We start from the raw sequence: 57,308 nt of genomic DNA on the forward strand, positions 1-57,308 counted from the left end.
GTGGATGCCGCATTCGGTCTTGGCGTGCCCGGCCCAGCGGCCGCTGCGCGCGTCGTCGCCCGGTTGCACCGGCTGCGTGCATGGGAAGCAGCCGATCGACAGATAGCCATAGGCGACCAGCGGGTTTTCACGCAGCGCATGCGCGCGCATGTGGCCGGCCTGGTCCGATGTCGTCCAGTGCGCCAGCGGATTTATGCGGATGCGCGAGCCGACCGCCTCGAACACCGGGAGCGCTGCCCGGGTCGCCGCCTGGAAGCGCTTGCGGCCGGTGAACCAGGCGCGGAACGGCTCGACGCCGCGCGCCAGCGGCTCGACCTTGCGCACGTCGCAGCAGGCGTCGGTGTCGGTCTCGTTCAGATTGCCGGTCGGGTCGATCCTTGCCAGCGCCGCATCGTCGGGCCTGATCACCCGGATATCGGTCAGCCCGAAATCGGCGGCCAGCGCGTCACGATAGCCGAGCGTCTCCTCGAAATGCTTGCCGGTGTCGAGAAAGATCACCGGCAGCGTGCGGTCGATCTCGGCGATCATGTGCAGCAGCACCGCCGAATCCGCGCCGAAGGACGAGACGGCGGCGATTTCGCCGTGAAAGAATTCCCGGGTCGACCGCTCGATGATCTCCAGCGGCTTCAGATGGCCGTAGAGCGCGTCGAGACCCGCCGCTTGGGCGGCGATGCCGGCCTCGACGTCGACGATACGGTCAAGCGGCCTTGGCTTCGCCAGCATAGAGCGCCTCCTTGAACGGCGCGGGACCGACACGGCGGTAGGCGTCGATGAATCTTTCGTTTCTGTCCAGCCGAAGCCCGAGATAGGTCTCGACGATCTGCTCGATGGCATCGGTGATCTCTTCCGAACTGAAGCCGCGGCCGATGATCTCGCCGACCGAGGTGTTCTCGTCGGCCGAGCCGCCGAGCGTCACCTGGTAGAGCTCGCCGCCTTTCTTCTCGACCCCGAGGATGCCGATATGGCCGACATGGTGATGGCCGCATGCATTGATGCAGCCGGAAATCTTCAACTTCAATTCGCCGATCTCGCGCTGGCGCTCCAGTGAGGCGAAGCGCCGCGAGATTTCCTGCGCCACGGGAATCGAGCGCGCCGTCGCCAGCGCGCAATAATCGAGGCCGGGGCAGGAGATGATGTCGCTGATCAGGTTCGAATTGGCCGTCGCCAGCCCGATATCGACAAGCGCGTCATAGACCGCTTTGAGGTCGGCCCGCGCGACATGCGGCAGGATCAGGTTCTGCTCGTGGCTGACGCGCAGCTCGTCGAATGAATATTTTTCGGCAATGTCGGCGACCGCTTCCATCTGGCTGTCGGAGGCATCGCCTGGCGTCTCGCCGATGCCCTTGAGCGAGATGGTCACCGCGGCGTAGTCGGGATGGCGATGGGTGACCACATTCTGGTCCAGCCATTCGGAAAAGCTCTTGGAGTCGAGGCGGGCAAGCCTGACCGCCTCGTCGCCTTCCGGCCGGTCGACAAGCGGAGGCGGCGCGAAATAGGCATCGATGGCGCGGATGTCTTCTTCCGGCAGCCTGAGCTCGGCGTCCTTCAGCTCCTGCCATTCGGCCTCGACCTGGCGGGTGATCTCCTCGACGCCGGTCTCATGGACCAGGATCTTGATGCGCGCCTTGAACTTGTTGTCACGACGGCCGAAGAGGTTGTAAACGCGCAGGATCGCCGTGCAGTAGGACAACAGATCCGCTTCGGGCAGGAAATCGCGGATCTTCTTGGCGACCATCGGCGTGCGGCCCTGGCCGCCGCCGACATAGACGGCGAAACCAAGCTCGCCGGCGGCGTTCTTCTTCAGGTGCAGGCCGATGTCATGCGTCTGGATGGCGGCGCGGTCGCGCTCGGCGCCGGTCACCGCGATCTTGAATTTTCGCGGCAGGAACGAAAACTCGGGATGCACCGACGACCATTGCCGCAGGATTTCGGCATAGGGGCGCGGATCGGCAACCTCGTCGGCGGCTGCGCCGGCGAAGTGGTCGGCAGTGACGTTGCGAATGCAGTTGCCGCTGGTCTGGATGGCGTGCATCTCGACGCTTGCCAGATCGGCCAGGATCGCCGGGATGTCCGACAGCGCCGGCCAGTTGAACTGGATGTTCTGGCGCGTCGTGAAATGCCCATAACCCTTGTCGTATTTGCGGGCGATGTGGCCGAGCATGCGCAGCTGCTTGCTGTTCAGCGTGCCGTAGGGCACCGCGATGCGCAGCATATAGGCATGCAGCTGCAGATAGACGCCGTTCATCAGCCGCAGCGGCCGGAACTGGTCTTCGGTGATCTCGCCGGCGAGGCGCCGCGCGACCTGGTCGCTGAACTCGGCGACGCGGGCCTTGACGAAATCGTGGTCGAACTCATCGTAACGGTACATATTCAGGTCTTTCCGGGCGCGTCCGCCCGTTATTTTCTTCGTTCGAGCGTGATCGGGATCATGCTTGTGTCATCTATGCCGCGCGTGCGGCTTGCAGACGGGCCTGCTTGCCCAGATCGTTGCGGGTGGTCGGGCCGGCGGCACGGATCTTTTCGCGCAACCGGACCGCTTCGACCGTGCCGTTGGCCACGGTCACGTCGATCAGGTTGACGTCGACCACTTCGTTGGCGGCGGAGGCCTTGGCGCCGATCGCCTCCAGCCGGTCCTCGGCCGCCTTGTCATGGGCGATGTCGGCATGGTCGATGGTCTCAGCCCAGCCGCCATTGGTGTACCAGACGGCTATGCCGTCGGCGAGGCGGTTCGCGGTCAGGACTTTCATTGGCTCACTCCTTGCGCGGCAGACCGGAGCACGCTTTCCTGCCTGTGTGCCGCCAGCGGCTCGGAGCGTTCGAAATTGGCGCCGGCGACCGCGTCGCCGATGATGGTCATCACCGGGCCGCTAAGGTCGGCGCGCGCCTCCAGCGACGGCAGGTCGGCGAGTGTGCCGTGGAAACGGCGGCGGTTGGCAAGGCTGGCATTCTCGACCACGGCGACGGCCGTATCCGGCGACAGGCCGGCTTCGATCAGCCGGCCGGCGACCTCGGCGGCGACCGAGCGGCCCATATAGACGGCGACCGTCGCGCCGGAAATGGCGAGCTTTGCCCAGTCGGGCAGCGAATTTCCCTTGAGGTCATGGCCGGTGGTGAACACCATCGACGACGACACGCCGCGCAGCGTCAGCGGCAGTTCTAAATCGGCGGCGGCGGCGAAGGCTGCGGTGACGCCCGGAACCACTTCGTAGGCGACGCCGGCATCGCGAAGTGCTGCCATCTCCTCGCCGGCCCGGCCGAACACCAGCGGGTCGCCGGACTTCAGCCGCACGACGCGCTTGCCGGCGTGGCCAAGCTCGACCAGCAGCGCATTGATCTCGGCCTGGCTCTTGGAATGGCAGCCCTTGCGCTTGCCGACCGGCAGGCGCTCGGCATCGCGGCGGCCCATGGCGACGATCGCCTCCGGCACCAGCGCGTCATGGACGATCACGTCGGCTTCCATCAGCAGGCGATGGGCGCGCAGCGTCAAAAGGTCCTCGGCGCCTGGACCAGCGCCTACAAGCGCGATATGGCCCGATGCCGGTTCTTTCGAAAGCAGCAGGCCGACGGCCGCATCATGCGCCTGCGAAAGCTCGCCGGCCTCGACAGCGCGGGCTGGCGCGCCGCCAAAGAAATCGCTCCAGAAGCGGCGGCGGGCATTGCCCTTCGGCAGCAGTCTTTCGGCGGTGTCGCGAAACGATGCGGCGAGCGCTGCGAGCGGACCGAGCGAGGGCGACAGCATGCGGTCGATGCGGCTGCGCAGCATCTGCGCCAGCACCGGGCCGGCACCTTCCGTGCCGATGGCAATGGCGACCGGCGCGCGGTTGACCAGTGCCGGCGTGAAGAAATCGCATAGCTCCGGCCGGTCGACGGCATTGACCGGAATGCCCAGCCGGCGCGCGTCCCCGGCAACGCGGCGATCGAGCGCCTCGTCGCCGCTGGCGGCAAACACCATCACCGCACCATTGAGATGTGCTGCATCATAGGCGTCGGCGATGTGGGCGGCCCCCGTCTCGGCGATAAAGGCCAGCAGCTCCGGGCTTGTTTCATCGCTGACGATGCGCAGCACAGCGCTCGACTGCGCGAGCAGCCGCGCCTTGGCCAGCGCTTCCTCTGCGCCGCCGACGATGGCTATGGCTTCGCCCTTGACCCGCATGAAGACGGGAAAGGCATTGAGCTTGGGCGTGGCTTGCGGCATGACGAGCGGAATCCTGGAACCGTTTGTCAGTTCTACGCGGGGGCGCGAAAAACCAGAAGGCACCCACTCGCGCATCGCTTCGTAGCAGGCAATCTCTTTTCTGCAAGCATGAAGGCCAAGAGAAAAATATTCCACATTCAAATGCGGAGCAGATTGAAGCTGCTGTTGCAGCCCTTGATCCGCTACCTTTTTAGCGGCCGGAGGAGTAACCACAAAACAGATTTTTCTAAATTCTATCAATTTAGTAGATTAAGCCGCCGGATGCTGACCGAGCGATCGACGGCAGCCCCGCACTCTCGCCGACCCCTGTCGGAGCATCGGGTCCGAGTGCCGGAACATTCCCGCCTCGGCACGCGTTTGCTCTATGGACCCAGGCCCGGTCACACCCCTGCGGCAAAGGCCCGGCGATGGGCTCGAAAAATCAAAAAAGGAGCGCCCCATGAGCAACGTCAGACTGAAACGCGGACTGTGGATCGTGGTGGCAGATGGCGAAAAGGCGCTGTTTCTCGAGAACCGTGGAGACGTCCAATATCCCGACCTTCAGGTCGTGCACGAGATGGAGCAGGAAAATCCGGCAACCCGAGAACAGGGCACGGACCGCCCCGGCCGCTACAGCGACGGCCCTTCCGTCCACCGCAGTGCGGTCGAGGACACCGACTGGCACCGTCTCGGCAAGGAGCGTTTTGCCGAAGAGATTGCCGACAGGCTCTACAAGCTCGCGCATCGCGGCAGCTTCAAGGAGATCGTGCTGATCGCGCCGCCGCCGGTGCTGGGCGACATGCGCAGGAAACTGCACAAGGAGGTCACCGACAAGATAACGGCCGAAATTCCAAAGACGCTGACCAACCACAGCATACCCGATATCGAGAGCCTGCTGCAGGCGACCTGATCGGGCATCGGCGGTGTCAACCGCCGCCAGACTTGAACACGCCGCCCGCGATGCTGACAAATCGCGATGCTGACAAATTCTGCCGGCTCGCTCGCCTGGAAAGCGTTCTACACGTGCTGGCCGCCGTTGATGTGGATTTCCGAGCCGGTCACGTAGGACGCCTGCTGCGAGCACAGGAAGAAGATGATATCGGCGACTTCCGCCGTGGTGCCCAGCCGCCTCAGCGGGATAGTCTCGACGATTTTTTCCGTGCCCGGCGACAGGATCGCGGTGTCGATCTCGCCCGGCGCAATGGCGTTGACGCGGATGCCGTGCGGGCCGAAATCATGCGCCATTTCGCGCGTCAGCGAGCCGAGTGCCGCCTTCGACGTCGCATAAGCGGTACCGGCGAAAGGGTGCACGCGGGTGCCGGCGATCGAGGTGACGTTGACGATCGAGCCCTTGGCCGATGCCAGTTCCTTGAACAATCCCCGCGCCAGCATGATCGGGGCGAAGAAATTCACCTGGAAGACGTCGCGCCAGACATGCATCGGCGTGTCGATCGAGTTCATGCGGCTGTTGCCGTCCTTGAGCTTGGGCGAGATGCCGGCATTGTTGACCAGCGCATGCAGCTGGCCGCCATGCGCCTCGAGCCGGTGGCGGATTTCCGAGATGGCGATGCCGACATCCTCCTGGTCGGCGAGATCGACCTTGATGTGGTCTTCCGGTCCGGCCGGCCACGGGCAGTCCTCGGCAAAGGCCTGGCGCGAGCAAGTGATGACGCGCCAGCCTTCGCGTGAAAAGCGCTTGACCGTAGCGTGGCCGATGCCACGGCTGGCGCCGGTCAGCACAATGGTCTTTCTGGTGTCGGTCTCTGCCATTCGCGGTCTCCAAACGGGAGATGTAGCGGAACGCGGCAGCGGTGGCGAGGGGGCCTGTTGTTCAGCCGCCTGTCAGGATGTCCAGGATCGACGTCTGCCGCTTCTTGACCGGGCCGCCGACATTGCCGGGCGGCACCGGGTGCTTGATCGATCCGGTGGTGCCGTCGACGCCCGGCATGGCCAGGCCGCCGGCATCGACCGTCTCGGCAGGACGCACGGGACGCGAAGCCGACTGGGTAGCTGCCGCAGGCGGCGCCGATTGGCCGACGGAAGCGACCGGCGCCGGCGGCGCCGTATCGGACGGTATCTCGTCCGGGACGATGGTGTCGGGCGGCGTCGACTTCCAGGTTCCGGGCAGCGGCCGCACCGGCACGCCCTCATGCGCGGCGACCATGAACTCGTGCCAGGCCTGCGCCGGCAGTGCGCCGCCGGTGACCTTCTTCATCGCGCTGCCGTCATCATTGCCGAACCAGACGCCGGTGGTCAGATTGGCTGTATAGCCGATGAACCAGGCGTCGCGCGAGTTCTGGCTGGTGCCGGTCTTGCCGGCCGCCGGCCAGGCGAACGCCGCCTTCCTGGCCGTGCCGATCTCGACCGTGCCAGTCATCATCGAGTTCATCATACCGACGACATCGGGCTTGACGACCCGCGGCGCACCGCCGCCATTGTTTTCGTAGAGCACCTTGCCGTCGCTCGTCGTGACCCGGCGGATGAAATGGATGTCCGGCTTATAACCGCCATTGGCGAAGGGAACATAGGCCGAGGTCAGTTCCAGCGGCGTCACTTCCGAGGTGCCGAGCGCGATCGATGTGTTGGCCGTCAGCTCGGACTGGATGCCCATGCGGTGCGCCGCCTCGACCACCGCATTCGGCCCGACTTCCATGGTCAGCTGCGCGGCCACCGAGTTCAGCGATTTTGCCAGCGCCGTCGCCAGCGTCACCTTGCCGAAATACTTGCCGCCGTAATTGTCGGGCGTCCAGTTGCCGATCTTGATCGGCGCGTCGTTGCGCACGCTGTCGGGCGTACGGCCGGATTCCAGCGCCGCCATATAGACGAACGGCTTGAACGCCGAGCCCGGCTGCCGGCGCGCTTCCGAGGCGCGGTCGAACTGGCTGGTCGAATAGTCGTAACCGCCGACCATCGCGCGCACCGCGCCGGAATTGTCGATCGACACCAGCGCGCCCTGGCTGACGTTGAGCTTCTTGCCGCTCTGGTCGATCAGCCGGCGGATCGATTGCTCGGCGAGCTTCTGCAGCGTCAGGTCGACGGTCGTGTCGACGACGATGTCGCGGCGCACGTCGCCGATCAGGTCGGGCAGTTCTTCCATGATCGTATCGGCGACGTAGTTTTCCGAGCCGGTCCAGTAGGACGGCGCGCGTGTCGCCGGCGCGCTCATCGCCGTGGTCTGTTCCTTGGCGCTGATCTTGCCCTCGTCGCGCATCGCGGCGAGCACCAGCTGCGAACGCTGTTCGGCCGCCTTCGGGTCGCGCGCCGGCGACAGCCGCGACGGCGCCTTGAGCAGGCCGGCGAGAAGGGCGGCCTCCGACAGCGTGACGTCACGCGCGCTCTTGCCGAAATAGCGGCGCGAGGCCGCTTCGACACCATAGGCGCCGGAGCCGAAATAAACCCGGTTGAGGTACATTTCGAGGATCTGGTCCTTCGTATGCTTGTGCTCCAGCCACAGCGCCAAGAGCACTTCCTGCACCTTGCGTTCCAGCGTGCGGTCCGGCGTCAGGAACAGGTTCTTGGCCAGTTGCTGGGTCAGCGTCGAGCCGCCCTGCGAAAAATGCCCGCCGAGCACATTGGTCACCATGGCCCGGGAAAGGCCGATCGGGTCGATGCCGAAATGCGAATAGAAGCGGCGGTCTTCGATGGCGATGACGGCTTCGGGAATGTAGGGCGACATTTCGTGCAGGCCGACGGCCTCGCCGCCGCTCATGCCGCGATTGCCAAGCAACTGGCCGTCGACCGAGACGATCTTGATGTTGGGGGCGCGGTCGGGAATGGCCCAGGTGGTGGCCGCCGGCATTTTCGCGCCGTAATAGACGACGATGCCGGCAGTGGCGATACCGCCCCAGATGGCCATCACGAAGCACCAGTAGAACAGCCGGGCAAGCACGCCGAACATGCCGCGCCGGCTTTTGCCGCGCCCGCCACGAGACGGCTTGGCCTTGGTCGATTTGCGCTTTGCAGCGGCTTTACGGTTGCTCGGCACGACGCGGTCCTCCTCGCTCACCGAAAAACCGGCCGAGGATCTCGCCCCCGGCGATGCCTCGAAGCTGGGCTCGATGCGGTTGTCTTTCCGGTTCGCCATGCGCTGTGCTGTCTTCCCCGATGCTTATGGCGTTGGGGTTGAAGACTAGATGCGGCGATTTAAGGGCGGGTTAAGTCGGGAAAAATCAAGCGATTGATAATCATGGTTGCCGGGCAGCTGTTACCGCCCGTTACCGCTCTGTTCACGCCGCCTAATTCTTGCGTCAGCGAAACGATCGGCCTCCAAGATGGCGCGGTCATATTTCTCGGTCGTGCTGATAGCCGACAACCTTGCGGGTATCGTCCAGGCTGGCGTCACCGAACCCAGCGTTTTTGCAAGACGCGGTCACCGTGGTTTACTGGTCAACCTTGTTTGCGTCTTCGACGTCGGCATTTTTTACGACAGAACGCCACGCGCCCTTCGCCAACGCTTCCATTAGGTCAAGGTTGTTCGGGCCGATTTGCCGCACCGCGGCATAGGCCGGATTGTTGCTTTTCTTCTCATGGACGATGCGGATCGTTTTTTTAAACGAAGCGCAAGTAGCTTTGATGTTCTCCACGACACCCAATGCGAAGCCACATTTATCGTTCGGTTTAATGTTCACGCATTTCCGAAGCGTATGAACTGTCGCGACCACACTGGCAGCTCTGTCGTTCCCATGGAACTCGAGCCAGCTGGCAGAAAGATACTCCTCGTTCGGTCGCAATTCGAACGCTTGAGGCAAAGGAACCGTTTCTCCGGTCAAAAGATCAACCGTTAGGCGACTTTTGGAGACCTTACGAACGACCGTATGAACATCCGGTATCTTGTTGGAGGTCATACAGCGAGCCAGCGCTCAGGACGGAACGGGCCGAGTGACTCCGATATCCTTGAAGCTTTGGTTTTCACGTTCGCTGACTCTAAGTCCCCGTCGACTGAGGCCGAGAGGATAAACTGCACTTTGTCGTCGGCATCGCAAATTATGGTCAGACGATCTTCGCCTAAGTACCATGCTGCTACCAGTGATCCTGCGCTGGAGATGCCTATCCCTGGCAGACGAGTAGGTTGCAATTCCAAGATCACCTTCATGAAGGTCTTGAATGCCGGCATCTCTGTGACTTTATCGTCGGTATCCCAACTGTCTGGTTCATAAAGGTCATCGAGAAGAGCGAATATTCGATGGCGCCATCCATCAGCTAGGTGCATCGACACCTGGTTGGTGTAGATCTTAAAAGATGACAGGGCGTCAAAGAGCTTCAAATCAGTATCAGTCTGTGAAAGGACGGTATTTGGCAGCGGCCTTTGAATACGTTGAGAGCGAGCTGGCTCTTTGAACGCTTGGTCAACACGCTCCGCATTTCCGCCATATTGATTTAGCTGTAGCATCTTAGTTATTCATTTCATGAACAATTCACGAGCGGCGTCCGTAATCGAAGACTCGAACATGCCGCGCTCCTCGACTTTCATCTTCTCGATCATTTCCCATAATTCATCGTCGCCCTTGGGGATAGCTGTACTTATTACGTCTAAGTCTAGCAAGAATGATGTAGTGTGCACCAGTGGCGGCTCAACCGTTGCCGATGTCACCTTAAGGGCGAAGGGGAAATGATCGGAAGTCGGGTATTCAACCCTTAGCATGTAAGCCTCGGACGCTCTAGCGCTTGACATGGGATCACTTGGAATGAATTTCAAAAACAACGCTGCTTGGGGGGTTGGATAGGTGCGGTGCGGGACGTCCAACCTGTTGATGTAGCGAATTCCGACCTGCTTTGCGCTAGGAATGCCGCGATCCCTTCGCAAGTGCGACATGTCCCGTTTGATCCGGTCAATGAACGCAGGCCACCCTGGGTAAGGTGGAACTACTGAGAAAACAATGCTGTTGCGTCGGACAATCGCGAAATGATTTCGATCTTCGCTTGAGAGTTTCCGGCCCTGCTTTGAGTGCTGCAAACTACTTTTGCGGGCCGTTACGTCAACGGTGGTCTCAAAGACCTCTTCCGTCTCGTCAAATTTGTAGAAGCGTTTAATTCGTTCGGTCGCCCGCTCAACGATCTCGAAAGGTATAGGCGATTGGAATACGAATTCGACGATCGCTTCTATGATCGGTGGTCGCCTGTATATAACCATTGTCCCCGCCGGAGTCTCATAGTGGCTATGAGAACAGAAATTCCTTTATGAAAGATTCCGCCTAAGGTCCAACGAAAAGGGATGATCCAAGTCCCGATTTTACGGAGGCCGATCCGTCCTCCTCGTCCCTTTGGCTTCTCTCCGGTCTTGGCCTCTCTGAGCTGCCGGATGCGCTCTTCATCGCTGCGGCGCGGCCGACCTAGTCCGACTTGGGGTCGACCGGACCCAAAGGCAGTAAGCGGTAAGCGCGCCTAACTTCGAACTGAGACACTACCGGAATTTTCCGGCACTAAGCGGTAGGGTATGGACAGCGCCAAAGCCGGAAATGAAAAACCCGCCTCGGCTGGCGGGTCGTTGGAGCCAAATGAGCACCATAATGAAATTAGTACCATAGCTGCCGGCACAAAGCAAGAACAAAATGCGCGTTGCCTTAGAATAATCACTTCAGTTCGACCGTTGCGACAACCTCAGTCGTCCGCGTCCGGGTCGTCGGAGGCCGGCCGCCAGCTGATTGGCTCGATCTTCCTTTGCGTATGGCCGTCCGTATAGGCCCACCAGCCGGCATCGCTTTCGTCCCAGTCGCCGCCGGCCGCCTTCAGCCGGTCGAGCGAACGGTACTGGGCGATGCTCTCGTTCATCACGCCGTCGCTGTCCTGCCAGTAGACGGTGACCTTGGAACCGTCCTTTGGTGCCGTCTCGATTGGTTTTCGCGCAGCCATGTCAATTCCTCCCGGTGAAGCGAACGGAGGGCCGGGACAAGCGCCCTCGGTTGCTGGCCGATGGCCTTTATGAGAATTCGCTCCGGCGAGACATATGGCGTGGTTTTCGAGAACCGGAGCGCAGCGGACATTTGGGTCCGTGAGCACCGGAAGCGGAGAAAACTGCGCCAGATGGCCGCCGGAGTAGAATTATCATGAAGGCCATTAGCTGTGGGCGAAGATGTCCTCCTCATCCCAGCCCATCAGGTCGAGTTTCGCACGCGTCGGCAGGAAGCGGAAGCAGGCATCGGCCTCCCTGGTCCGGTTGTCGCGCGCCAGACGCGCGCTCAGTACGTCGCGCAGCCGGTGCAAATAGAGCACGTCGGAGGCGGCATATTCGAGCTGCTCAGGCGACAGCGTCTCGGCTGCCCAGTCGGATGATTGCTGCGCCTTCGACAGGCCGACCCCGAGAAGCTCGAAGCAGATGTCCTTCAACCCGTGCCGGTCGGTGTAGGTGCGCGTCAGCCGCGACGCGATCTTGGTGCAGAACACCGGCTCCGGCATGACGCCGAAGGCGTTGTAGAGCACGGCGAGATCAAAGCGGCCGTAATGAAAAAGCTTGGTGATGCTGCGGTTCTTGAGCAGGCTGACGAGGTTCGGCGCCTTCTTCTGGCCGGGCGCAATTTGGATGACGTCGGCCGACCCGTCGCCCGGCGAGATCTGCACGACGCAGAGCCGGTCGCGATGCGGGTTCAGCCCTAGCGTCTCGGTATCGATGGCGACCGCCCCGACATCGTAATGCAGCAGGCCGGGCAGATCGTTTTTGTGGAAACGTATGTCGCTCATCGTCTTCTCCGGTCGCGGCCCCGTGCAGCGATGCGCGACGGACCGTGCCCGTCCTTGCCGCGATCCGGCGAAAAATCAACAAAAACTTGAGTCTGGCGCAATTTCAGCGTGTCAGCGCCTCGAGAATGCGCGCCCAGGAGCGCTGGCCCTTGTGGAAGGAGCTCATCTCGTACTTCTCGTTCGGCGAGTGGATGCGGTCGTCGTCGAGGCCGAAACCGACCAGCAGCGATTCCATGCCGAGATAGGTCTGGAAATCGCCGACCACTGGGATCGACCCGCCGCCGCCGGTTATTACCGCCGGCTTCGGCCATTCGTCGGACAGCGCCTGCTTGGCCTTGGCCAGGAAGGGCGAGTCGTAGGAAAGCTGGATTGCCGGCGAGCCGCCATGCGGATGAAATTCGACCGAGCAGTCCGCTGGCACGCGCTGCCTGGCAAATGCCTGGAAGGCCGCGCGGATTTTTTCCGGATCCTGTTTGTGGACCAGGCGGAAGGAGACTTTTGCCGAGGCTTGCGCGGCGATCACCGTCTTGAAGCCCTTGCCGGTATAGCCGCCGATAATGCCGTTGAACTCGGCCGTCGGGCGCGCCCAGGTGAGCTCGAGCACCGAGCGGCCCTTTTCGCCGGACGGGATCGACAGGCCGATCGGGCCGAGGAAGGTCTCGGCCGTCTCGCCGAGCGACAGCCACGATTGCAATATCTGCGACGGCGTTTCCTCGACGCCGTCATAAAAACCTGGAATGGTGACGTGACCATCGGCATCGTGGATGTCGGCCAGGATCTTTGCCAGGATGCGGATCGGATTGGCGGCCGCACCGCCATAGAGCCCGGAATGCAGGTCGCGGTCGGCGGCAGTCACCGTGATCTCCTCGCCGACCAGCCCGCGCAGCGAGACGCAGATCGACGGCGTATCGCGGTCCCACATGCCGGTGTCGCAGACCAGCGCGAAATCGGCCTTGAGCTCATCCGCATTCGCCTCGAGAAACGGCTTCAGCGACGGCGATCCGGACTCCTCCTCGCCCTCGAACAGTATTGTGATTCGGCACGGCAATCCGCCATGCACCTGCTTCCACGCGCGGCAGGCCTCGACGAAGGTCATCAGTTGGCCCTTGTCGTCGGCCGCGCCGCGGCCGGTGATCACCTTGTGGCCGGGCTCGATCTCCTTGACCGCCGGCGCGAACGGGTCGCTTTCCCACAGCTCGATCGGATCGACCGGCTGGACGTCGTAATGGCCGTAAAACAGCAGATGCGGCGCGCCCGCCGGCCCATCGTGATGCGCGACCACCATCGGATGCCCCGGCGTGTCGCGCAAGCTGGCGTCGAAGCCGATCAGCTTGAGCTCGGCGACCAGCCATTCGGCGGCCTTGCGGCAGTCGGCGGCGTAGTCCGGATCGGTGGAGATCGACTTGATGGCGAGCAGGCCGAACAGGCGTTCCAGGCTCTGGTCGAAGTTCTTGTCTAGGCGGTCGAGAACAGGGGAAACTGCGGACATCTGGCGGGCCTTTCGATTCTGGCGGCAAATCTAGAGCCCATGCGGCGAAACGGAAAGCCCGCGGCCGTTGGGCCACAGCTTGCTTCCAACGGCAAAAAAATGCCGCCGTGGTGGAGGGGAACCACGGCGGCCTTTACTCGAAACGATGCGGCAGCCCGGAGAGGGGGGATAGGCTGCCGCAAGTGTCCGGGATAGGCGGGGGACGGGCCTTGCTCCGGACTTCGGCGAAAACTGCCGATGCGTTTTATCTGTGTCTGCGAACGTGGCGATTCAAGGGCACAAAAATTACACTTTTGTAACATAGGCGTGAGCGAACAAAGCTGCCGCCAAGCCGGCAGGGCCAGCCAAGCTCGCACGCCATTTGTCAGGGTGTTGCCGGAACCCTTGGCGCAAGCCGCCTTTGGCATGGACCGCGGCGCTGCGCCGCGCTATCCCTCGTGCCATGAAAAAAGGCGATCATCTCTTCCTTGTCGACGGCTCCGGCTACATCTTCCGTGCCTATCACGCGCTGCCGCCGCTGTCCCGCAAGTCCGACGGGCTGCCGACCAGTGCCGTGCTCGGCTTCTGCAACATGGTCTGGAAGCTGACGCAGGACGCCCGCAACACCGATGTCGGCATCGTGCCGACGCATTTCGCCGTGATTTTCGACTATTCGTCGAAGACCTTCCGCAACGATCTCTACCCCGAATACAAGGCCAACCGCTCGGCGCCGCCGGAAGATTTGATCCCGCAATTCGGCCTGATCCGCCAGGCGACCAGGGCCTTCAACCTGCCTTGCCTTGAGACGGAAGGCTACGAGGCCGACGATTTGATCGCCACCTATTGCCGGCTTGCCTGCGAAGCCGGCGCCGACACCACCATCATCTCCTCCGACAAGGACCTGATGCAGCTGGTCGGCCCGACGGTTGCCATGTACGACCCGATGAAGGACCGCCAGATAGGCGTTTCCGAGGTGATCGAGAAATGGGGCGTGCCGCCGGAGAAGATGATCGACCTGCAGGCGCTGACCGGCGATTCGGTCGACAATGTGCCGGGCGTACCCGGCATCGGGCCAAAGACGGCGGCGCAATTGCTCGAACAGTTCGGCGACCTCGACACGCTGCTCGCCCGCGCCGGCGAGATCAAGCAGGACAAGCGGCGCGAATCGATCATCGCCAATGCCGACAAGGCGCGGATTTCGCGTGACCTGGTGAGGCTGAAGAACGACGTGCCGGTGACCGAAGGGCTTGACGAGTTCGTGTTGCATGCGCCGGACGGCCCCAGACTGATCGGCTTTCTCAAGACCATGGAATTCTCGACGCTGACCCGCCGCGTGGCCGAAGCGACCGGAACCGACGCGGGCGATGTTCCAGCCACCCCCGTCACTATAGAGCGTGCCGATACCGCGCACGGCCCCGATATGGGTTTTGGCCTGCCCGCGGCCGCCGAGAGCGCACCGCCGCCGGACGAAGCGGCGCTCGAGGCTCCGGCTGCAGCCAAGCAAGGCGACACCCCATCCCTGCTTTCGGCGCTTCGCCTGGAGGCTGCGACCACCCGCAAGATCGACACCAGCGCCTACGCCTGCATCCGCGACGCCGCGACGCTGAAGGTCTGGATCGCCGAGGCGATGGAGAGAGGCATCGTCGCCTTCGACGTTAAGGCCTCCTCGCCCGATCCGATGCGGGCCGAACTGATCGGCCTTGCCATGGCCGTCGCGCCTGGCCATGCTGCCTATGTGCCGCTTGCCCATAAAAACGGCAATGGCGACCTGCTCGGCGGCGGCGCGGTCGAAAACCAGATCCCGGTCCGCGACGCGCTGGCGTTGCTCAAGCCGCTGCTCGAGGACAAATCCGTCCTCAAGATCGTGCACGACATGAAATACCGCCTTGTCGTGATGAGCCGTCACGGCATCGAGATCGGCCCTTATGACGACACCATGCTGATCTCCTACGTGCTCGAGGCCGGCACCCACGGTGGCCACGGCCTGGAGGCGCTGGCCGATAAATGGCTCGGCCACGCGACCATTCCGCTGAAGGAATTGGCCGGTTCGGGAAGAAGCTTCGTCGGCCTCGATCAGGCCGACCTCGGCAAGGCGACGGCTTACGGCGCCGAGCACGCCGACGTCGCGCTCAGGCTCTGGCAGGTGCTGAAGCCACGGATTGCCGCCAAGGGCCTGGTCTCGGTCTATGAACGGCTGGAACGGCCGCTGGTGCCGGTCTTGGCGCGGATGGAACAGCGCGGCATTTCGGTCGACCGGCAGATCCTGTCGCGGCTCTCCGGCGAACTGGCACAGGGTGCCGCACGGCTCGAGGACGAAATCTACCAGCTGGTCGGCGAACGCATCAACATCGGCTCGCCAAAACAGCTCGGCGACATCCTGTTCGGCAGGATGGGCCTGCCCGGCGGTTCCAAAACCAAGACCGGCCAGTGGTCGACCTCGGCGCAGCTTCTCGAAGACCTCGCCGCCGAAGGCCATGAATTGCCGCGCAAGATCGTCGACTGGCGCCAGCTGACCAAGCTGAAATCGACCTATACCGACGCGCTGCCCGGCTTCATCCATCCCGACACCAAGCGCGTCCACACCTCCTACGCGCTTGCCGCGACGACGACCGGGCGGCTGTCGTCCTCGGATCCCAATCTGCAGAACATTCCGGTGCGCACCGTCGAGGGCCGAAAGATCAGGACGGCCTTCATTGCCGACAAGGGCAACAAGCTGGTTTCCGCCGACTACAGCCAGATCGAGCTGCGCGTGCTCGCCCACGTCGCCGAAATCCCGCAGCTCAAGCAGGCCTTCGCCGACGGCGCCGACATCCACGCGATCACCGCGTCTGAAATGTTCAACGTGCCGGTCGAAGGCATGCCTTCGGAAGTGCGCCGCCGTGCCAAGGCGATCAATTTCGGCATCATCTACGGCATTTCCGCTTTTGGCCTCGCCAACCAGCTGTCGATCGCGCGCGAGGAAGCCGGCGACTACATCAAGAAATATTTCGAGCGTTTCCCCGGCATCCGCGACTATATCGATGCGACCAAGGCCTATGCCCGCGAGCACGGCTATGTCGAAACCATTTTCGGCCGCCGCATCCACTATCCGGAAATCAGATCGTCAAATCCTTCGGTCCGTGCCTTCAACGAGCGCGCCTCGATCAACGCCCGCCTGCAGGGCACCGCCGCCGACATCATCCGCCGCGCCATGATCCGCATGGACGATGCCCTGGAAAAAGCCAAGCTTTCCGCCCGCATGCTGCTGCAGGTGCATGACGAGCTGGTCTTCGAGACCGTCGAAGCCGAGGTCGAGGCGACGATCCCGGTCGTCTGCCACGTCATGGAGAACGCCGCCATGCCGGCGGTGTCGATGTCGGTGCCGCTGCACGTCGACGCCCGCGCCGCCGACAACTGGGAAGAGGCGCATTAGCGTGCGGACGTCCGCGGCCGACCAATTGTAATCTGTAGCGATCTTTCGCGCCCCCTCTGTCCTGCCGACATCAAAAGGTCGCCACCGCTATGTTGCGGCCTAACCGGCCTTCAAGCCGCTTCAGCCAAACACTTCGCACAAGTCCCACGAAACTCGATCACCGCCTTCTTGGCGGCGAAGCCGGTCGAGCGCACCCATTCGTCGAGCCGGTGGCCGACATCGTGGTCGGAGAACTCGGTCACCTGGCCGCAGCTGTCGCAGATGGCAAACGCCGTCATCGAATGGCTGTGGTCGTGCGGCTCGGCACAGGCGACGAAGGAATTGAGGCTTTCGAGCCTGTGCACGAAGCCGGACTTCACCAGCGTGTCGAGCGCCCGATAGACCTGCAGCGGCGCGCGAAAACCGCGCTCGCGCAATTGGTCGAGCAACGTATAGGCGCTGAGCGGCCCGCTGGCGGCCTCGAGTTTCTCGAGAACGCAAAGCTGGTTCTTCGTCAGTACATCCCTTGCCGCCATGATCCCGTTCCAAGCCGCTTCCGTGCCGATCGCTGCCATTAGGCATGCAATCCGGCCTCTTCCACTGAGATAGCGACGAACTGCCTTTTTTGCTACTGTTTGTATTCGCAGCCGATGGTCGGCTGGCCGGCGACGCCCATATTCAAAATACTGACATCCTCGGCCAGGCTGGCCGTGCTTGAAGATTCGATCGGGCTTGGGGAAGCAATCATGATCAAGGTGACGCGGCGGACGCTGCTTGCCGGCACGTCCGCGCTGGCCGCTGCCGGCCTGGTGCCGTTTCGGGCATTCGCAGCGGCGCGCACCTACCATGCGCTGCTTGTTGCCTGCACCGATTATCCGAACCTGCCGAAGAAGAACTGGCTGATCGGACCGAAGAACGATGCCGGCCTGGTGCGCGATTACCTCCTGAAGTACACGCCCGCGCCGGTGAAGTTTTCAGCCGAAAACGTCGCGCTGCTCGCCAAGGATGTCGAAGGCGCCAACGGACCGCCGACACATGCGGCGATCAAGGCAGCACTCGCCGACCTTGCCGCCAGGGTCCAGCGTGACGATTTCGTCTACCTGCATTTGTCCGGTCACGGCGCGCAGCAGCCGGCGGCGAACAAGGGCGACGAGACGGACGGCCTCGACGAGATTTTCTTGCCGTCCGACATCGACAAATGGGTCAACCGCGAAACGGGCGTGCCCAATGCGCTGGTCGACAACGAGATCGGCACCGCGCTCGACGCTATCCGCGACAAGGGCGCCTTTATCTGGGCCGTATTCGACTGCTGCCATTCCGGCACTGCGACGCGCGCCGCCGAGGTCGACGACGAGCTGGAACGCAAGGTCGAGTTCGCCGATCTGGTCGGCGGCGACGACGCTGCCAGGGCGGCTGCGGTGAAAGCCTATGACGAGATTGCGTCGGCCGCGCCGCGCGGCTTTGACGAGGACGGGCAGCGCAAGCCGGCCTTCAAGCTGACGCCGACCGGCGCCGAGCCGACCACCAAAGGCAAATTGGTCGCCTTCTACGCGGCGCAGACGGTGGAGACGACGCCCGAGATGCCGCTGCCCAAGGGCACGGCCGATGCGCCTCGATTCGGGCTGTTCACCTTCACCATCCTGTCGAAACTGGCCGAGAATCCCAACATCACCTACCGCCAGCTCGGCCAGGCCGTGCTGCAGCAATATTCGGCGGACGGCCGCACCCGGCCGACGCCGCTGTTCGAAGGGGAACTCGACGCCCGCGTCTTCGGCACCGACAAGACAGACGCGGTCATGCAATGGCCGATCGTCATCGAGAACGACAAAGCCACGATCGGCGCCGGACTGCTGCATCGCCTCACCCCAGGCAGCAGGCTCGCAATATTGCCCTCGGCGCTGTCGCCGCTGTCGAACGCGCTTGGCTATCTCCAGGTGCAGTCGGCGAAAAACCTGGAAAGCCGGGTCAAGCCGGTCGAGTTCGGCGGCAAGCCGGCGATCAAGCTGGCCGACATCCCCGCCAATGCCTATGCCCGGCTCGCCGAGCTCGCCGTCGACTACAAGCTCGTGATTGCGCGGCCGGCGGCGACCAAAGGCCTCGAGAAAGAGGCCGCGCTGGCGAACTCGGTTCTCGACGATCTGGCGGCCAGGGAGAACTCAGGGTTCCACATCGCGCTGGTCGAGCCGGGCAAGAGCGCAGATCTGCGTCTCGCCGTGCTGCGCGAGAACGCCATTGCCGGCGCCGCCGAAGATGCCACCGACGCGCCGGCGCTGTGGTTCCTGCCGGCTTCGGGCGACATGACGCTCAAGGAGGGCAGCAAGCCGCCGATGATCGTCATTCATCCGGACGACCGCGAAAAGTTGGTCGATGCAGCGGCCAAGAACCTGACGAAAATCTTCCGCGCCATCGGCCTGTCGAGGCTGGCCGCCGCTTCCGATTATCGGCCGGAAGAGGTCAGCGTCGAGTTCCGGATCAAGCGTTTTGATAGCGACACGCTGCAGCCGATCGAACCGTCGACGGTGCCGCGTGTTTCGCCCGACGATCAGGTCCACGTGCTGGCCAGGAACGGTTCGACCGATCTGGTCGACATCAACGTGCTCTATGTCGGCTCCGACTATTCCATCCAGCATTTTCTTGCCGAGCGCCTGACCGAAGGCGCCGTGCTCGAGGAAGGCCTGTTCAAATTCACCGACACCAGCTTCGGCATGGAGCGGATGATCGCCGTCTTGACCGAAGCACCGCCGCAGAGCGAGAAGCAGGATCTGAGTTTCCTGGCGCAAGAGGGCGTTGTCTCTGTAACGCGCGGACTTGGACAACCAAACTTCTCCGATATGCTGGCCGATATCGGCAGGGCGCCGGCGACGCGTTCGGCCATGCGGCTCACCGACGACAAGGGGTCGAAGGGCGCCGTGATGATCTTCCCGATGGAGACGGTGCCGCGCGCCTGAGGCGGGGTCAGGTGCCCGGCCGGGCCTCTTGCCTAATCGGCTGATAATGAACATTCTTCGACCGCTGCTGTCGGCGGCCGAACGGAACGGATGAGGGCGTTCGTGAACAGGATCGTATTTTCGTGGCGCGCAACAACCGCCGGTCTTGTCGCCGGGCTGCTGCTGGCCGCCAATGCTTCGGCGGACGAGGCTTGCGGCCTTTGCGCTAAGGAGGTCGTCATCAATTCCGAACTGGCGAGCTGCTTTCTCGACCAGTACGACCAGATCGCCAAAACCGGCAACGCCGCCGTCATCGTCGATCTCAGCAGCTGCACCTCACGCGGCGTGGTCGAACCATTGCCGTCGCCGGGCAAGGCGCAGGTGGCGCCTGACGTGCAGTTCATCGTTTCGCGGGCGCAGCTGGATTGCCTGAAGAAGAAGCTGGAGACGCCGGGCATCGTGCTCGACCCGTCCGCCACCATAGACCTGGACAGCTGCGGATGACGAAAGCGGGGGGCAACGCAACGCAGCAGGCAGTGACGGCGCCGGTGCCGCAAAAGAAGCCGGTGTCGCTGCCGGAAACCGTCGAAGGCCTGCCGTGGGTGAGCAATCACGAGGTCAAGAAGGAGGCGAACCCATTCACCGATCGCGACTGGCGCATGCTCGTCTATGCCTGGTCCGGATTGCTGGTGCGCCTGGCGATCATCTTCACCCTGATCTTTTCGGTCTACCAGTTCCTGGCGAACCAGGAGCAGAAGCGCGTCGAGCAAACGATGTCGCTGGTCGAGCTCTGGGAAAGCAAGGATTACCAGCAGGCGCAACGGGCCCTCAAGCAACGCCTGGCGGCGCTCAACGCCAAATACGGCAATCTGCTCAGTGCCAATCCGACGCCGACCGAGGAACAGGTGTTCAGACAACGCATCGGCATCGAAGCGATGAGCGCAACCGGCGGCGACATGCCGCTTGCCGAGTTCAGCGACAATTTCGACCGCATCGTCTATTTCCTCAACCGCCTTTCCTCCTGCGTCGAAGGCGGGCTGTGCTCGCGTGAGGTCGCCGACTCCTATTTCCGCGACTATGCCGCTTCCTTCTGGAGCTATTTTGCCGGCTATATCGACAAGGAGCGCAAGGCCGGTTCACCGACTTTCGCCCAGCCGATCGAGAACTATGTCCGCCAGGCGCCACCCTCGGCCCAGTCCAGATAATCCCGAAAAATGCGAAGCCGGCGACGGAAATGCTCCGCCGCCGGCTAGTTCTCCGCGATGATCGCGGCGGGAACTCTGCAGGCCTATTTGTACAGGCTGTTGATCCACTGGACGTTGATGGCGTTCAGACGCACGGCGGTGTTGGCATCCGGGCTCTCGGCCACGTTCACGCCGGTGATGACGCGCTGCTTTGAGCCATTGTCATAAGCGTAGACCGAGCTGCCGCTCGATCCCGGATAAGTGTCGCAGTCGTACTGGAAATACTCGGTGGCGATGTGTTCGGCGAGCACTTCGCAGGTCGCCTTCCACATCGTGCCCATCGGCTTGTCGCCGGGATAGCCGACGATGTTGGCGGTGAAGTCGCCGAGATCCACATAATCGGCATAGCCCAGCCAGCCGAGGTTGGTGCCGACATCCTGCTTCAAGGTGACGATGCCGAGATCCCATGGCACGACCGAGCCGTAAAAGCCCTGATAATTGTCGATGAAGCCCTGGACGATATAGGCGCTTTCATAGGTGAAGGCGCCGAACGGTGCGTCGTCGGCAGTCTTGCCGTTGAGAGCCGGCACGAACAGGATATCGTCCAGCCAGGCCTTGTCTTCGTGGCTGTAGAGGCAGTGCGCCGCGGTGAGCACCGTGCGCGGGCCGATCAGCGTCGCCGAGCAGCTGCCATAGCTGCCGCTCTTCGATTTGCCTTCGAGGTAGCCGATCGCGGTGAACGGGTAGGTTTTGGTATTCTTGATCTGCTCCCGGTCGTCCGTCCCGAACACCTGGCGGCCGGCCTCTTCGCCTCCGCTCAGCCCGGAATTCTGGGACTTCTGTCCCTCGGCGGGCGCGTTCATTTCCTTGATGACAAGGTCCTTCAGCGTCTCGTTCGGATCGATCTTGATGTCCTTGCCATCGGCGGAGCGGCCGACGATGCCATAGGATTTGACGGCCGTTGCTTCGTCGGTGAGCGGCGCGGCGCGGTTGGCCTCGTCCTCGGTCAGTTTCGGCGGGGCGATCGGTTTCGCCCGGCCAGGCTTGTAATCGCCCGATGTCACGTCACGCATGCTTTCGCCGTTGCCGGCGTTGGCGGAACCTGGCTCGGCAGCCAAGGCAGGAACCGCCCACATTGCGGTGGAAAGCAACGCGGACGCAATAATGCACTGTGTCAGTTTTGTCATGGTGAGACTCTCCCAAAAGTCAGCAAGGACTGGATCAAGATATAGAAATATTGTCGAGATCGTGGTGGCGCCGAAAAATGAATTTGGTTGCCGGCGCCTTTACCGGGCCATTATTCAGTGCAGCCAGTTTAGGTCCCCGCCAAAAATGCCCGCAACGGTATACTGCCTAAAATAATCCAACATTGGCAACGACAAATTGCTTCCACATAGCCCGTGGGGGATTATAGATTTGGGCGGGTTTGGCTCGACACCACGATTTAGCAAAAGTGGTACTCGGTTTTTTGACGGATCACGCTCCACATCGGCGCATGATCGGCTCACCGGCCGGTTCCCCTTTCAGTGGATCACGCGTCGAGGCTGATCTGTCGGAACATCGTCTCAGGGGGTTCGAGGTGAAGATCATCCATAGGTTCAGACCGATTGCTGCAGCCTCGCTGCTTGCCATCGCGGCGGCCTTGCCGGTCGTCAATTCCGTTCATGCCACGGACGCGGCCGCCCGGCCGGAGGCGGCGATCTCGCCGATGAAACGCGTGGCCGAGGCCAGGGCAAAAGCCAAGGCGGAGAACCCCGACGGCACCGATCGCGTCTACGGCGGCAAAGAGGCCGAGAAGGGCGCCTATCCGTTCCAGGTGGCGTTGCTGACCACCGGCAAACTGGACGAAAGTCCGGCCTCGCAGGCGAATGCGCAGTTCTGCGGCGGCAGCCTGATCGCGCCGCAATGGGTGCTGACGGCGGCGCACTGCCTCAACGACGACGGCGAGCCGATTTCGCCTGATGTGGTCACCGTGCTCACCGGCGCCACCGATCTCAGCGAGGGCAAGCGCTACAAGGCGGTAGAGATCATCGTCAACGAGGGCTACAGCGAGCAGACGCTGGACAACGATCTCGGCCTGATCCGGCTGGCCGAGCCGGCCGATGCCCCGACCATCAAGATTGCCCGTGAGCCGACCCCCGACGCCGGCAAGACCACGGTCACCGGCGGGGCAAGATGCAGGACGGAACATTTCCCACCGCGCTGATGGTTGCCGACTTGGACCTCCAGCCGAACGCAACCTGCAACAACGGCATCAGGGCGATTTATGCGCGTGATTTGAAGGCTGCGCTCGGCGAGCTCGCCCGCCGCATGCGTTACTCGGAAAGGGGCATCGAGGCGGCCGCCAATGCAATTGCTGCTGATATGGCCGATCCGCTGACCGGCAACATGATCTGCGCCGGCACCGTCAGCGGCGAGCGCGACGCCTGCAATGGCGACAGCGGCGGACCGCTGTTCATGACCGGCGCCGATGGTCCGGTGCAGGTTGGCGTCGTCAGCTGGGGCGAAGGTCCGGCCGACGGCAGCACCGCCTGCGGCCACAAGAACGCCTACGGCATCTACACGCGGCTGGCGAATTACACCGGCTGGATCGAGGAGAAGATGAAGACGGCAGCGCCTGCGCCGGCAGCGCCCAAGGCGGCCCTCGGCACGGCTCAGAAACCGGCCACGCCATAGTAAGAATCGCCTGCCGAAACAATGGACGGCGGGAGCAATCCCGCCGTTTCGACATTTTCCGGCTAGCTAATTTTAGCTCGATGCCTTGGGTCACGGAAGCGGGACCGGCGCCGCCGTGCGCATGAACAAAATGAAATCAGCTTCCTGGGCCGTCGACAACCTTCACCTGTTCTGCTTTTATTTGCGCGGGTGGAGGATTCTGAAAATGTTCAAAGCATTCTTTCTGTCAGCGGCAGCTGTGGTCAGTAGTATTCAGCCGGTATTTGCATGGCAGGCGAGCACGGAGGGTCCCGACGTGTTTGGCGTAACCAAAGTAATTGCAACCGAAGGCGGACCACACGATTCCTTAGTCGTGCAATGTGACAGTAAGGAAACTCTATTTGTTGCGTACGTCCTTCGCAAAAAGGAATTCGAGGATGTGCCCGAAGCGCCGGCCACCCTTTATATTCAAGGAAGCGGCGGAACTCCTCTGAAGCTCGAAGCGACGATGCGGACATGGAATGACAATTAGCGTCGTTGCGGTTGGACGGTCGCCGGAATTGATGGCTGCTATCCAGGAGATCAAAAACTCAAAGGCGAAAGTCAACGTCGGCTATGAGATTGGCGGCAACCAAGATTCCGCGTCGTTCAGCTCGCGCGGCTCGACTACGGCGATGCAGCGGGTGATAGACGGGTGCAGGCTTTCAGATATACCGTTGCCGCCGGCGTGAATGGTTCTTCATGGCCACCGCCGCGTATCCTTCCGAGTGCCCATGCCCCGACAGCATGTGGAATGCCAGATCGGTGCATGCCATTGCCGCCGGGCGTGGCACTCCGCGCTTTCCCGCTGCCACATTGGGCTGTCCGCGTCGATCTGATCGCAACGAACGTGTGGCAGCCCGCTTCCGATGCCCATGGCGGTTGACGACCTCGAGCGAAAGCGCGAAGCTTTGGCGGGGGTAATGCAATGAGTGCCGGTAATCTCGTCGCGTGGGGTATAGCGTCGCTGCTTCTGCTGGTCGGCACCGGGCAAGCGGCGCAGCCCGATCTAATCGCTTCAGGCACCGGTTTTTTCGTCAACAATGAGGGTTGGCTTGTCACCAACGCCCATGTCCTGAAAGAGTGCGCCAGCGTAACTGTTGTTGGCCGCGGCGACACATCGGAATGGAAGAGCGACGAGTTGAACGATCTCGCCGTAATCCACAGCCCTGGGACTGCGCCGGCAATAATCTCTATTCGCAGCACCCCGGCACGCTTGGGCGAGGATGTGGCTGCGCTCGGCTACCCTCTTGCACCTGTACTTTCCAGCTCGGTGAAGATCACGACTGGCAATGTGAACTCGCTCCTCGGCATTGGCGACGATACTCGGTATCTTCAGATCTCGACTCCGATCCAGCCAGGAAATTCTGGAGGGCCGCTCGTTGATCAAAGCGGCAGCCTCATAGGCATTACTGCAGCGACGCTTAGGGAGGGCGCGACTGGAGACGTCAGCGTCGCTCCTCAGAACGTAAACTTTGCAGTTCGAGCCAGCTTGCTCGCACTGTTTTTGCAAAGTCGCAGCGTCGAATTTCAGGCTGACGATGCGGTAGGCCCGATTCTGTCAACAGCCGATCTTGCTGACAAGATCGCGCCGGCGACGGCTCAGATCCTTTGCCACGGCTCAGCGCCTGTATTTGTGACCGCCGTTCAGCCCACTGTGCCGACCGACAAGGACCCCGAAACAATCCCGGGCACGTCGGGAAGTGCTATCGAAAAGGCGAAGGCGTTCGCCTACAGGTACCATGCTGCGTGGTCCTCGGACAATGCTACAGCTTTTGTCTACATGAACTCGGCATACTCAGGCCAAGTGATTTATTACGGCAAGATGCAGTCGGCCGTAGACGTAATTAAAGAAAAACGCAGGTTCGCTGATCGGTGGCCGGTCCGCAGATATTCTATCCGAGACGGTTCCCTCACCGCTCAGTGCGTCGGGTCAATCTGTACAATAAACGGCATTGTAGACTGGCAAGTACAGAGCGAAAAGAGACAGAAAACAGCCGCCGGCATTGCAGATTTTTTCATGTCCGTCGATGTCGACCAAGGCGTGGTTCTGCGTGAATCTGGTAGTGTCATTCGTCCCGTACGTGCGGACGTCAAGGGTTTGCTTGCACGATGGTACAGAGAGAATGACCGCTGTAGGGGCGGCTCGGGCGACGATCCGGACAGCCTGGATGCCTGCGACCGACGTACCGCCGTGGACGGTGAATTGGCCAAGGCAGGATGGTGCTACGGCCATAAAGGCGAATACGGCTATCAAATGAAATGGCACGTTTGCGATGCCGCGTCCCTCCGGTGAAATCGGAGCGGATCTAAGCCGTCGCCCTTCGTTCGGCGACCAAGCGGCCCTCGAGCACGTCGAAGCCGGCATTGACATCCGGCATCAGCGGAAGGGTACAACGACGTTCGCTCCACGAGGATAGAGGCGACGCGTGCTCGGAGCCTGGCGCTGATCCGCGGGTCGCAGCAGTTGCGCCGTCACCCTTCACCCGCCAGAGAGCATCGAATGGCTCTGCTGATGGATTGCGTAAGGCGTGCCGAACTATCGCAATGAGGCGCGTCGCAAGTTGCCATCTAGGCACGACGCGCGGCAGACTTTAGATCGGGACTAGAACCAGCGATCGCGGCGCTGGTCTGTGGCGGCCAAGGCGAGGCCCAGTAGCGCCCCTACGGCCGCTCCGAGTATGAAGGCGGACGATACTGTCCCAGGATTCTCCTGGACCACCCCGGACACCGTCTGCGCCCTGTTGCGCAGGGCTTGTGCCGTCCGCGAGGCGCGCTCAGCAGCGTTGCCATACCAATCGCCGGCGTCCTCGATCGCCTCTTCCGCGCGTTCCGCCAAGGTTCGGTTGATCTTGTTGATCTCGCGCCTCAGCTGCGCGATCTGCTTCTCCAGGGCTTCCTGAGCTTCACGTTGAGTCATCTTCGGTGCTGCGGATTCGTTCGGTTCGTCGGCCATTGTAATCTCCTTTGCTCAGGCTCGGCTCAACGGCCGGCCCACTGTGCAGGTTCCTCCGCAAAACGCGTATGTCCGGTGTTTGTTCGGTGAGAAACCGGCTTTTGTCCGGCATGTCTGCGAATTCGGCATCAACATCGGATCGTTCCGGCGCTCGCCGCGTTGGTGAAAACGCCACAAGGGAGGATCCGCCATGGACGACGATCGGCATGAAAAAATTCGGCAGCGAGCCTATGAAATCTGGGTGCGCGAGGGCCGCCCGGATGGCGCGCATGAACGTCATTGGCAGCAGGCGAAGCAAGAGCTTGGCCTCGACGACGCGGACGTTCCGGCGGGAACGATCGCCAGCTCCGACGTTCTGACGGTCGAGGCACTGGCGATGCGCACCGGGATAACCGGTGATCAGGCGCAAGAACTGATCGACAGGCTTGGCAACGACAGGGCGACGCTGGAGGAAGCCGCGCGGAACCTCAAGGCAGCCGAAAGTTAGAGCGTGTTTGAGAAGGGGATTCCCAGCGCTGCTTATCAAGCACGCTCTTAGCAGCGCTCGACACCCTTTGCCGCCAGCATGTCGTCAACGGCTGCCGACATCAGAAATTCCGACAGCTGCTCGGCAGCTTCTGCGTTCGTTGAACCGGCACTGATGCCAATGGCGAAGTCGACGTAACTTTGGAGTTCTGCCGGAAACCGACCGACAAGCACGACCTCGGGAGCGGCCGCGAGAATCGAAGTCACGGGAACGACCCCCAACTCGGCTTCCCCACGGCCCACGGCTTGCGCTGTCTGCCCTCCTGGTATGGCCACCAGCTTGGGCTTCACCTCATCCGCTATCCCCAAACGTTCCAGCAAGCCGGAGAAGTAGCCACCGCTGGTTCCTTCACCGGCGTAGGCGATCGATCTGGCGCTCTTCAACGCCTGTTCGAATGCTTCCACGGACGCGATATCGAGCGGTCGACTGCCTGCCTTGGCTGCCACCCCCATTGCTATCCGGCCAAAACGCCACCTGGCTCCCCGCCTTGACCTTTCCCGAGGCAGTCAGATCCTGAACCAGGTCCGGATTGGTGATGACGAGGTCAAAAGCTTCCCCAGCTTCAATCTGCTTCTTTACGGTCGGATTGAGCTCCCACCTGACCGCAACCGTGAATCCTGTGGCCGTTTCGAACTGGGGTATGAGGGCTAGGATGGCGGGGCGGACCGCAATAGCGCCAAAAAGCCGGGTTTCCTGATTCATCGCCTAACCCCGAATCGGTCTAAACGACTTCCTTACAATGCGCATTTAGCCTTCATTCCACGGCTGCCCGGCCATTCTATGCTCAGCGTCGCGGAAGCCGTCGCTGTTTGGCGACCGGATGCGGTCGTCGCCTACTTCCTCGGCGGCCCCTTGCGCTCGGCCGATGCCGCCCAGAGGTTGATCTCCGACTCGCGGGCAAAGGTGTCGATCTCGGCGAGCTCGGCATCGCTGAAGTCGAGCGCCTTCAGCGCCCCGACACAATCCTCGACCTGTTCCGGCCGGCTGGCGCCGATCAGCGCCGATGTGACCCTGCCCCTGCGCAGCACCCAGGCCAGCGCCATCTGCGCCAGCGTCTGGCCGCGGCGACGGGCGATGACGTTCAGCGCCTCGATATTGGCGATCGATTTGTCGTTGATGAATGCCGGGCGCAGCGACTTGCCCTGGCTGGCGCGGCTGCCATCGGGGATGCCGCCGAGATATTTGTCGGTCAGCATGCCTTGCGCCAGCGGCGAGAACACGATCGAGCCGACGCCAAGTCCCTCCAGCGTATCGAGCAGGCCATCGTCCTCGACCCAGCGGTTGAGCATCGAATAGCTCGGCTGATGGATCACGCAAGGCGTGCCGAGCTGCTTCAAAATGTCGGCGGCCTCGCGGGTGCGCTGCGAAGTATAGGAGGAAATGCCGGCATAGAGTGCCTTGCCCGAGCGCACCGCGTGATCGAGTGCGCCCATCGTCTCTTCCAGCGGGGTGTCGGGGTCGAAGCGGTGCGAGTAGAAGATGTCGACATAGTCGAGCCCCATCCGCTTCAGGCTCTGGTCGAGGCTGGCCAGCACATATTTGCGGCCGCCCCATTCGCCATAAGGCCCTGCCCACATTTCGTAGCCGGCCTTGGTCGAGATGATCAGCTCGTCGCGATAACCGGCAAAGTCCGTCCGCAAGATCTCGCCGAACGCCCGCTCCGCCGAGCCGGGCGGCGGGCCGTAATTGTTGGCGAGATCGAAATGCGTGATGCCCAGATCGAAGGCCCTGCGCATGATCGCCTGCTTGGTCCTATGCGGCGTGTCGTCGCCGAAATTGTGCCACAGCCCAAGCGAGATCGCCGGCAGCTTCAGGCCGGACCGCCCGCAGCGATTGTAGACCATCTTTTCGTAGCGGTTTTCCGCGGGAACATAGGGCATGGAAAATCCTCATATCGAAACGAGCCCGACGGCTGCCGCCGCGATGACGGGCAAGTCGAGTCCGGCCCACCCTTAGCCTCTCCCCGCGCAAACGGGGAGAGGCTTTTTGCGGTGCTTGGGAGGTGCGCCGCCTACTTGGTTTTCTTCTTCGCCAGCAGCTCCTTCGCCGCCTTGACGCCGAGTGCCGCGGGCCGCTCGCAGCTGGTCTGCATGGCGACGAACTTTCCCGTCTCGCCCGAGCGCAACAGGCCGGTCATGACGTCGACGGCATGCAGCGCCAGCTCCATCGAGCAGCGGTGCGGCCGGCCTTCCCTGATCGCGATCGCCATGTCGGCAAGGCCGGCGGTGCGGTAGTTGGCCATCATGCCTTGCGAATGCATCTCGTTGGGCACGCCGAACGGATGCGGCCATTTCGGCAGCTTCTTCACCGGCTTGGCGGCTTCGGTGTAGCGCACCTCGCCGCCGAAGAAGTTCGGATCCGGCACGAACACCGTGCCCGCCTCGCCATAGAGCTCCATCGGAGCGTGGCCGTGGCTCCAGACATCCCAGCTGGTGTTGAGCGTCACAACGGCGCCGTTCTCGAATTCCAGCACGCCATGGATCGTCGTTGGCGTGGAGACCGGTATCTTTTCGCCGGCGCGCGGCTTCGAGCTGATGATGCGTTCCGTCATCGGGATCGAAGCGAAGGCAGCGACCCGCTTCACCGGCCCGATCAGCTGGATCAGGTTGGTGATGTAATAGGGTCCGATATCGAGCACCGGCCCGGCGCCCGGCTGGAAGAAGAAGTCCGGATTGGGGTGCCAATGCTCCATGCCATGGCTCATCACATGACAGGTGCCGCTGGTGACCTTGCCGAGCCTGCCGGTGTCGATCAGGTCGCGGACAAGCTGGTGCGCGCCGCCAAGGAAGGTGTCGGGGGCAGAGCCGATGCGCAGCCCCTTGTTTTCCGCCCGTTTCTTCAGGTCGAGCCCTTCCTTGACCGACAGCACGAAGGGCTTCTCCGAATAGACGTGCTTGCCGGCGTCGAGGATCTGCTTCGACACCTCGTAATGCACCGCCGGAATGGTCAGGTTGACGATGATGTCGATATCGTCGGCCTTGAGCAGCCCCTCAACGGTCTCGGCGCGCAGCTTGAACTCCTTTGCCCGCGCTTTCGCCGCTTCCATGTTGATGTCGGCGCAGGCGCGCATCTCGATGCTGCGAAACAGCGGCGCCAGCGAGAAATACGCCTTGGAGATGTTGCCGCAGCCAATGACGCCGATCCCAAGTTTTGTTGCCATGCTGATGTGCTCCTAATAGGTCTTGGCGGCTGCGATGGAGCGGCGGGCGAAGCGCTCGATGTCGTTGGGATTGTCTTGTTCCATGACGTAGTATTTCGCAGCGCTTTTGGCGCGCAGCGCCTTGATCAGGCCGGGCCAGTCGATGGTGCCGTGGCCGACGTCGGACCAGCCGTCCTCGTCGAGGCCCTCGCCCGGCTTGGCCAAGTCCTTGACGTGGACGGCTACGATGCGCTTGCCGTGCTTCTCGATCCAGGGCAGCGGATCGACGCCGCCCCGCACCACCCAGGCGACATCCATCTCCCAGCCGATGTCGGGCGCGGAGGACAGGATATGGTCCTGCGGCACCGAGCCGTCGGCGAGCGCCTTGAATTCGAAATCATGATTGTGCCAGGCAAAACCATAGCCGGCTTTCCTCGCCGTCTCGCCGACCTTGGCCAGGCGTTCGCCGAAGCCGCGCCAGCCGGCCGCGTCGGCCGGCCTGAACTCGGCGTTCAGGAAGGGGCAGATGAGCAGCGTGATGCCGAGCGCATCGGCCGTCCTGCGCACGCCGTCGAAATCCTTCTCGAGCGCGTCGATCGAGAAATGCCCGGTCGGCATGGCAAGGCCGTTCTTGTCGAGCTCGGCACGGAACGCCTTGGGATCGTCATAGACGCCACCGAACCCTTCGACTTGGCTGTAACCAAGCTCGCCCAGCATTTTGAGCACGCCCTCCCAGGGCTGGAAATTACGCGCGCTGTAAAGTTGGAATGACCAGTTCATCGTCTCTGTCCGTTTCTTGGGGATGGTTAGTCTTGGGGGGAATGAAAAAAGTCTTGGGAGGCTAAAATCAGGCTCTAGAGGCGGTTACCTGTGGCGGCGTCGAACAGCGAGGCCCGCATCGGGTCGAAACCGATGCCGACCGCCTCCGCGTTGTTTGGCGTACGCTCGGCTGTCACCCGTACCGTGAAATTCTGGCCGGCCAGCTTCAGCCAGACCAGCGTGTCGGAACCCATGGGCTCGACGACCTCGACATTTGCCGTGGCTGCGAACGGCCATCCCGTGCCACTGTTGAACGCCACGTGCTCGGGGCGGATGCCGAACACGGCCGGCCCCGGCACCGGGTCCTTCTCGAAAGCATAGGTGGCAAGCGGGATCCGCACATCCTCGACGACGAAGTGCCAGTCGCCATCCGCCTGCTCCAGCCTGCCGTCGAGGAAGTTCATTGCCGGCGAGCCGAGGAAGCCAGCGACAAACCGGTTGACCGGCCGGTTATAGATGGTCTGCGGTGCATCGAGCTGCTGGATGACGCCGCCCTTCATCACCGCGATGCGGTCGGCCAGCGTCATCGCCTCGATCTGGTCGTGGGTGACGTAGATCATGGTGTTCTCGAGCTTGCGATGCAGCAGCTTGATCTCGACGCGCAATTCCGCGCGCAGCTTGGCGTCGAGGTTGGAGAGCGGCTCGTCGAACAGGAAGACGTCGACGTCGCGCACAAGTGCGCGCCCGATCGCCACACGCTGGCGCTGGCCGCCGGACAGGGCCGCCGGCTTGCGATGCAAGAGCGGTTCGATCTGCAGGATTTCGGCGGCCCGGGCGATGCGCTTGGCAATCTCGTCCTTGGCGAGGCCGGCAACGCGCAGCCCAAACGACAGGTTCTTCTCCACCGTCATCTGCGGATAGAGCGCGTAGGACTGGAACACCATGCCGATGCCGCGATCCTTGGGCTCTTCCCAGGTGACGTTCTTGCCCTTGATGAAGATGCGGCCTTCGGAAACGTCGAGCAGCCCGGCAATGCAGTTGAGCAAGGTCGACTTGCCGCAACCGGACGGGCCGAGCAGCACGATGAACTCGCCTTCCGCGACATCGAGATTGAGCGTCTGCAGCACCGATATCGCGCCGAAATTCAGCGACAGGTTCTGGATCGAGACGCTGGTGCCGTTTGCCCCCTTGCTGCCGTTTACCTCAACGCTGCCGTTTGCATTCATCGCCATCATCCTTTCACCGCGCCGGCGGCGATGCCGCGTACAAACAATTTTCCGGACAGGAAATAGACGATCAGCGGCACCAGGCCGGTCAGGATGGTGGCTGCCATGTTGACGTTGTATTCCTTCACGCCTTGCACCGAGTTGACGATGTTGTTGAGCTGCACCGTCATCGGATAGGTGTCGGGACGGGTGTAGACGACGCCGAACAGGAAGTCGTTCCAGATGCCGGTCACCTGCAGGATGATGGCGACGACGAAGATCGGCAGCGACATCGGCAGCATGATGCGGAAATAGATGCCCCAGAAGCCGGCGCCATCGACGCGCGCCGCCCGGAACAGCTCCTCCGGCATGGAAGAGAAGTAGTTGCGGAACAAAAGTGTGAGGATCGGCATGCCGAAGATGGAATGGACGATCACCAGGCCGCTGAGGCTGCCGTAGAGGCCGATCTCGCGCAGGATGATAACGATCGGATAGATCATCACCTGGTAGGGGATGAAGGCGCCGACGATCAGGATGATGAAGAAGGTGTCGGCCCCTTTGAAGCGCCAGTTGGCAAGCGCATAACCGTTCACCGAGGCGATCGCGATCGACAGGATCACCGACGGAATGGTGATGCGCACCGAATTCCAGAAACCACGCGAGAGCCCGTCGCAATTGAGCCCGGTGCAGGCGCTCGACCAGGCCTTGACCCAAGGCTCGAAGGTGATCTCCATCGGCGGCGAGAAGATGTTGCCGAGGCGTATCTCGGGCATGCCTTTGAGCGATGTCACCACCATCACGTAGAGCGGCAAAAGATAGTAGAGCGCCACCACGATGAGCGTGCCGTAGAGAAAGATGTTGCGGCGCGAGAACACGTGCCGCGGCTTCGGTCCGCTCGGCCCGTACGCTTCGAGCGTGCCGGGGCCGGCCGGCAAGGAAACGGTATGGTCAGACACGCTTCTTGCCTCCGAACTCGAGATAGGCCCACGGCACGATGACGATGATCACCGACAGCAGCATCATGGTCGAGGCGGCGAACCCTTGGCCGAGGTTCTGGGCGAAGAACATGTAATCATAGACATATTTGGCCGGGACTTCGGAAGCGATGCCGGGCCCGCCGCTGGTCTGGGCGACGACAAGATCGTAGACGCGAACGATGTTGGAAGCGACGATGACGAGCGTGGTGATGAAGACCGGCCGCATCATCGGTATGATGATGAACAGATAGGTCTTCCAGGTTGGTATCCCATCCACCCGCGCGGCCTTCCAGATATCCTCGTCGATGCCGCGCAGACCGGCTAGCATCAGACACATTATGAGCCCGGTGCCTTGCCAGAGAGCGGCGATCAATATGCCGTAGATGACGATGCTGGAATCATAGAGCGGATTGAAGCTGAAGCTCGTCCAGCCGAGGCTGCGCACCACTGCCTGGACACCGAATTCAGGGTTGAGCAGCCACTGCCAGACGAGACCGGTGACGATGAAGGAGAGGGCGAAGGGATAGAGGAAAATGGTCCGGAACGTGTCCTCGAACCGAATCTTCTGGTCGAGCAGGGCAGCAAGCAGGAAGCCGATGACCAGCGAGAACACCAGCGACAGCACGCCGTAGATCAGCAGGTTCTCGATCGAGATCAGCCAGCGCGGCACCGACCACAGCCGGTAATACTGGTCGAGACCGACGAAGTGCAGCCGCGGCAGCAGCTTGGAATTGGTGAAGGAATACAACACCGTCCAGAGGGTGCCGCCGACAAAGATCACCAGCGCGGTGAAAATCATTGGGATCGAAGCGATTTTCGCATTGAGGTTGCGAAAGAGTTGGCTAGGGCGTTCGCTCTTGCTCATCTGCACAGCCGGGCTGGATCGGGTAAGGGCCGGAGGGTCAAGAGGCCTTGACCCGAGCTCCCGACCCTGCGCTCGCAGGGGCGGGAGTGAGGGCAGTTGGTCGATCGTCAATCGGCTGAACCGACGATGGCGGCGAAGCGCTTCTGCGCATCTTCCACGGTCATGTCCTGCTTGGCGAAGAACTCGGAGAAAAGATCCTCCTTCTGCTTCTGCGTATCCTGCGAAAGCAGTTGGTCCGTCCAAGGTATGACGTTGCCTTTGGCGAGGATTTCGAGCCCCTTCTTCATGCAGTCGTTCGCCGCCTTGAGGTCGACGTCGCCGCGCACCGGCAGCGAACCTTTCTTGAGATTGAAGGCGACCTGCGTCTTGGGATCGAGCAGCGTGTGGGCCAGCACTTCCTGCGCCTTCGATTTTTCGGGGTCCTTCAGCAGCGGGAAGTAGAAAGCGTCGCCGCCGGTGGCGATGACCTCGTTGAGACCGAGGCCCGGAAGGCAAGTATAGTCCTTGCCGGCGGTCTGGCCGGCAACCTGGAACTCGCCCTGCGCCCAGTCACCCATGATCTGGCCGCCGGCCTTGCCGGTGATGACCAGATTGGTGGCCTGGTTCCAGTCCTGCACATTGGTGTTCTTCGCCATCTTGCGGGCGTCGTCCGCCGCCTTGAAGACCTTGGCGACTTCGGGCCCGGCGGCGAATTCGGCGTCCTTGTCCTTGTAGACCTTGAGGAAGGCGTCGGTGCCGCCGACCGCCGCAAGCAGCACGTCGAAAGCGCCGGAGGCCTGCCAGGGCTGGCCGCCGACCGCGAGCGGCTGGATGCCTGCTTTTTCAAGCGCGGGCGCCGCAGCGACATATTCATTCCAGTTCTTCGGCACCGGCACGCCGGCCTTTTTGAAGGCCGCATTCGACAGCCACAGCCACTGCCAGGAGTGGATATTGACCGGCACGCAATAGATCTTGCCGTCGAGGGTACAGCCGTCGAGCAGGCTCTTCGGCTGCACGATTTCCGTCCACTTTTCCTTGGTGGCGAGATCGGTGAGGTCGCGCATCAGCCCGGCCTGCACCAATTCTTCCGCCTGCCGGCCGTGATTGAACTGGGTCGCGCCCATCGGGTCGCCGCCGGTGATGCGGCTGATCATGATCGGCCGCGCCGTGCCGCCGGAGCCGGCGATAGCGCCATCCACCCAATGATTGCCCGTCGCGTCGAAAGCCTTGGCGAGTTCGGCAACCGCCGCCGCTTCACCGCCCGAAGTCCACCAATGGGTGACTTCCAGATCCGTCGCGGCCGCCGGGCCGGCGAACTGCAACGCGGCCGTCGCTGCCAGCGCAGCAGTCATGAGTTGGTATCGCATTTCGTTCCTCCCAGAATCTGAAACGTTACAGATTTTGGATACGGCAATTGCTTCAGACGCGCAACCCCTCCGGCAAAGGCGCCCTCAAATTTTTTCGAAACACGAACAAAATCACTCGGCTCGCCAGCCTACCGCAGCGCAACAAGAGAAGGTTGCATCGCAAAAGTATATGCTGCGGCGCCCAAAAAGAGAAAAAGCCCGTTCCGGGCGCTCTTTCTGGGCCGATCGAAGTACCGCTCATTTTGCGCCTGTCACCAGTGATAAGGCGACGGCAGTGACAATCTGTAACGTTTCAGTATATAGCGGTCTCATTCGGTGAAGGCCCGCCGATTGCCGGCCTGCCCGGCAACTGCTATGCGCCTGACGGGGCGGGATGAATGAACAGGCATCAAAAAGAGAAGGCCGACGAAGCGTCGGGCCGGGGCCGGCCGACACTGAAGACGCTCGCCTTCATGACCGGGCTGGGCGTCACCACCGTGTCGCGCGCGTTGAAGGACGCGCCCGAGATCGGCGCCGAGACCAAGCGGCGCGTCCAGCTTGTCGCCAAGCAGATCGGTTATCGGCCCAACCGCGCCGGCGTGCGCCTGCGGACCGGCAAGACCAATGTCATCAGCCTGGTGCTCAACACCGAGCACGAGATCATGAGCTTTGTCTCGGATATCATCTACGGCGTTTCGGAAGTCATCGCCGATACGCCCTATCATTTGATCGTGACGCCCTATTCGCGCTCGCAGGATCCGTTGGACCCGATCCGTTATCTCGTGGAAACCGGTTCAGCCGACGGCGTCATCATTTCGCGCACGCAGCCGAACGATCCGAGGGCCCGCTATATGCTGGAGCGTGGCATTCCCTTTGCCACGCATGGCCGCACCGATATGGGGCTGATCCACCCCTATCATGATTTCGACAATTACGCTTTCGCGGCCGAGGCAGTGCGCCATCTGGCCGGCATCGGCCGCCGCCGGCTGGCTCTGCTGGCGCCGCCCGTCGAGCTGACTTACCACGGCCACACGCTCGCCGGCTTTGCCGACGCGCTGAGCGAGGTCGGCGCCAGCGAAATCCCGTTCAACACCGTTTCAATCGATCATTCGATCGAGCAGATCAGAATGCGGACCGCGCAGCTGATGCGCCGTGAAAACCGCCCGGATGGTTTCATCAGCAGCGCCGCCGCCGCGACGCTCGCCATCGTCGCCGGCATCGAAGACGCCGGCCTCAAGCTTGGCCGCGATGTCGATGTGGTGTCCAAACAATCGTCGGAGCTTCTGCACCTGTTTCGCAGCGAATTGCTGGTCGTCAACGAGAACTTCCGACTGGCCGGCGCCGAACTCGCCCGCTCGGTGCTGGGCTGGATCGGCGGCGCCGCACCCGGCACCCTGCAAAGCCTGAGCGAGCCGGGCGAAGTCCAGGCCTATCGCCGCCCGGCGTGAGCGGGATACGTTCAAATTGAACTGGGCTCCATCTATTTGTCTTAGCTTCTGCGACGCCAAGTGATTCCACTTGAATGCAAAATGCGCGCTGCTGACTGGCAGCCTTGGGGCCGGTAGCGGAAGGACCGCTCAGGGGCGGCGACTTTCCATTAGCGGACTGCCCGCTGTTAGTATTCGCGGCATGAAAAAGCGAACACCGAACCCATGAGGCAGTGTCCAGGGTTGGCCTCAAACGGACCCCGTTGTTGGGCCTGAGGCCGGAGTCGGCGACATTCAGCCAGCTTTTTTATGCGTCGCAGAAGCACCACTAGCACGAGACCCGTTCCTTCATTGTTCGCGCCAGGCTAGACTCTACTCCAATTTGGATTGCGCTCGTTGGGTGTGGCCCTCGCATTTCAGGCTCGGACGAGTGCTGACGATTTGATTAGAGGCAGATTTGACTAAATCGGCAAAGAACAAACAGGCTCCTCAGCAGGGAGCGCTGGAGAAAAAGCAGGCAACATCCACCGAACTGACCGGTGGCGCTGGCTTCACCTACGAAGACAAGGTGGTCGCCTATTATTTGGCGGCTCTTCTCCGCGGTGAGAAGGCGATGCTTCAGCACGGCAGTGTAAGCAGCGTTGCAGTCCAGCAGGCGGGCCACGGCCAGCCGATGGATGACCTTATTGTCGAGTTTCGAGATACTGACGGCCCAAGAAGCCTGGGTCTTCAAGTGAAGTCAACGATCACGGTGAGCGGGGCCGCTACCAACAAGGATTTCCGCGACGTCCTCAACCGGGCGCGAGAGACCCGGCAGACTCCAAATTTTCACGCCGATCGCGACGTTTGCGGTTACGTCGTTGAGAATGTAGCTGAGGCAGGACATCGGTCGCTCAACCGCCTCATCCGTTGGGCCGTAAGTAGCCCCACCCCTGCGGATTTTGATCGGCGCTTTGCGGAAGATGGCGCAGCCGCAGCCGCCGAACGTGCTCTTCGGGACGAACTGGCCCCGCTAGTCAGGGCGAGCAGCGCCGAGGACGAATGGAATTTCTACCGACAGTTTGTTGCCGCTCGACTTAACGGCCTCGACGAGACCGGCATCGTTTGGGCGGAGATCACAAACCGTCTTCAAGAGCTTGTTGCGAGCAACGAGGATGGGCAGGAGGTTCTGCTTTTTGATCGCCTCTGCCGCATTGTTCGCGATGGCGCCGGCACAGCCCGTAAATGGACCCGCGCTACCCTGCTCGCGCAACTTCGCGGGGTCGTCCGGCTCAAGGTTTCGCCGAGCTTCCGCGACGACGTCGACACCCTTGTTCAGTTCTCCACTGATGGTCTCAACGAAATTGCCGAGACCATCGACGGATTCGAGGTTGACCGGGCTGCTCTTCAACAAGACGTATGTGAGCGCCTTGGCGTCAGCCGTGTCGTGAACATCAGCGGCCTCCCGGGGTGCGGCAAATCTGTCATGCTCAAACGGGTAGCCACAGAGGCCGGGCAGCGCGGGCCGATCCTATTCCTGAAGTCGGACCGGCTGACCGGGAAGAGCTGGGTGGAGTTTGCGGCAGCGCTGGGCCTCAGACATCGAAAGCTTGATGACCTCCTCGCAGAGATCAGCGCAACCGGCACGGCTACGCTCTACATTGATGGAATTGATCGCATCAACCCCGACCAAAAGCGGATCATTCTCGACATACTTAATGTGATCGAATCTAACCCTGGCCTCAGCAACTGGCGGGTTCTGGCCACATCACGCGACCAAGGTCTTGAAACATATCGCGCTTGGTTTCCAGCAAGCTTCTATAGCGGCACTCAGATTGGTGACTTTCAGGTCGAGCCGTTCAACGACGACGAAGCTGAGGCCCTGGCGAAGGAAAAACCTGGTCTTCGTCACCTTTTGATGGGCACGCCGTCAGTGAAGGCGATTGCGCGGCGTCCGTTCTTCGCTGCGGTGCTTGCCCGCAACTTTAGCGATGGGACGACCGAACCCCAGACAGAGGTCGATCTCATCAACGCTTGGTGGGCCCGAGCAGGACACGATGCCCCGGTGGAGGTCGTGCCGCAGCGGCAACGCGCGCTGCTCGATATCGCGGAAAAAGGAGTCGCCAACCTTGGGAAGAACGTCACGGCCCGCTCGCTGGCACCACCCACGTTCGAGCACATCGCGGCGATGAAGAGCGACCTGCTTGTGCGTGGAAACAATGGCGACGCCTCATATTCGTTTACGCACGACATATTCTTTGAGTGGACGTTCTTCCGCCTTCTCATCGACCTTGGCGACACGTGGATCGAAGGGCTGGCGAAGGCTGGCGAGCCCCCGCTACTCGGCCGCGTTGTCGGCCTTTTGGCCCAGCATTCTATCGCCGAGCCGGGCAAGTGGTCGGCCAGCTACGCCGCCCTCGATGGATCGACGCTTCGGCCCCAATGGCGTCGGGAATGGCTAACCGCACCACCGTTTACAAGCGCATTCGTCAATAGACAGAAGGAATTCGCTGAACTTGTGACGGCCAACGACTATGCGTTGCTCGAAAAGCTCTTGGTCTGGTTCCAAGCCCAACACACAATTCCGAGCCCGATTGTCCTTGCCCAAGCCTCGCCGGGTCAATCAGGGCTCGATCAGGTGGGTCTTGCCGAGCTCCTGAGTTGGCCCTCTGACTTCACAAGCTGGGGGCGTTTTCTTGACTGGCTCCTGCCGCTCGCAGCTAAACTACCCGTCAGGCTCCTCCCCAGGGTTGTCGAAGTATTCTCCGTTTGGCAGAACGCCCTTTCGGATTTCCGTACGGCGCGGTCGAAAGCGATCGTCGCCACCTGCGCCGACTGGCTGATCGAATTTGAGAAAGCTGCTTATTCGGACAGACTGGTATTCGAGCGCGGCCCGTGGGACGAGCTTGGCCGCGACGCGCAAAAGCAGTTTGCCACGGCGCTGCGGATCGTCGTCCTTCGGGCCGCGCGCGCGTTTCCTGAATACGCCAATGCGCTTTTCGACCGGGCGTTGACCAACGAGCGAATGCGCGGCGAGGAGTATTCGGATTTTATGGCGCTTGCCTGGATGATGGCAGAGGTGTCGCCCGAACGATTGGCGGCCGTCACCAAGGCAGAGCTGCAGCAGGAGCTGCCGCAGGATCACATTGACCGCGAGAAGCGCGAACAGCGGGAAAGGGTCGAGCGGATAAAACGAATCCGGAACAAGCCGGAAAGCGAGCGCACTGACAATGAAAGGCAGGCGTTAGAACATCCGTACTTCCATATCCCGCACAGCTATGATGGCTATGGTCGTGAGGAAATCGGGATCGACCGACATCACAACTTCTACTATCCGGTCTCAGCGGCGCATGAGCCCTTCGCCAGCCTCTTCGCCAAGAAGCCGGAAGTTGCACTCGAACTGGTTCGGGATCTCTCCAACCACGCAACGACCGGCTGGCGACAGATCGCAAACATCACCCGTCATCAACATGGTACCCCGATTCCGGTGACAATTGTCTTTCCATGGGGCGAGCAGCAGTTTTGGGGCGATTGGACCGCTTATAATTGGCAGCTTGGCCAGCTCGGTGCGCAGCCGCTTGAATGCGCCTTTCTGGCCATGAGCTATTGGGCCTTCCATCAAATCGAAAGCGGCCGACCCGTTGACGAGATGATCCAGCTAATCGTGCAGGGCAACGAGGCGATCGCCGCCCTGGGCCTAGCGCTTCGCTTGGCGTTGGAGACGCTTCATATATCCGAAGTCACTCTTGCTCTAGTGGCATGCCAACGTCTTTGGCCTTTCGATACTGCGCGTGTGCGCCAAGAACCGACGCGAAACATCGACCTGTTTGGACTGGGACTGATTAATCAGCTAACCGGCGACAAGAAGGTCGCCCAGGACTACCTGGATAAGCGGCTGAGCCGGTTCCGCGACGTGAAGCAGCTCGCCATGCAGTTCGCGGTGAATGGCGACGATGCGCTCACCGAACGGTTTAGGCAGGCATTGGCCGATTTTTTGACTGATCTCCCCTACGAGCTGGAGGAGCAGCGCTCAAATCCGGCAGCGAAGGCGGCTCTCACCAAGCAGGCGGAAGAATATGCGGAGCTTGCCATCGTCGAAAATTATCAAGGATATCGCACGCCAGATGAACAGATCATAGTTGCCTATCATGCCCCGCTTTCCCCCGAGACTATTCAGCGCGGCGAGGCAGCGGGCGTGTATTTGCAGCAAAATAGCATCCTGGCGTGGGCGATGAAATCATTGCGCGCTTTCGCGCTCGCTCCCGACAAGACGTTGGCCGATGCGGTCGCGCTTGCTCGCCCGCTGGACCACCCGACGCTCTTTGCGGAGCGCTTGGATGTCGAAGCCCATACGGCCCAAAGCGTGGTCGCGGCCGTCGCTGCATGTGTCATCTGTTTCGGCGACGCCGCGTCCGACGACTACAAATGGGCGATGAATGTACTGGCGCGGATCGAGGGGATGAAGGAGCCTGCGGGATTTTTCTACGGCTCGAAAATCGCTTGGCATCCTGTGCTGCAATTGATCTTCGCATTGCTTCACCTGCGGCGCACCAATCCGTCTGATCTCGAGCCTGCGCGACGATTGGTCTGGATGGTGGCTCACCCGCACGAGGAGGCTGCAGACTTCACCTTGACAGCGCTACTTGCCGACCCCGATGCCCATGTGTCGTGGGTCGCGGCTCAACTTGCGCTGGAAAGGGCGCGCTTCTACCGACCGGCGATAAGTCAGGACGGCGAGCGGGACAGCCGTGCGGCAAAAAAGGCAGTGAAAACGGTGATTGATCGAGCCCTCAGGGGACTCAAGTCAAAGAAGTTTGAACCTTTTGCTCCGTTGCCGCCCGCTTGGGTACAGTTGGCGTCAGCTTCGGACGACGACGATGATGCTGACAATGACGGCAGATGGACCGAACCTGATCCGCTGTTTGATCCGCAACGGGCCAAGAAACACCTCGAGAATTTTCCGATCGAGAAGTGGTGTGCTTCAGATGAGATAAAGCCGCTCGTGCTTGCGTTGATTCGAAGCCTCGTCAACTGGACGGTGCTGCGCATGAACCCGCCGGGAAGCACGGGAAGGCGGCGCGACCGTACCACCGATCTGCTTGGCTGGAACGATGCGCTGGGCGATGTATTGGTGCGTGCAGCACCATTCTTCGATCTTGCCCTCGTGAAGGAGCTTCTTGCGCCCTTCTTGCAGAACCACGATGACGACGAACTTGATGTTATCGCCGCATTCACTGACAGGTTGGTCACGCGCCACGTTCTGGACGCTGCAACGATACCCGCCGGTACTTTTGAGTTGCTGCGGCTCTGCGTCGATCACGTAATCGCCGACAGCACGTTTCGGCCGGGCGGATACCGTGCAGGAGAAGTCTCCGGTCACGATATGCAGAAGCTCATCGAGGCCCTCCTAATGGTCAATGTCGAACGGGCTACCGGAGCCGCCCGCTTCGTAAATGGCGATTGGTCCGAGATCGGTCTGCTCATGCCGACGGTCACTAGCTTGGTGATGGCCACGGGATGGTCAACCTTCGTCATGTCGAAGTTTCTGCTACTATGTCAGCGCGCCGGGACCGCGTACCCGCTCGACCATTTCATCGAACAGGTCAGCGCGGCACTCGCAAAATTGGACAACGCAAAGGGGAACTGGGTGGGGACCAGCCTTCCGGCGCGAACGGCAGCGGCGGTGCAACGGCTCGCCGACGCCAATTTCCCACTGCGGCCCGATCAGGCTCAGGGGCTGCTGCGGATTCTCGACGCGTTGATCGACCTTGGCGATCGGAGAAGCGCTGGACTTGAACAAACCGAGGCATTCAAGGGAGTGCAGGCCCGATCCTCGGATCCGATAACAATTGGCTAGTCGCCTCTCGTTTCTCCACGTGGTAAGAAATACCCAGCATTCTCGAAGTTTTGAGCAGCAGCCAATGTGGCGACGAGCTGGCAACTCCATGCCTTTGGCTCCTAGATGCCGCTTCAGCGGTGCGTTTGGATGTCCGCTTATGGGGAGGCTATAGGGACATACTTAACGGCCGCCATGAGGCGCAGTCCCGACGTCCAGATGGCGAACCGCCGGACCGGCCCGAGAAACGGCACGCTTGAGATCACCCGCGCGCGGCTCTACTAGTCCGAAAACCTCACGCTCACGCCGCGCTGCCGAAAATAGGCCTGCATCAACTTGCGCCCCGAGCGGTTGTTCTGCGCCAACTTGGTCGGATCGAACACCGCCTGTTTTATCCCTTCTCGTGTCAGCGCCGCTTTAAGGGTCGCGATATGTGCGTCGATGTCGGCATTGTCCGCCCGGAGCGATGCATAGATACTTTCGGTCGCCTGGGCCACGGTCGGTTCGCTCACAGGTGTCGTCCTTTGGTTGGTTGAGCGGCGGCTTACCACAGATTCGCGGCTCCGCCGATACCGATGAGGCCGTCAATCGTCTCTACCGGCATAGCAGGTTCCTGGCGCGAACCGACACCCAGTTGGTGGCTGGAGATATCTGCCTTCTGACAACCGCAAAATTGGACTCTAGGTCCAAGTCGCGGCGCTAGCCGCCCGCTCCGCTCCCCCATGGGCCATGGAAAGCGCCCTGCCCGTCGATGCGCTCGAAGCCGTGCGCGCCGAAGAAATCGCGCTGCGCCTGGATCAGGTTCGAGGTGCCGCGGCCCTGCCGGTAGCTGTCGAAATAGGCAAGCGCCGATGACAGGGCCGGCACCGGCGAGCCGGCTTCGGCCGCCCTTGCCACGACACGGCGAAGCGACGGATGTGCCTCCTGCATCAACGAGACGAAAGCCGGCGCCATCAACAGGTTGGTGGCCGCGCCGCCGGCGCCGAAGGCCTCCGCCATCGTATCCAGCAATTGCGAGCGGATGATGCAGCCGGCCCGCCAGATCTTGGCGATTACCGGCATCGGCAGGTTCCAGTTGAATTCCTTCGACGCGCCGCTCATCACCGCGAAGCCTTGCGCGTAGGCGGCGATCTTGCCGGCAAACAGCGCCAGTTCGAGATCGCCGAGCAGGGCGTCCCTGTCGCCGGAAATCTTGCTCACGCCGCCGCCATAGACCTTTTCGGCGGCAAGCCGCTCGTCCTTGATCGACGACAGTACGCGTGCCGCCACCGCCGCCTCGATCGCGGTGGCCGGGATGCCGAGCTGCTGCGCCTCGATCACCGACCATTTGCCGGTGCCCTTCTGGCCGGCGCGGTCGAGGATGATGTCGACCACCGGCTTGCCGGTCTTGGGATCGTCGGCGGCAAGCACCTTGGCGGTGATCTCGATCAGGTACGAGTTGAGCCGGCCCGTGTTCCACTGGGAAAACACCTCAGCGATCTCCTTCGGCCCCATGCCGAGCCCGTCGCGCAATATGCCGTAGATCTCGGCGATCATCTGCATGTCGGCATACTCGATGCCGTTGTGGATGGTCTTGACGAAGTGCCCGGCGCCGTCGGTGCCGAGCCACGCCGCGCAAGGCTCGCCCTTGAACTTGGCCGAGATGGCGGTCAGCACCTTTTCGACGCGCTTCCAGGACTCTTCGGTGCCGCCGACCATGATCGAGGGACCGTGGCGTGCGCCCTCCTCGCCGCCTGACACGCCCATGCCGATGAAGGTCAGGCCTGAATCGGTAAGCTCGGAGAAGCGCCGCATCGTATCGCGGAAATTGGCATTGCCGGCATCGATGACGATGTCGTTGGCCGACAGCACGCCGCGCAATGCCGCGATCTGCTCGTCGACCGGTTTGCCGGCCAGCACCATGATGATGATCGGCCGCGGCGGCCGGATCGCGGCGGCCAGTTCCTCGAGGCTATAGCAGGGCACAACCCTATCCCTGAGCGCGCCGGCATTTTCGACAAAGGCATCGGTGCGCGCCGCGGTACGATTGAAGACGGCGATGCGGTGCCCCTTCTCGGCGATATTGAGCGCCAGGTTGGAACCCATCGTGCCAAGGCCGATCAGGCCTATTTCGGCTTTTTCCATCGTTTCTTCCCTGCTTTCGGATCTTGTTGGTTTGAGCCCGCGATTGGGTTGGACGCCCATTCTTGATGGCGATGATTGACGGGGGTTCGCGGCCGCGTCAACCGCCTCGCCGAATTGTCTTGCGTGGACCAGCGCTCTCGTCACGGCCTTATGTCGATCGGCGCCTCTATCTTCACCATCTCGAAATCCGAGACCAGGATATCGAGCCGCGCCGTCCACCGGCCGGCGACCGGAATGACGAGATCGTCGACGCGCCAGGTGCCGTCGCCGGGCTTCGTCGCCGGGCGCTTGATGGGCTCGATGCCGGAATCGGGCTTTGACAGCACCAGCGTCACCTGCTTGGCGTCGAGCGGGCCGAAATCGCCGGTCATGACGAAGATCGAAGCGGCAACAGGCCCGGCGTGGCCGGGCGCAATGCTGAGGTCGGCCATCGCTTGCAGCGTGTGGATATGCACCGATGCCGGCTGTGCGGCGGCGATAGCCAGCGCGCGCGGCGGTGGCGTGAAGCGCCAGCCGGAGGCAACGCCGAAGATCGCCACCACGATCAGCACCTCGATGGCGATCGAGCGGGCCAGCCGCCTCTGGACCTCGGTATTTCCTGCCTCGGCCGGGGCCGTGAGCTTAAAGCGGTTGACGGCGGCAAGCGTGAACAGAAAGACGAGCAGCACCAGCTTGATCAGCAGCAGCCGGCCATAAGCGGTGTGGACCAGCGCCGGCAGCGTCTGCACCTGGATAGCGGCGAGCACGATGCCGGCTGCCGCAAGCACGGCCACGACGAACAGGATCGCTCGCGAAAACCGGCGCAGCAACGGCCCGGCTTTGGCCGGCTGCCGTTTCAAGGCAAGACCGAGCGGCGCCAGCGCCCCGGCCCAGACGGCGATGGCTGCGCCGTGCAGGAACACCATCGGCCTGGTCAGCCATTGCGGCTCGGCAGCACCGGCATGCCCGCTGGCGGCAAGTGCTGCGCCAACGCCAACCAGCCCGGCCAAGGCGAGCGGCTTTGCGCCGGCGGGCGGCACGACCAGCGATAACAGGCCAAGGCCGAGCGCCATCAGCGCGATCAGCACCGTCCAGCCGAAGCTGGTGCCGAGCCCGGTCTGCCAAATGATCGGCTGCGCCAGCCGGGCCAGCGGTGCGCCAAGCGCATCCAGGCCCTGGAAACCAAGCGACAGCGGTGCGGCGGCCAGGCCGCACAGGATCGCAGCGACGATCATGTTCTGGCCTGATCGGCCGCCTTGCGCCAGCCAGGCCTGCGCAAAGGCACCGCCGACCCCGAAAAACAGGCCGACATACAGAAAAACCTTGCCGATCCAGATCGCCGTTCGAAGCCCCCGGTCAACGGCATCGGAGGCGGCCGGCGCGGCACTCGGTGTGCCGACCGAGAACAGCACCGAGCCGCCGACCGGATGCCCGTCGGCGGAGATTACCCGCCAGCTCAGCACATGCGTGCCGGATGTCAGCGCCTGCGGATTGTCGATCTCGACGGCCTGGCCGCTGAGCCGGAAAGAGCTCAGCGGGATCGACGTGCCGTCGGGCCGCACCAGCGTCAGCACCAGCGGCGAAACCGGCTCGCTGAAGGTCAGCGACATCTGCGACGGGCTCTGCGCCAGCACCGCACCGTCAGCCGGCTCGGCCTTGATCAGCGCTGCATGGGCGAAGGCGGGATCAGGCATGGCGATTACGGCGAGCAGCACGATGGCGGCCAGCAGGCCAGCCACAAGCCGGCCAGAACAGTTGCCGGCCATGCAAGCTTGCCGCAGGAAGGATGGCGCGCTCATATCACCGCCAAGAGCAGCGGCGCGCCCATCCGCCAAAGCGCGCCGCCGGAGCTCACTTCTTCGGCAGCAGCTTGAGGCCGGGCGCCGGAAATTCCAGCGCATCCTCAGCCTGCCCGGCCGCCGGAATCTCGATCCAGCGATCGGCAACGCCGTCACATTCCTGTACCACCGGAAAATGCAGCATCTGGCCTGCCGGCAGGTCGGATGCCAGTGTCGCGCGAAAGACGAATTCGTCGTAGAATTCGTCCGGCAGGCTGCCGGCGCTCCAGTCGATCTCCTTGACGCCGCTGGTCACTGCCTGGCCGTAGAGCTGGTAGGACTTCTCGTATTTGCCGTTCTTGACCTGCAGCGTCCAACCCGGCTTCGGCATCGGTTTGACCGAGAGCACCCCTTCCGGGATCTGCACGCGCACGGCGGTCGTCGCCTTGCCCTCGCAGCCATGCGGCACCCGAAGAACCGCCTTGTAGGTCGAGCCCACCGCCGCCTCCGGCGTTTCGAGCGTGATGTGGGCAAAGGCCGCGCCGGTCCCGAGGATAAGAAGCACGCAGCCGGGCAAAAGAGATTTCTTCATGATGGTACCTCTCGAAGCGGCCAAGTCAGTGGTCGTCCTGCGGCGCCGCGCTGCCGATGCCTTGCACGGCGAATTCAATCTGCACGGGCCCGGCTTTTTCGAAGGTCAGTGTTGCGGAAAACATTTCGCCCTCCTTGGGCTGCCGCTTCAAATCCATGAACATCAAATGATAGCCGTTAGGCGCCAATGCGACCTTGCCGCCAGCCGGGATTTCGAGGCCGCCTGTGACCGGCCGCATGGTCATGACGCCATTGCTGACGCCCATCTCGTGCAGTTCGGCCTTGGCCGAAATGTCGGAGGTGATCGACAGCAGGCGATCCGGCGCACTGCCGGTGTTGGTGATCGTGAAGTAGCCGCCGGCTACCTTGGCGCCGGCTGGCGTGGCGCGCGACCAGGGGTGCCCGATCTCGAGATCGCCAAGCTTGAACTCGTGTGCCAACACCGTCTGGGCGCTGGCGAACAGGAGGGCAAGAACGCAAAGGGCGATGCCGAGACGCTGCTCGAAACGACCCAGTGCGAAGCGCCTGCGGCTGGATGCGGCGGCGCGAAAAGAGTGAGACATGATTGCTCCGTGGACTTTAAGGGACCGCGCCGACGGCCGGTCGCGAACGATGTCGATAAACGCGCCGGCAAAGGGTTGCGCGGCGCGAACCAGAACGGATCAGGCCGTCGCCGGTGGTGCGCGCGGATTGGACGGAGTGCGGGCGCGGGCGAAATCGCGATGCCGGAAGGCCGGCAGGAAAAAGGCGATGGTTTCGACGGAGAGGCTGCGAGCCAGGCTCCCGGCGGCATCGGGCGGCGCGTAGACCGCCGAAACGAGGTTGCAGCCAAGCATGCAGCAAGCCGGCATGTGCTGATGATGCGGATCGCCGGCGGGGAGTTGCGCCGCACCGTCATGGGTGCAGATCGTGTTGCCGAAAGCATCGAATTGCGAGGCGTTCGGCTCGCCGCCTGAAGCAAACGCGCCGAACATCGACTGGAGCACGAAAAGCCACGCCGCGGCGAACGCGACCGGCATGCTCCATCGTCTCCGGCGTATGGTCAAGAACCAGCCTCTTCACGCAGCAACGTCAGTTCTCTAGCACGGAGCCGGCGGCCGGAAAATCGCCAAAACGTTGCTGCGGCAACGCAACACAATCACGCGCGTTGCGGCTGCCTGCCCTCGGGAATGGACGTCAGCAGCGTGTGGCGGGCCGATTTCAGGTGCTTGCGGCAGGCGGCGTCGACCTTGGCGAGATCGCGCGATTTGAGCGCGGCGATATAGGCGAGATGCTCCTGGACCGCGACTTCGTTGCGCTCGCGCTCCTGCGCCTTGTTCCACTGGTAGTGGTAGTGGAAGATCATGGCGATGACGTCGTAGAAATCGACAATGAAGCGGTTGTGCGACGCCCGGTGGATAAGCCGGTGAAAGCGCTCGTCGAGCTCGGAGAATTCGTTGAACCGCACGGCGATCTCGCGCGCCAGCAGGCGATGCTCGTCCTCCAGGCGGTCGAGGTCGGCCCACACCGGGCTGTCCTCGGGCAGAGCGGCAAAGGCTGCGGCCGAGCGCAGTTCGAACATTTCGCGGATCTCGGTCAACTCCAGCGCGAAGGCGCGGGTAAAGCCTTTCAGCACCCAGTGGCTGTTGCGGCGCTTCTCGATCAGGCCAAAGCGCGAGAAGCGGATCAGGAATTCGCGCACGCTGGTGGTGCCGACGCCGATCTCTCGCGCCAGCTCGAGCTCGTTGATCTGCATTCCGGCTTCGGCACCGCTGGCAAGCAGCCGCCGCATGAAGGAACGCTCGATGATCTCGGCCAGCGTGTCGGTTTCTTCCTCGGGGAAGAAATCATCCGGCCGCGGCTCGCGCAGAACCGTCTTGCTGCGCTTGTTCCAGTCTATCAGCCCGGTCTCTTCCATGCGCGCAAGGATAGTGCGGACCGTCGTGCGGCTGACGCCGAGCAGCGTACCCAGCTCCGGCTCCGAAGGCAGGCTCCTGGTTTCGTCGAGCAGCCTCAGACCGCGATTATAAGCGTCCTTGTAAACGTTGTTGCTCTTCGACATCCCCTGCCCCGTGGCGCATTGGCGATTGCGGCCGGATTGAAGCGTTTCGCGCGCATGAAATCGGAATCGCTTCGCAAAATACCATGCGCAACGCTAGTCTTGGTTGTAGAGCCTACTTCTCGCATCCAAAAGACGCGTCGCGCTCTGGCGAAAAAACAATTGACGCAAAAATGTTTTTTCACGATAAAAGACATTATATGTTAAGAGCCGCGTGTCAATCCGCTCGCGCACCCAGGAACACACCCAGGAAGCTCCCGTGAACGCCGCAAACAGCATTCTTCTGTCTCCCGCCGACAATGTCGCGGTCGCCAATGGCCGCATCGAGATCGGCACCGTGCTGCCGGGCGGCGCCGTCGCCGCCGCGCTGATCGAGCCGGGCCACAAAGTGGCGATCAAGCCGATTGCGGCTGGCGAAGCCGTGGTCAAATACGCCCAGGCGATCGGCCGCGCCACGCAGGACATCGCGCCCGGCGAGCATGTCCATTCGCACAATCTGGTCTTCGAAAGCGGGCGTTTGCCGGTGGTGCCGCCGAGCGAGGCAGTGCATGCGACCGAGGCCGACCGCGCCCGCACCTTCATGGGCTACCGCCGCGCCGACGGCCGCGCCGGCACGCGCAACTTCGTCGGCATTCTGGCCAGCGTCAATTGCTCGGCAACCGTCTGCCACGCCATCGCTGACGCGGCGAACCGCACGCTTCTGCCGCAATATCCCGGCATCGACGGCTTCGTCCCGATCGTCCACGGCCAGGGCTGCGGCATGAGCGCCACCGGCGACGGCATGATGGTGCTGCATCGCACGCTGGCCGGCTATGCCCGTCATCCGAATTTCGGCGGCGTGCTGATGGTCGGGCTCGGCTGCGAGGTCAACCAGCTCACCCTCTATGGCCAGAAGGGCGTTGCCGCGGGAAAACGTCATTTCAACATCCAGGAAGCCGGCGGCTCGCGCAAATCGGTCGAGAAGGCGCTGGTCGTGCTGGCCGAGATCGCCGAAGAGGTCGGCAAGCTTCAGCGCGAGCCGATCCCGGTCAGCGAGATCGTCGTCGGCCTGCAATGCGGCGGCTCCGACGGTATGTCCGGCATCACCGCCAATCCGGCGCTGGGTGCCGCCGTCGACATCCTGGCCGGCGTCGGCGGCATCGGCATCCTCTCCGAAACGACGGAGATCTACGGCGCCGAGCACCTGCTCGCCTATCGCGCCGCAACCCCTGAGATCGCCGCCAAGCTCGACGGTTATGTGAAATGGTGGGAAGACCACGTCGCCAAGCATGGCGCATCCATCGACAACAATCCCTCACCGGGCAACAAGCGCGGCGGCCTGACCACCATCCTGGAAAAGTCGCTCGGCGCGGTCGCCAAGGGCGGCCAGACGCCGCTCAACGGCGTCTTCGGCTATGCCGAGAAGGTCACCGGGCACGGGCTGGTGTTCATGGACACGCCCGGCTACGACCCGGTCTCGGCCACCGGCCAGGTGGCGGGCGGCGCCAACGTCATCGTCTTCACTACCGGCCGCGGCTCCTGCTTCGGCTGCCGGCCGACGCCGTCGATCAAGGTCGCCAGCAACTCGACCATGTATCACACGATGGAAGAGGACATGGACGTGAATTGCGGCGTCATCGCCTCGGGCGAAAAGACCATCGCCGGCATGGGCCGCGAGATCTTCGAACTGATCGTCGAGACGGCTTCGGGCCGCAAGACCAAGAGCGAAGAGTTCGGCTACGGTGACAACGAGTTCGTGCCTTGGCATCTCGGAGCGACGCTCTAAGCCGGACATGCACAATAGTCGCGAACACCGGACGTGATCGCCAGGCGTCACAGTTCCAACGCTCCCGAAAAAGAATGAACATTCCATATTGACTGGATGATGGAATTAATATTCCATGCGACATATTGGAGGAGATTGGCAGCGGAGTTCCGAGGGAGCAAGCTTTCCCGCCCAGCCATTCGAGCGGCCATCAAACATCGCTTGCGCCGACCGAGGTGATGCATTATCAAAATGCGGTAAATGTTTTTTATTGATAAAGTTCCGTTTGGGCCGCGCCATCCGAATGGAGCTTCCGTAACATTCACCGGGCGACTTAGGGAGGACTCCTAATGAAATTCGTGACCAGCATTCTCAATCGCCGCGCCGTCGTGGCACTTGCAGCCGCCTCGATGCTTGCCGGCGTGATGCATTCGGCGCCGGCATCCGCGGCCGACGTGACCATCCCGATCATCGTCAAGGACACCACGTCCTTCTACTGGCAGATCGTTCTGGCCGGCGCCCGCAAGGCCGGCAAGGATCTCGGCGTCAACGTGCCGGAGCTCGGCGCCCAGGCCGAGACCGACGTCAACGGCCAGATCTCGATCCTCGAAAATGCCGTCGCCGGTAACCCGGCCGCCGTCGTCATCGCGCCGACCGAAGCCAAGGCGCTCGGCAAGCCGATCGACGAGGCCGCCACCAAGGTCAAGATCATCGGTATCGACTCCGGCGCCGACTCCAAGGCCTTCACCTCGTTCCTGACCACCGACAACATCCAGGGCGGCCGCGTTGCCGCTGACGGCCTTGCCGCAGCCATCGGCGAAGCCAATGGCGGCAAGGTCGAGGGCGACGTCGCCCTGATCACCGCGCTTCCGGGCGCCGGCTCGCTCGAACAGCGCGCCCAGGGTTTTAAGGAACAGCTCGCTGCCAAATATCCGGGCCTCAAGCTGGTCGCCGACAAATACGCCGACGGCCAGGCCACCACCGGCCTCAACATCGCCACCGACCTGATCACCGCCAACCCCAACCTCAAGGGCATCTTCGCCTCCAACCTGATCATGGCGCAGGGCGTCGGTCAGGCGATCGCCGAGAACAGTCTTGCCGGCAAGGTCGGGCTGGTCGGTTTCGACAGCGACGAGAAGCTGATCAAGTTCCTCAACGACGGCGTCATTTCGGCTCTCGTCGTTCAGGATCCGTACCGGATGGGCTATGACGGCATCAAAACGGCGCTCGCCGCCTCGAAGGGCGAGAAGGTCGAGGCCAATGTCGATACCGGCGCCAATTTGGTCACCAAGGCCAACATGAAGGATCCGAAGATCGACGCGCTGCTCAACCCGAAGCTCGACTGAGCATAGCCGCAAGTGAACTGTTTCCGGGGCCTTTTCGCCCCGGAAACATCCCACTCGTGCCAATCGCGAGGCCAATCTTTGGGGGCCAATCTGGGAGGATTGTCATGATGTCGACGGCGCAGGAACTCCATCCGGCCCCAACGCTGGAACCGGGCAGGACCATCCTCGAACTCCGCGGGCTGGAAAAGCGCTATCCCGGCACCCATGCGCTGAAGCCGGTCGATCTCGCCTTCAAGGCCGGCGAGATCCACGCCATCGTCGGCGAGAACGGCGCCGGCAAATCCACCCTGATCAAGCTTCTGACCGGCGTCATGCCGCGCACCTCCGGCGACGTCATCTGGGAGGGCAAGCCTGCCGCATTGGCAACGCCGCATGAGGCGATGGCGCTCGGCATCAATGCCGTGCATCAGGAAGTCGTCCTGTGCCGCCATCTCACCGTCGCCGCCAACATGTTCCTCGGCGAGGAGGATTCCCGCTTCGGCATCCTCCAGCAGCGGGCGATGGTCAGGCAGGCGCAGAAGATCATCGACGATCTCGGCTTCGACCTGCCGGCGCATGTCATGCTGGGTGACCTGACCATCGGCCAGCAGCAGCTGATCGCCGCCGCCCGCGCCACGGTGCGCGGCACCAAATTCCTGATCTTCGACGAACCGACCGCCTACCTCACCCGCAAGGAGGCCGACCAGCTGTTCACGCTGATCCGTCGGCTGAAGGGCGAAGGCGTCACCATCATCTACATCAGCCATCGCATGGAAGAAGTGTTCGAGCTCGCCGACCGCGTCTCGGTGCTGCGCGACGGCACGCTGGTTGGCACCAGGAACATTGCCGAGACCAATGACGCCGAGCTGGTCAAGATGATGATCAACCGCTCGATCGAGCAGGTCTACCACAAGGAGCATTTCACGTTCGGCGCGACCATCGTCGAAGCCAGGAACCTGTCGGGCAAGGGCTTCGAAAATGTCTCGATGTCCGTCCGCGCCGGCGAGATCGTCGGTCTCTATGGCCTGATCGGCGCCGGGCGCAGCGAGTTCGTCACCACGCTCTATGGCCGCCACCGCAAATCGGCCGGGCAGATCCTCTGGGAGGGCAAGGAGGTCAAGGTCAATTCCGAACATGACGCGATCAGGCTCGGCATGGCGCTGGCCCCCGAAAGCCGCCGCGACCAGGGCCTCTGCCTCAACCTGCCGGTCGGGCTCAACCTCAATCTGCCGATCTACAAGCGCATCTCGAGCAATCTGCTGATCTCGCGCGCGCAGGAAAAGGCGCAAGCCGATCGCCAGATCGCTGACCTGCGCATCAAGACGCCGACACGCAGCGCCCTGGCCTCCAGCCTGTCCGGCGGCAACCAGCAGAAGATCGTCATCGGCAAATGGCTCGCCCACGGCGCCAAGCTGTTCATCTTCGACGAGCCTACCGTTGGCGTCGATGTCGGCACCAAGGCCGAGATCTACCGCCTGTTCGGCGCGCTGCTATCCAAAGGAGCCGGCATCATCCTGATCTCGTCCTACCTGCCCGAGGTCTATGAACTCGCCGACACGCTGCATGTGTTCCGGCGCGGCAAACTGGTGGCTACGCACGGGTTTCGGACCGCTGATCACGAGGAGATCCTCACCCAGGCGCTGGCCGAGAAACAAGAAAGACCGGGAGGGAAGATATGAGCACCGAGGCGATCGCTGCCGAAAGGCCGAAACGCAACTACAACGCCCTGTTCGGGCTGACACTGCTGGCGCTGCTGGTTCTTTTGTGGGTCATCCTGTCGGTGGCGACGCCGAGCTTCGCCTCGGCCAACAACATCTCGAACCTGTTACGGCAAGGGTCGATGATCGCCATCCTGGCGGTCGGCCAGACCTTCGTCATCATCACGGGCGGCATCGACCTTTCCGTCGGCGCCGTGGTCGGCTTCGCCACAGTCATCGTCGCGATGCTGATCAACGCCGGCACACCGGTGTTCCTGGCCATCCTGATTACCTTGCTGGTCGGCGTCGCCATCGGCATGTTCCACGGCTTCGGCATCGTCAAGATGGGCCTCCCACCCTTCATCATCACCCTGGCGACGCTGACCTCGCTGCGCGGCATCGGTCTGTTGATGACCAACGGCAACTCGATCTCGATCAACAACGATGCCTTCCAGACGTTCTCGCGCAGTTCCTTCGTCGGCGTCCCCAATCTGTTCTGGATGGTGATCCTGGTCGGCATCCCGGCCTACATCTTCCTGCACCACAGCCGCTGGGGCCGCTATCTGTTCTCGGTCGGCTCCAACGCCGAGGCGTCGCGCCTGTCAGGCGTCAACGTCCAGCGCACCATCTACATGGCCTACACGCTGTCGGGGCTGTGTGCGGCATTCGTCGGCGTGCTTCTCGCCTCGCGCATCGGCATCGGCAATCCGACACAGGCCGAGGGCTGGGAATTGCAGGCGATCGCCTCCTCGGTGATCGGCGGCACCTCGCTGTTCGGCGCTGTCGGCTCAGTGCACGGGCCGCTGCTCGGCGCCTTCATCCTTGCCACCATCAACAACGGCGCCAATCTGCTCAACGTCAACGCCTTCTGGCAGCGCATCATCACCGGTGTGCTGATCATCGTCATCGTCTATTTCGACGGGCTGCGCCGCCGCGGCAAATAGACCGCCTCCCCACAACCGCCGGCCTCGCGACAGCAGAGCCGGCGGTGCCATGAACCGACTGGATTGAAGCATGAAAGCCGTCGTCTGCCGCTCGCCCGGCGAACTTGTCCTCGAAGATCGCCCGGCGCCTGGCGCGCCGCCCGCCGGCTGGGCGCTGGTCGCCGTCAGCCATGTCGGCATCTGCGGCACCGACTATCACATCTTCGAAGGCAAGCACCCGTTCCTCGCCTATCCCCGCACTATGGGCCACGAAGTTTCCGGCACCGTGATCGAGGTTGGTGAGGGCGTCGATCTGGCAATCGGCGAACCGGTGGTCGTCAATCCCTATCTCGCCTGCGGCAAATGCATCGCCTGCCGGCACGGCAAGCCGAATTGCTGCGTCAAGATCGAGGTGCTCGGCGTCCACCGCGACGGCGCCATGTGCGAGCAAATCCTGGTGCCGGCGCAAAATCTTTATCCGGCAAACGGCCTGTCGCTGGCCGATGCTGCTGCCGTGGAATTCCTGGCGATCGGCGCCCATGCCGTGCGGCGCTCGCTGGCTGATCCAGGTGCGCGCACGCTGGTCATTGGCGCTGGCCCGATCGGGCTCGGCACGGCGCTGTTCGCCCGCATCGCCGGGCTCGACGTGACGCTGCTCGACATGAGTGCGGGGAGGCTGAGTTTCGCCGAAAGCGAACTCGGCTTCGCGACCCTCGACGGCTCGCAGGGCGCTGCTGCGGACCTGGTGCGGCAAGCAACCGACGGCGACGGTTTTGACATGGTTTTCGATGCCACCGGCAACACCCAGTCGGTGCAGTCGGCCTTCGCCCATGTCGCGCATGGCGGGGCGCTGGTGCTGGTCAGCGTCGTCAAGGACGACATCGCCTTTTCCGATCCCGAATTCCACAAGCGCGAGATGATGCTGATCGGCAGCCGCAACGCGCTGCGTGCCGATTTCGACCATGTCGCCGCCTCGATCCGCAACGGCGCGGTGCCGTTGGCTAAGCTCGTCACGCACCGCACGACGCTTGGCGAAACGCCGCATGACCTCGCCCGCTGGGCGCATGAGAAGTCCGGCCTGATCAAGGCTGTCATTCAGGTCGGATGATGCCGGGGCTGGCGCATCTCAGAGCGCCGACAGTTTGAGCTCGATCCGCTCGGCCGGGAAGCGCGACTCCGAAAACTGGATCGGCTGACCGTCGGGCGTGACGTTGACGGCGACCGTCACCAGCACGATGGCGCCGGGCTGCAGGTCGAGGTCCGCAAGGTCGGCGGCATCGGCATGGCGCGCCGACAGCACCGTCGATTGCCGGAGATAGTCGCTGACGCCGAAGCGTGCCAGCGATGCGGTGATCGAACCCGTTTCCGCCATGGCAGCATCGATCCCGGCAAAGCGCCTGGCATCGAACCAGCCGGCAGCGCGGGACACCGGCATTCCATCGGCTTCGCCGCGCGTTTCCAGGCGTATCACGTCGACCCCCTTTGCAAGGCCTAAGCTCTCTGCGACACGACGGTTGGCAGGCTCGACCGATGACGCAAGCAAGGTGATATGCCGCTCGGACGCCTGTCCTTGCAATCCCTCCGAAAAGCGGGTGCGGGCGCCGATCGGATATGACAGCCGCCTGCGCGACAGCACGAAGGTGCCCCGCCCCTGCTCTGCCCTGAGCACACCCTCCTGCACCAGCGCTGCAATGGCGCTGCGGACGGTGTGGCGGTTGACGCCATAGCGCTCGGCAAGTGCCACCTCCGGCGGCAACGCCGCATTTTCGGGAAAATCGCCGACGGCAATCGAATGCAGGATCCGATCGGCGATCTGCCGCCACAGCGCGACACCGCTGCGCCGCTCGATGCTGTTGGCTTGTCCGATCATTTTCTGCCCCAACCTTTGCGCCCCCTCTTCTCGCCCTTGTCATGCACCCGTCATAGACACGCATTAGATAATAGATATAATTTGTATAATTGTCTATATCAATAGACAAATTTCAATGCAAGGGAGTGTTAACCATGCGAGGACAGGAAGCGCGCGATCAGGCTGGGCGCAAGGCCGTTATGGCAACGCTGGCGCAATCGACCAGCGACGATATCGTCCGTCTGTGGAACGAAGCCGGCCTGCCTTCTGAGGCGGAACTCCTGCGCGGCCCCGAAACCGGCCTGGTCACCGTGCGTGGCCGCATCGGTGGCGGCGGCGCGCCGTTCAACGTTGGCGAGGCGACGGTCACCCGCGCCACCGTCCGGCTCGCCTCCGGACAGGTCGGCCACTGCTATGCGCTCGGCCGCGACAAGCAGAAGGCAAGGCTGGCGGCAATCGCCGACGCGCTCTGGCAGGACCCGGCTCACCGCAACGAGGTCGAGGCCAGGCTCGTCGCGCCCTTGCGGACGGCACTGGCCAAGGCCCGTGACCAGCGCCGCGCCGAGACGGCGGCGACCAAGGTCGATTTCTTCACCATGGTACGCGGAGAAGACTGATGGACATCGTAACCCAAGCGATCGAAGGCGGCTTTGCCGATCCGGTGTTCGACGCCCAGACGGTCTTCCGGGCAGTGATGGACGCGATGGCGCGGCCGGGCACACTGCAGCCCCTGCCGGTCTTTACCCATCCACCG

49 protein-coding genes and 2 pseudogenes (2 of these 51 cut by a window edge) are annotated in these 57,308 nt (G+C 62.4%); 20 read left to right on the forward strand and 31 right to left on the reverse strand.

Annotation, left to right across the window (positions count from 1 at the left end; genetic code table 11):
- The 4 genes from NKH78_RS03370 to cysG all read right to left on the reverse strand — a co-directional run.
- Positions 1-723, reverse strand: the 5' portion of a protein-coding gene (locus NKH78_RS03370; RefSeq protein WP_352881879.1) for a phosphoadenylyl-sulfate reductase. The gene continues 42 nt to the left of window position 1, outside the view; the window shows 723 of its 765 coding nt (coding positions 1-723); it begins with the start codon at positions 721-723; the stop codon falls past the left edge of the window.
- Positions 698-2,368, reverse strand: coding sequence for a nitrite/sulfite reductase (locus NKH78_RS03375; RefSeq protein WP_352881882.1), 1,671 nt, complete (start codon positions 2,366-2,368; stop codon positions 698-700). Before NKH78_RS03375 ends, NKH78_RS03370 begins: the two co-directional genes overlap by 26 nt.
- A 73-nt stretch (positions 2,369-2,441) precedes the next feature.
- The gene (locus tag NKH78_RS03380) at positions 2,442-2,747 is read right to left on the reverse strand and encodes a DUF2849 domain-containing protein (RefSeq protein WP_254816798.1); all 306 of its coding nucleotides are present in this window, start codon (positions 2,745-2,747) and stop codon (positions 2,442-2,444) included.
- Positions 2,744-4,195 (reverse strand): siroheme synthase CysG, encoded by a 1,452-nt coding sequence (cysG, locus tag NKH78_RS03385; protein WP_352881886.1) that lies wholly within the window; start codon positions 4,193-4,195, stop codon positions 2,744-2,746. The genes NKH78_RS03380 and cysG overlap by 4 nt, the downstream gene beginning before the upstream one ends.
- A gap of 439 nt (positions 4,196-4,634) precedes the next feature.
- Between cysG and NKH78_RS03390 the strand changes: the two genes are divergently transcribed.
- On the forward strand, positions 4,635-5,084 hold the full coding sequence (locus NKH78_RS03390; RefSeq protein ID WP_352448343.1) for a baeRF12 domain-containing protein: 450 nt from the start codon (positions 4,635-4,637) through the stop codon (positions 5,082-5,084).
- A 107-nt stretch (positions 5,085-5,191) separates the two neighbouring features.
- Here NKH78_RS03390 and NKH78_RS03395 read toward each other — a convergent pair whose 3' ends face one another.
- From NKH78_RS03395 to NKH78_RS03430, 8 genes are all read right to left on the reverse strand, one after another.
- The gene (locus NKH78_RS03395; RefSeq protein WP_023675240.1) at positions 5,192-5,944 is read right to left on the reverse strand and encodes an SDR family NAD(P)-dependent oxidoreductase; all 753 of its coding nucleotides are present in this window, start codon (positions 5,942-5,944) and stop codon (positions 5,192-5,194) included.
- A 61-nt stretch (positions 5,945-6,005) separates the two neighbouring features.
- Positions 6,006-8,258, reverse strand: a complete 2,253-nt coding sequence (locus NKH78_RS03400) for a transglycosylase domain-containing protein (protein WP_352881889.1) — start codon at positions 8,256-8,258, stop codon at positions 6,006-6,008.
- 295 nt (positions 8,259-8,553) lie between these two features.
- Positions 8,554-9,018, reverse strand: a complete 465-nt coding sequence (locus tag NKH78_RS03405) for a hypothetical protein (RefSeq protein WP_352881892.1) — start codon at positions 9,016-9,018, stop codon at positions 8,554-8,556.
- Positions 9,015-9,563, reverse strand: coding sequence for a hypothetical protein (locus tag NKH78_RS03410; protein ID WP_352881895.1), 549 nt, complete (start codon positions 9,561-9,563; stop codon positions 9,015-9,017). Before NKH78_RS03410 ends, NKH78_RS03405 begins: the two co-directional genes overlap by 4 nt.
- 9 nt (positions 9,564-9,572) lie before the next feature.
- Positions 9,573-10,304: a TIGR04255 family protein gene (locus tag NKH78_RS03415; protein ID WP_352881898.1), complete on the reverse strand. Its 732-nt coding sequence runs from the start codon at positions 10,302-10,304 to the stop codon at positions 9,573-9,575.
- Positions 10,305-10,771: 467 nt separating this feature from the next.
- On the reverse strand, positions 10,772-11,023 hold the full coding sequence (locus NKH78_RS03420; protein WP_352448348.1) for a hypothetical protein: 252 nt from the start codon (positions 11,021-11,023) through the stop codon (positions 10,772-10,774).
- Between the two features lie 204 nt (positions 11,024-11,227).
- Positions 11,228-11,848: a ribonuclease D gene (locus NKH78_RS03425; RefSeq protein WP_023675237.1), complete on the reverse strand. Its 621-nt coding sequence runs from the start codon at positions 11,846-11,848 to the stop codon at positions 11,228-11,230.
- A 103-nt stretch (positions 11,849-11,951) separates the two neighbouring features.
- Positions 11,952-13,337 (reverse strand): M20/M25/M40 family metallo-hydrolase, encoded by a 1,386-nt coding sequence (locus tag NKH78_RS03430; RefSeq protein WP_352881902.1) that lies wholly within the window; start codon positions 13,335-13,337, stop codon positions 11,952-11,954.
- Between the two features lie 442 nt (positions 13,338-13,779).
- Here NKH78_RS03430 and polA point away from each other — a divergent pair, with 442 nt between their 5' ends.
- Complete coding sequence (polA, locus tag NKH78_RS03435; RefSeq protein ID WP_352737513.1) at positions 13,780-16,728, forward strand: DNA polymerase I; 2,949 nt, start codon at positions 13,780-13,782, stop codon at positions 16,726-16,728.
- Between the two features lie 110 nt (positions 16,729-16,838).
- Here the strand turns inward: polA and NKH78_RS03440 are convergent, their stop codons facing one another.
- Positions 16,839-17,243, reverse strand: coding sequence for a Fur family transcriptional regulator (locus NKH78_RS03440; protein WP_023721937.1), 405 nt, complete (start codon positions 17,241-17,243; stop codon positions 16,839-16,841).
- 210 nt (positions 17,244-17,453) lie between these two features.
- On the opposite strand from NKH78_RS03440, the gene NKH78_RS03445 reads away from it, so the two are divergent.
- The 3 genes from NKH78_RS03445 (at position 17,454) to NKH78_RS03455 (ending at position 20,839) form a co-directional block, all read left to right on the forward strand.
- Positions 17,454-19,655 (forward strand): caspase family protein, encoded by a 2,202-nt coding sequence (locus tag NKH78_RS03445; protein ID WP_352506622.1) that lies wholly within the window; start codon positions 17,454-17,456, stop codon positions 19,653-19,655.
- 102 nt (positions 19,656-19,757) lie between these two features.
- Positions 19,758-20,138 (forward strand): hypothetical protein, encoded by a 381-nt coding sequence (locus NKH78_RS03450; protein WP_352506623.1) that lies wholly within the window; start codon positions 19,758-19,760, stop codon positions 20,136-20,138.
- The gene (locus NKH78_RS03455; protein ID WP_352506624.1) at positions 20,135-20,839 is read left to right on the forward strand and encodes a DUF4760 domain-containing protein; all 705 of its coding nucleotides are present in this window, start codon (positions 20,135-20,137) and stop codon (positions 20,837-20,839) included. Before NKH78_RS03450 ends, NKH78_RS03455 begins: the two co-directional genes overlap by 4 nt.
- A gap of 83 nt (positions 20,840-20,922) precedes the next feature.
- On the opposite strand, the gene NKH78_RS03460 is transcribed toward NKH78_RS03455, so the two are convergent.
- Entirely contained in the window at positions 20,923-22,005 is a 1,083-nt protein-coding gene (locus NKH78_RS03460; RefSeq protein WP_352506625.1) for a trypsin-like serine peptidase, read from the reverse strand.
- A gap of 392 nt (positions 22,006-22,397) precedes the next feature.
- Between NKH78_RS03460 and NKH78_RS03465 the strand changes: the two genes are divergently transcribed.
- From NKH78_RS03465 to NKH78_RS03485, 5 genes are all read left to right on the forward strand, one after another.
- Positions 22,398-23,024: a S1 family peptidase gene (locus tag NKH78_RS03465; RefSeq protein WP_352506626.1), complete on the forward strand. Its 627-nt coding sequence runs from the start codon at positions 22,398-22,400 to the stop codon at positions 23,022-23,024.
- The gene (locus NKH78_RS03470; protein WP_352737514.1) at positions 22,994-23,494 is read left to right on the forward strand and encodes a trypsin-like serine protease; all 501 of its coding nucleotides are present in this window, start codon (positions 22,994-22,996) and stop codon (positions 23,492-23,494) included. Before NKH78_RS03465 ends, NKH78_RS03470 begins: the two co-directional genes overlap by 31 nt.
- Positions 23,495-23,699: 205 nt before the next feature.
- Positions 23,700-24,005 carry a hypothetical protein gene (locus tag NKH78_RS03475; RefSeq protein WP_352881907.1) on the forward strand — a complete coding sequence of 102 codons (306 nt, stop codon included), beginning with the start codon at positions 23,700-23,702 and terminating at the stop codon, positions 24,003-24,005.
- Positions 23,995-24,204, forward strand: coding sequence for a hypothetical protein (locus NKH78_RS03480; protein WP_352881910.1), 210 nt, complete (start codon positions 23,995-23,997; stop codon positions 24,202-24,204). The genes NKH78_RS03475 and NKH78_RS03480 overlap by 11 nt, the downstream gene beginning before the upstream one ends.
- A 236-nt stretch (positions 24,205-24,440) precedes the next feature.
- Positions 24,441-25,808 (forward strand): S1C family serine protease, encoded by a 1,368-nt coding sequence (locus NKH78_RS03485; RefSeq protein ID WP_352737516.1) that lies wholly within the window; start codon positions 24,441-24,443, stop codon positions 25,806-25,808.
- A 309-nt stretch (positions 25,809-26,117) separates the two neighbouring features.
- Here the strand turns inward: NKH78_RS03485 and NKH78_RS03490 are convergent, their stop codons facing one another.
- Positions 26,118-26,468, reverse strand: a complete 351-nt coding sequence (locus NKH78_RS03490; protein WP_352737517.1) for a hypothetical protein — start codon at positions 26,466-26,468, stop codon at positions 26,118-26,120.
- A 190-nt stretch (positions 26,469-26,658) separates the two neighbouring features.
- Between NKH78_RS03490 and NKH78_RS03495 the strand changes: the two genes are divergently transcribed.
- The gene (locus NKH78_RS03495) at positions 26,659-26,955 is read left to right on the forward strand and encodes a DUF2934 domain-containing protein (RefSeq protein WP_352448358.1); all 297 of its coding nucleotides are present in this window, start codon (positions 26,659-26,661) and stop codon (positions 26,953-26,955) included.
- 47 nt (positions 26,956-27,002) lie between these two features.
- On the opposite strand, the pseudogene NKH78_RS03500 reads toward NKH78_RS03495, so the two are convergent.
- The 8 genes and pseudogenes from NKH78_RS03500 to NKH78_RS03535 all read right to left on the reverse strand — a co-directional run bounded on the left by NKH78_RS03500 (position 27,003) and on the right by NKH78_RS03535 (position 35,285).
- A pseudogene (locus NKH78_RS03500) lies at positions 27,003-27,696 on the reverse strand (molybdate ABC transporter substrate-binding protein).
- A 131-nt stretch (positions 27,697-27,827) separates the two neighbouring features.
- Positions 27,828-28,874: an L-glyceraldehyde 3-phosphate reductase gene (mgrA, locus tag NKH78_RS03505; protein WP_352737518.1), complete on the reverse strand. Its 1,047-nt coding sequence runs from the start codon at positions 28,872-28,874 to the stop codon at positions 27,828-27,830.
- A gap of 131 nt (positions 28,875-29,005) precedes the next feature.
- On the reverse strand, positions 29,006-30,154 hold the full coding sequence (locus NKH78_RS03510) for a Gfo/Idh/MocA family protein (RefSeq protein WP_352737519.1): 1,149 nt from the start codon (positions 30,152-30,154) through the stop codon (positions 29,006-29,008).
- 12 nt (positions 30,155-30,166) lie between these two features.
- Positions 30,167-30,913, reverse strand: coding sequence for a sugar phosphate isomerase/epimerase family protein (locus NKH78_RS03515; RefSeq protein WP_352506633.1), 747 nt, complete (start codon positions 30,911-30,913; stop codon positions 30,167-30,169).
- A 74-nt stretch (positions 30,914-30,987) separates the two neighbouring features.
- On the reverse strand, positions 30,988-32,118 hold the full coding sequence (locus NKH78_RS03520) for an ABC transporter ATP-binding protein (RefSeq protein WP_352881918.1): 1,131 nt from the start codon (positions 32,116-32,118) through the stop codon (positions 30,988-30,990).
- Positions 32,119-32,123: 5 nt separating this feature from the next.
- Positions 32,124-32,999: pseudogene (locus NKH78_RS03525) on the reverse strand (carbohydrate ABC transporter permease); the annotation flags it as partial.
- Positions 33,000-33,045: 46 nt separating this feature from the next.
- Positions 33,046-33,939 carry a carbohydrate ABC transporter permease gene (locus NKH78_RS03530; protein WP_352881921.1) on the reverse strand — a complete coding sequence of 298 codons (894 nt, stop codon included), beginning with the start codon at positions 33,937-33,939 and terminating at the stop codon, positions 33,046-33,048.
- 107 nt (positions 33,940-34,046) lie between these two features.
- Entirely contained in the window at positions 34,047-35,285 is a 1,239-nt protein-coding gene (locus NKH78_RS03535) for an ABC transporter substrate-binding protein (RefSeq protein WP_352881924.1), read from the reverse strand.
- 377 nt (positions 35,286-35,662) lie between these two features.
- Here NKH78_RS03535 and NKH78_RS03540 point away from each other — a divergent pair, with 377 nt between their 5' ends.
- Both NKH78_RS03540 and NKH78_RS03545 read left to right on the forward strand, forming a co-directional pair.
- Positions 35,663-36,712, forward strand: coding sequence for a LacI family transcriptional regulator (locus NKH78_RS03540; protein WP_352881927.1), 1,050 nt, complete (start codon positions 35,663-35,665; stop codon positions 36,710-36,712).
- Positions 36,713-37,148: 436 nt separating this feature from the next.
- A complete protein-coding gene (locus tag NKH78_RS03545; RefSeq protein ID WP_352881930.1) occupies positions 37,149-42,527 on the forward strand; it encodes an NACHT domain-containing protein in 5,379 nt (1,792 codons plus the stop codon).
- A 260-nt stretch (positions 42,528-42,787) separates the two neighbouring features.
- On the opposite strand, the gene NKH78_RS03550 is transcribed toward NKH78_RS03545, so the two are convergent.
- From NKH78_RS03550 to NKH78_RS03580, 7 genes are all read right to left on the reverse strand, one after another.
- On the reverse strand, positions 42,788-43,018 hold the full coding sequence (locus NKH78_RS03550; RefSeq protein WP_095488311.1) for a hypothetical protein: 231 nt from the start codon (positions 43,016-43,018) through the stop codon (positions 42,788-42,790).
- A gap of 187 nt (positions 43,019-43,205) precedes the next feature.
- Complete coding sequence (gene gnd / locus NKH78_RS03555; RefSeq protein WP_352539438.1) at positions 43,206-44,630, reverse strand: NADP-dependent phosphogluconate dehydrogenase; 1,425 nt, start codon at positions 44,628-44,630, stop codon at positions 43,206-43,208.
- 140 nt (positions 44,631-44,770) lie between these two features.
- Positions 44,771-46,408, reverse strand: a complete 1,638-nt coding sequence (locus tag NKH78_RS03560; protein ID WP_352881935.1) for a copper resistance CopC/CopD family protein — start codon at positions 46,406-46,408, stop codon at positions 44,771-44,773.
- A gap of 52 nt (positions 46,409-46,460) precedes the next feature.
- Complete coding sequence (locus tag NKH78_RS03565; protein ID WP_352691117.1) at positions 46,461-46,979, reverse strand: YcnI family copper-binding membrane protein; 519 nt, start codon at positions 46,977-46,979, stop codon at positions 46,461-46,463.
- A gap of 25 nt (positions 46,980-47,004) precedes the next feature.
- Complete coding sequence (locus NKH78_RS03570; protein ID WP_352691119.1) at positions 47,005-47,541, reverse strand: copper chaperone PCu(A)C; 537 nt, start codon at positions 47,539-47,541, stop codon at positions 47,005-47,007.
- 99 nt (positions 47,542-47,640) lie between these two features.
- Positions 47,641-47,997, reverse strand: coding sequence for a DUF2946 family protein (locus tag NKH78_RS03575; protein WP_352691120.1), 357 nt, complete (start codon positions 47,995-47,997; stop codon positions 47,641-47,643).
- A gap of 119 nt (positions 47,998-48,116) precedes the next feature.
- Positions 48,117-49,019 carry a GntR family transcriptional regulator gene (locus NKH78_RS03580; protein ID WP_352476364.1) on the reverse strand — a complete coding sequence of 301 codons (903 nt, stop codon included), beginning with the start codon at positions 49,017-49,019 and terminating at the stop codon, positions 48,117-48,119.
- Positions 49,020-49,275: 256 nt separating this feature from the next.
- On the opposite strand from NKH78_RS03580, the gene NKH78_RS03585 reads away from it, so the two are divergent.
- From NKH78_RS03585 to NKH78_RS03605, 5 genes are all read left to right on the forward strand, one after another.
- Positions 49,276-50,781 (forward strand): UxaA family hydrolase, encoded by a 1,506-nt coding sequence (locus NKH78_RS03585; RefSeq protein ID WP_352737531.1) that lies wholly within the window; start codon positions 49,276-49,278, stop codon positions 50,779-50,781.
- A gap of 329 nt (positions 50,782-51,110) precedes the next feature.
- On the forward strand, positions 51,111-52,106 hold the full coding sequence (locus tag NKH78_RS03590) for an ABC transporter substrate-binding protein (RefSeq protein WP_352737532.1): 996 nt from the start codon (positions 51,111-51,113) through the stop codon (positions 52,104-52,106).
- 104 nt (positions 52,107-52,210) lie between these two features.
- Positions 52,211-53,764 (forward strand): sugar ABC transporter ATP-binding protein, encoded by a 1,554-nt coding sequence (locus NKH78_RS03595; RefSeq protein ID WP_352737533.1) that lies wholly within the window; start codon positions 52,211-52,213, stop codon positions 53,762-53,764.
- Positions 53,761-54,726, forward strand: coding sequence for an ABC transporter permease (locus tag NKH78_RS03600; RefSeq protein ID WP_352649512.1), 966 nt, complete (start codon positions 53,761-53,763; stop codon positions 54,724-54,726). Before NKH78_RS03595 ends, NKH78_RS03600 begins: the two co-directional genes overlap by 4 nt.
- Before the next feature lie 70 nt (positions 54,727-54,796).
- Positions 54,797-55,813 carry a zinc-binding alcohol dehydrogenase family protein gene (locus NKH78_RS03605; RefSeq protein WP_352737534.1) on the forward strand — a complete coding sequence of 339 codons (1,017 nt, stop codon included), beginning with the start codon at positions 54,797-54,799 and terminating at the stop codon, positions 55,811-55,813.
- Between the two features lie 18 nt (positions 55,814-55,831).
- On the opposite strand, the gene phnF is transcribed toward NKH78_RS03605, so the two are convergent.
- The gene (phnF, locus tag NKH78_RS03610; protein ID WP_352737535.1) at positions 55,832-56,575 is read right to left on the reverse strand and encodes a phosphonate metabolism transcriptional regulator PhnF; all 744 of its coding nucleotides are present in this window, start codon (positions 56,573-56,575) and stop codon (positions 55,832-55,834) included.
- A gap of 134 nt (positions 56,576-56,709) precedes the next feature.
- On the opposite strand from phnF, the gene phnG reads away from it, so the two are divergent.
- Positions 56,710-57,171, forward strand: coding sequence for a phosphonate C-P lyase system protein PhnG (gene phnG / locus NKH78_RS03615; protein ID WP_352737536.1), 462 nt, complete (start codon positions 56,710-56,712; stop codon positions 57,169-57,171).
- On the forward strand, positions 57,171-57,308 hold the beginning of the coding sequence (gene phnH, locus NKH78_RS03620; protein ID WP_352737537.1) for a phosphonate C-P lyase system protein PhnH. The gene runs 474 nt beyond the window's last position; the window shows 138 of its 612 coding nt (coding positions 1-138); the start codon lies at positions 57,171-57,173; its stop codon lies off the right edge, out of view. The genes phnG and phnH overlap by 1 nt, the downstream gene beginning before the upstream one ends.

This window comes from Mesorhizobium sp. M0910, assembly GCF_040319465.1.
In the GTDB taxonomy this organism is placed as follows: Bacteria; Pseudomonadota; Alphaproteobacteria; order Rhizobiales; family Rhizobiaceae; genus Mesorhizobium.

What these genes read in the sequence shown, in the direction of transcription:
- NKH78_RS03375 (WP_352881882.1), bottom strand. Translation starts at nt 2,368, where the DNA reads ATGTACCGTTACGATGAGTTCGACCACGATTTCGTCAAGGCCCGCGTC.
- NKH78_RS03380 (WP_254816798.1), bottom strand. Translation starts at nt 2,747, where the DNA reads ATGAAAGTCCTGACCGCGAACCGCCTCGCCGACGGCATAGCCGTCTGG.
- cysG (WP_352881886.1), bottom strand. Translation starts at nt 4,195, where the DNA reads ATGCCGCAAGCCACGCCCAAGCTCAATGCCTTTCCCGTCTTCATGCGG.
- NKH78_RS03390 (WP_352448343.1), top strand. Translation starts at nt 4,635, where the DNA reads ATGAGCAACGTCAGACTGAAACGCGGACTGTGGATCGTGGTGGCAGAT.
- NKH78_RS03395 (WP_023675240.1), bottom strand. Translation starts at nt 5,944, where the DNA reads ATGGCAGAGACCGACACCAGAAAGACCATTGTGCTGACCGGCGCCAGC.
- NKH78_RS03400 (WP_352881889.1), bottom strand. Translation starts at nt 8,258, where the DNA reads ATGGCGAACCGGAAAGACAACCGCATCGAGCCCAGCTTCGAGGCATCG.
- NKH78_RS03405 (WP_352881892.1), bottom strand. Translation starts at nt 9,018, where the DNA reads ATGACCTCCAACAAGATACCGGATGTTCATACGGTCGTTCGTAAGGTC.
- NKH78_RS03410 (WP_352881895.1), bottom strand. Translation starts at nt 9,563, where the DNA reads ATGCTACAGCTAAATCAATATGGCGGAAATGCGGAGCGTGTTGACCAA.
- NKH78_RS03415 (WP_352881898.1), bottom strand. Translation starts at nt 10,304, where the DNA reads ATGGTTATATACAGGCGACCACCGATCATAGAAGCGATCGTCGAATTC.
- NKH78_RS03420 (WP_352448348.1), bottom strand. Translation starts at nt 11,023, where the DNA reads ATGGCTGCGCGAAAACCAATCGAGACGGCACCAAAGGACGGTTCCAAG.
- NKH78_RS03425 (WP_023675237.1), bottom strand. Translation starts at nt 11,848, where the DNA reads ATGAGCGACATACGTTTCCACAAAAACGATCTGCCCGGCCTGCTGCAT.
- NKH78_RS03430 (WP_352881902.1), bottom strand. Translation starts at nt 13,337, where the DNA reads ATGTCCGCAGTTTCCCCTGTTCTCGACCGCCTAGACAAGAACTTCGAC.
- polA (WP_352737513.1), top strand. Translation starts at nt 13,780, where the DNA reads ATGAAAAAAGGCGATCATCTCTTCCTTGTCGACGGCTCCGGCTACATC.
- NKH78_RS03440 (WP_023721937.1), bottom strand. Translation starts at nt 17,243, where the DNA reads ATGGCGGCAAGGGATGTACTGACGAAGAACCAGCTTTGCGTTCTCGAG.
- NKH78_RS03445 (WP_352506622.1), top strand. Translation starts at nt 17,454, where the DNA reads ATGATCAAGGTGACGCGGCGGACGCTGCTTGCCGGCACGTCCGCGCTG.
- NKH78_RS03455 (WP_352506624.1), top strand. Translation starts at nt 20,135, where the DNA reads ATGACGAAAGCGGGGGGCAACGCAACGCAGCAGGCAGTGACGGCGCCG.
- NKH78_RS03460 (WP_352506625.1), bottom strand. Translation starts at nt 22,005, where the DNA reads ATGACAAAACTGACACAGTGCATTATTGCGTCCGCGTTGCTTTCCACC.
- NKH78_RS03470 (WP_352737514.1), top strand. Translation starts at nt 22,994, where the DNA reads ATGCAGGACGGAACATTTCCCACCGCGCTGATGGTTGCCGACTTGGAC.
- NKH78_RS03475 (WP_352881907.1), top strand. Translation starts at nt 23,700, where the DNA reads ATGTTCAAAGCATTCTTTCTGTCAGCGGCAGCTGTGGTCAGTAGTATT.
- NKH78_RS03480 (WP_352881910.1), top strand. Translation starts at nt 23,995, where the DNA reads ATGACAATTAGCGTCGTTGCGGTTGGACGGTCGCCGGAATTGATGGCT.
- NKH78_RS03485 (WP_352737516.1), top strand. Translation starts at nt 24,441, where the DNA reads ATGAGTGCCGGTAATCTCGTCGCGTGGGGTATAGCGTCGCTGCTTCTG.
- NKH78_RS03490 (WP_352737517.1), bottom strand. Translation starts at nt 26,468, where the DNA reads ATGGCCGACGAACCGAACGAATCCGCAGCACCGAAGATGACTCAACGT.
- NKH78_RS03495 (WP_352448358.1), top strand. Translation starts at nt 26,659, where the DNA reads ATGGACGACGATCGGCATGAAAAAATTCGGCAGCGAGCCTATGAAATC.
- mgrA (WP_352737518.1), bottom strand. Translation starts at nt 28,874, where the DNA reads ATGCCCTATGTTCCCGCGGAAAACCGCTACGAAAAGATGGTCTACAAT.
- NKH78_RS03510 (WP_352737519.1), bottom strand. Translation starts at nt 30,154, where the DNA reads ATGGCAACAAAACTTGGGATCGGCGTCATTGGCTGCGGCAACATCTCC.
- NKH78_RS03515 (WP_352506633.1), bottom strand. Translation starts at nt 30,913, where the DNA reads ATGAACTGGTCATTCCAACTTTACAGCGCGCGTAATTTCCAGCCCTGG.
- NKH78_RS03520 (WP_352881918.1), bottom strand. Translation starts at nt 32,118, where the DNA reads ATGAATGCAAACGGCAGCGTTGAGGTAAACGGCAGCAAGGGGGCAAAC.
- NKH78_RS03530 (WP_352881921.1), bottom strand. Translation starts at nt 33,939, where the DNA reads ATGAGCAAGAGCGAACGCCCTAGCCAACTCTTTCGCAACCTCAATGCG.
- NKH78_RS03535 (WP_352881924.1), bottom strand. Translation starts at nt 35,285, where the DNA reads ATGCGATACCAACTCATGACTGCTGCGCTGGCAGCGACGGCCGCGTTG.
- NKH78_RS03540 (WP_352881927.1), top strand. Translation starts at nt 35,663, where the DNA reads ATGAACAGGCATCAAAAAGAGAAGGCCGACGAAGCGTCGGGCCGGGGC.
- gnd (WP_352539438.1), bottom strand. Translation starts at nt 44,630, where the DNA reads ATGGAAAAAGCCGAAATAGGCCTGATCGGCCTTGGCACGATGGGTTCC.
- NKH78_RS03560 (WP_352881935.1), bottom strand. Translation starts at nt 46,408, where the DNA reads ATGAGCGCGCCATCCTTCCTGCGGCAAGCTTGCATGGCCGGCAACTGT.
- NKH78_RS03565 (WP_352691117.1), bottom strand. Translation starts at nt 46,979, where the DNA reads ATGAAGAAATCTCTTTTGCCCGGCTGCGTGCTTCTTATCCTCGGGACC.
- NKH78_RS03570 (WP_352691119.1), bottom strand. Translation starts at nt 47,541, where the DNA reads ATGTCTCACTCTTTTCGCGCCGCCGCATCCAGCCGCAGGCGCTTCGCA.
- NKH78_RS03575 (WP_352691120.1), bottom strand. Translation starts at nt 47,997, where the DNA reads ATGCCGGTCGCGTTCGCCGCGGCGTGGCTTTTCGTGCTCCAGTCGATG.
- NKH78_RS03580 (WP_352476364.1), bottom strand. Translation starts at nt 49,019, where the DNA reads ATGTCGAAGAGCAACAACGTTTACAAGGACGCTTATAATCGCGGTCTG.
- NKH78_RS03590 (WP_352737532.1), top strand. Translation starts at nt 51,111, where the DNA reads ATGAAATTCGTGACCAGCATTCTCAATCGCCGCGCCGTCGTGGCACTT.
- NKH78_RS03595 (WP_352737533.1), top strand. Translation starts at nt 52,211, where the DNA reads ATGATGTCGACGGCGCAGGAACTCCATCCGGCCCCAACGCTGGAACCG.
- NKH78_RS03600 (WP_352649512.1), top strand. Translation starts at nt 53,761, where the DNA reads ATGAGCACCGAGGCGATCGCTGCCGAAAGGCCGAAACGCAACTACAAC.
- NKH78_RS03605 (WP_352737534.1), top strand. Translation starts at nt 54,797, where the DNA reads ATGAAAGCCGTCGTCTGCCGCTCGCCCGGCGAACTTGTCCTCGAAGAT.
- phnF (WP_352737535.1), bottom strand. Translation starts at nt 56,575, where the DNA reads ATGATCGGACAAGCCAACAGCATCGAGCGGCGCAGCGGTGTCGCGCTG.
- phnG (WP_352737536.1), top strand. Translation starts at nt 56,710, where the DNA reads ATGCGAGGACAGGAAGCGCGCGATCAGGCTGGGCGCAAGGCCGTTATG.